Genomic DNA, 53,519 nt, shown 5'->3' on the forward strand with positions numbered 1-53,519 from the left:
GTAGAACCTACCATTTTTCCAGTGTCTACTGATACTCCCTTTATAATCGTATCTATCCTCTCTGAGGATTCTCTACTCTTTTCAGCTAATTTTCTAATTTCATTCGCCACTACCGCAAATCCTTTTCCAGATTCTCCAGCTCTAGCTGCCTCAATCGCTGCATTTAATGCTAGCAAGTTTGTTTGATCGGAAATGGCATTAATGATTTCTGTCATTTCATTCACTTGGCGTATATTCATTTCAACTGATTTTACTTGTTGAATTAATCCCATGAAAGTTTCATTTAATGCCTCAAAGGATTTGATCATACGTCCCATTTCTTCACTACTTTCATTCGCCATACCCATGATAGAGCCGGTAGAAGCATCCACCTCATTAATGGACTGGTTCACAGAATCCAAGTCTGCACCAAATCGATTTATGATTGTATTTACATTTCTTAATTTTTCAAATTGCTCTGATGCCCCTTCCGCCACGTCTGATATAGCAAGAGCCACGTTCTCAGAAGTTGCACTCATCTCTTCAGAAAAGGATGATAAATTTTGTGCATGGTCATCGATGCTCAAGGCATTCGTCTGGAAGTTCTTAATTACATCAGTAAGATTATTCTGCATGGTCAAAAGAGCTCTTCCAATATCGCCTAGCTCATCTTTTCTTTTCAGTTCTTTTTCCTCAAATTCATTTACTAGATGTCCTTCTGCAACAAGTTCCGCAATTTGACTATATTTCTTCGCTGTTTTTCCCATTCGATTGGAATAAATCACTATTAATATAGTTACAACTGCAATAGAAACGAAGCCGGTAACGACAAAAATATAAAACAATGTATTTAAGTTTTTAAATAGTTTCGTTTCACTAACACTGATACCAATTTTCCATTTAGTATCGGGAATCGTTGCATAATAAAATAGATACTTCTCGTCATTTACCGTGTATTCTGTTTTTCCCTTTTCAGTCTCCAGCATCTTACCAGCAGCTCTAATAAAAGACTGATTAACACTTTCTTTAATGTTTTCAGTAGTTAGACGCTCTTCCTCTACACCACCTAAATAAACACCTTCATCCTCCACTAACAAAGCTTTACCTTCATAATCAATTTTTAAATCGTTTATTAACTTTTGAATACTACTAATATCCATATCTACCGTCACAACACCAAGCTGATTATCTGATTGTTGGATAGGATATGCCGCCGTTACCATAGAAACATTGGTTGATGGATCAACATACGCCTTAGTCCAACCTCCCTCAGATTGCGAACCAACTTGGTACCACTCGGTTGACCAAATATCAAGGTCACCTGTTGTATACGAGTCGTCTGTAACCACGCTGCCTCCATTTTTATAAGCAAACGGTGCATACTTCTCTTTCCCCTTAAAGGCAGATGGAGCGAACCAAACACCCATTCCAAATGTTTCTTCGTACATCGGAATATAATTTAGTAACATTTCATCATAATCACTCTCATTTAATAAATCAGAATGGGATTCTACCGTCTTGGCCATACTCTTAGTAAGGCCTTTTTCCGTTTCTAAAATATTTTCAATCGTTTGTACCGTTTCTTGTAGCTTAGTTGCCATCTGATTATCCAATTGGTTTGCGATGATATTCTTCGAAAATGTATAACCAATCGTAGATATTACAATAAGAACAATAATAACTACGGGGATAATAAAAGAGATCATTGATGTTGCAATACTTTTCTTACGTAGTTGTTTTCTCATGTGTTCCCCTCCTTTACTCTCATTCATTAGTAGCTTGAAAGCCATCTTAGTTTTTTATCGACTAGTACACATTTTTATTAAGCTCTAATACCACTTTCTAGAACTTTCCACAAATTAGTATATACAAGTACTCGAAAGTAAAAAAACACAATGATTCATACATTGTGTTTTAGATTTCTACTCTACATATTCTTTTAAGGTTAGATACTCTTTTACTAATAGCTTTTTATTTCCTTGTTGAGAAATTAAACCTAGACTCTCAAACTTACTGAATTTACGACTAATTGTTTCTCTCGTTACCCCTACATAGCTTGCCACTTCTTCTCTTGTTATCGGAAGATCTATGAGAATTCCGTCGCTTTTCTTTATTCCAAACTTTTGACAAAATTCTAGAATCATATGAGCAATCCGTACTTCAGGATCCTTGGTTGCTAAGTTCTGTACGAGCGTTTCTGTATGTGCTAATCTTTTTGTCAAAGCTTTTACTAGTTTTATAGAGATTTCTGGATTTGCTTCCATGATTCGGTCAATATCATCTTTTGTAATAATACAAATCTCCGTATCTGCAATGGCATAAACACTGAAATTATTCACTTCTTCATTATTGAAAAGATGCAGCTCACCAAAGAACTCCCCACTTGTCAAAAGATATAAAATCTGTTCTTTTCCATCTATAGTAAATTTAGAAACCTTGACTTGGCCTTTGTTCACAATAAATAATCGGTCAGATTTCTCTCCTTCATGTAAAAGCAATTGTCCCTTTTTGAAATGTGTATGCTTGGCCATCTTTGCAACTTTTAGGATTTCTTCTTCAGATAATGCTCCAAAGATTGGTACTTTTTTTGGACAAGGTCCAAGCATTTTATCATGACTACAACTCATTTCCCTCATAATCATCACCTATATTATTTATTTCTATTGATAATGAATCTCATAAAAATATACCATAAGCCCTTTTTTGATTTTGTGCTTTACATCACTTCTATTAAAAAAGACCACAGCTAATGGATAGCTGCGATCTTTGCTTTATTCCTCTACCACTACGAATTGATCAGTATCTTCCCCACATACTGGACATACCCAATCTTCTGGCAGCTCTTCAAACGGTGTTCCTGGTTCTACGCACTCATCAGGATCCCCTTTTGCTGGGTCGTAAATATATCCACATGGTAAGCATATATACTTTTTCATTCTAGTTTCCTCCTTGGTGTTAAGCTGGTTGTGACAGCCTTTCCTTTACCAAACTCATTAATTCTCTCACCGAAACAGTATCTAATGAAATTCCGTTCAGGGAAGTCTTCTTTTCAATTGCCATTTTATAAGGAGTGGAAGCAACAATACCTTCAAGAGAGATTACACCTACTATTTTCTCTTCTTTAATAAAAATCCTCGTATATTTGTCAGCTCCATCCTCATCAATGATGGTTGTATCACATAGACCTTCATCCACTACACCTATAGAAAATAATGATAAACCGAAGGCATTAAATACAGTAAATGGAGTGGTTTTCTCATACCATTCAGTAGCCGACGCCATATTTTTTCCAGCAACTTTTCCTTGATCCATTGCCCTGCCCCATAAGCCCTCTACCTCACCATTTAGCTCGGTCACATCACCTGCTGCATACACATTCGGTAGGTTTGTCTCCATCCTTTCATTTACGATGATTCCTCTATTTGTTTGAATAGGGGTATTTTCTACGAGATCAAGATTCGGTACGACTCCAATTGAGTAAATAACACTGTCGCATGATACTCTCTGATCATTTAAGATAATTCCTTCTACTTGATCGTGACCAAAAATCTCTTTAATAGAGGCATTTAAGTAAATATCCACACCAGCTTCTTCTATTTTACTTTTTAGTAGTGTGCTAGTCTTTTCATCTAGCTGCCTAGCCATTAACCTTGGAGCAACCTCTACAATGGAAACCTTTTTCCCAGCCTGTAAAATTGACCATGCTGTTTCTAGTCCTTGTATACCTCCGCCGATGTTCACAACACTCGCTTTATCTTCACTGAATGCTTTGAAGTCTTCTGCTTCATGCATTTCTCTAATGGTAAAAACTCCTCTTCTATCCACTCCATTAACCGGAAGTCTTCTGTTTTTTGCCCCTGTGCATAGGAGAAGTTTATCGTACGAAATCGTATCACCTGTTTCTGTAAGAAGTTGCTGCTCTACAGTATTGATACTTACAATTTTTGTATTCGGGTATGTTCGGATATTTTGCGTCTCATACCACTTCTCTTTTTTGATTAGAACTTTTTCACTTCTTAAGTCCGAGAATAATTCTTTTGATAATTTAATTCTATTATATGGAAGTGACTTTTCTGCTCCAAATATGGAGATTCGGGACTCTTTATCTACGTCTCTTATGGCCTTAGCTGCATTCACAGCTGCCACACCTGTTCCAATAATACAATAATGTTTCATCATTTCTTCACCTACCTTTTCTTAAATCGCGCTTAATAGTAAATCGGCAACAAATGTTGTTGAATGTTCAATTTTTTTCAATTGTTCATCATTTGGTGAGAATCTTACTCTTACCGGAAACTCTACATGAGTCATACCTGTTGTTTTGATGACGTGAGATGTGCTTTGAACATTCATATTTGTTTCATGTAAATAATCTTGAATGACTTCAATCGCTTCTCCACTCCAACCATAGGAACCAAAAGCAGTTGCAATCTTCCCTTCAAGATTCATTTCCTTTAAGTCTTTAAGCACCTCTTCAAGATTTCCAATCATATCTGCATACTTTGTTGAACTACCAATAAATACAGCATCAGCTTCTTGAATACTTGCAAGAATATCGCTCTTTTCGGACTTGTCTGCATTAAAGATGGAGACATTAATTTGATTTTCTTCTAATATTCTCTTGATACTCTCAGCTACCTTTTTTGTATTGTTTCTTAGACTTGTGTACACAATAGTTGCTTTTTTATCATCAACCGTATCTGCACTCAGCGTTGCATACAAATCAATATACTTTTGGATATCCTTTCGCAAAATATAGCCATGAGACGGAGCAATCATTTTCACATCCAAATCATCTAAGGCTTCAATTAATGTTCGTACGTATCTTCGATGTGGATGAATAATTGCATTGTAGTACCCAATGAAATCCTCTGTAATATCAAAGCCTGCTTCATCTGCAAAAAGAGTATTACTAGCCACATGTGTGCTAAAGATATCACAAGGGTATAAAACTTTATCTTCGATACAGTATGTTATCATCGTTTCTTCTGTATGCAGGTAAGGAGTTTCTTTAAATTTCAGTGTTTTTCCTCCGATATCCAATGTGTCTCCATCTTTTACGACTAAGAAATTCCTGCTGTGAAGTTTGTACATTTCCTTTAGTTCATTTACAGCAGGAGCCGTACAGACAATCGTCGCATGTGGTGCTCTGCTAGCTAGTGCTGCTAGTCCACCTGAATGATCTGGTTCGGTATGATTAATAATGATATATTGGATTTCCTCAGGATTGATTAACTCACTTAAGTATTCAACAAACTCTCTACCAAACTGCATATCTACCGTATCAATAACCGTAGGCTTGGCAGTCTTTAGCAAGTAGGCATTATATGTCGTCCCTTTTCCAAGTATTAAACGGTGAAATGGAACTTCTCGATCATCAATCTTTCCAACCCAATACGTATCTTTCGCTACCATCACTTTATTCATCTATTTATTCCTCCTAGTATTCTTGAAAAGTGTTTTTCAACTGAATTCATCATACAGCCCTGAAAAAATAAAAAAGAGGATTTGAATCACAATTTGAATGTAATCCATACAATTTTAAGATTATTTCAGTCTTCTTATAGGTAAACTAACATTTATTCATTGGAATAAAGGGTGTGTAGTACATGATGGATTTTTACCAAAGTCAAGAAACCCTTACTAGCATGGAGTGGGTTCTTCGAGCCGTTGTAGGTTTTATTTTTCTATTGATTGTAGCTAAATTATTAACTCAACGATCAATATCTCAATTACGGCTACTTGATTTTGTTGTTGCTTTGGTTATTGGAAATATTATTGCCCATCCGTTATCCGATCAACATCTTGGACTAAAAGGGTCGATGATAACCACAGCTGTATTAATGGTTTTATATATTTCTGGGGTATATATGCTTCTGAAATGGCCATGGTTTAGAAGACTAGTGAATGCCCCTCCCGTTACGATTGTAAAAGACGGTAAAATCCTGTATGAAGGGTTAAAAAAGGCGAGAATATCCCTAGATGTTTTACTTGAAGAATTGCGCGAAGGACAAGTTGATGATGTGAAGAAAGTAGTTCTCGCTACTTGGGAAGCAGATGGAAAAATATCATTTTTCTTAGATCCTCAATACCAACCCGTTACCCCTTCAACGTTAGGAATAAAAACAGAGCCTTTCGAACACCCTAGGACCATTATTAAGGAAGGTACCATACTTACTTCTGAATTAAAGGAAATGGGGAAAAGTAAAGAATGGATCACCTCGAATTTAGAAAGTTCATATCAAACCAAGGTAAGTGATGTTCTTCTTGCAACCATTGATAATAAAGATAACTTAAAAATATTCTTATACAAATAAAACGAAAGCAAGCCAAATTTGTTGACTGTTGGCTTGCCTTTTTTTATTTCAAAACCTTTGAATTTTAATTTTAAGGTTCTTTTAAGGTCCGTCCTACATAATGGGATTAAATAAATTTTGAGGGGGCCTTGAATTGAAAGAAAAAAAGTTAATGTACGTAAAGTTTGGACTGGACATTTTAATGGCAGTCACATTTGTCTTGTTTTTCAACAAACAAGTATTGGGCGGTTTAACCTTTCATGAAATTGCAGGCTTAGCCATTGCCGCAGTGTTTTTTACACATATAGCACTTAACTGGAGATGGGTTAAAAATGTGACCGTTAAGTTATTGGATCGGAAACTTCCTTTCAAAACAAAATTTGGATATGTCTTAAATTTACTTTTACTTATCACTATGGCCTTTATTATCATCAGTGGGATTTTGGTTTCTCACATTGTGTTCCCTAATATTAATGTTGCTAATGAGCGATGGTTTCAAATGGCACATATCTCTATTTCCTATTTAGTACTTGTATTAGTTGCCGCTCACGTTGGTTTGCATTGGAAATGGGTAATCCAAGTTTTTAATAAAATTGTAAAATTTAAAACTCCGAAACCAGTTCTGGGAATCGTCGCAAAGGTCGCTACAGCTGCCTTACTAGTATTCGGAAGCTATGAAATCTATTCAACAAATTTTTTAACAGGCCTACTTGGAGTGTATCGCGTTTTTGCTACCTCCTCTTCCGAAATGCCTGAAGGTGGTTTTGTGAAAGGTCAATTCGAACGTGGTACTCCTCCAAGTGGTGACTTTTCTGGAGGGAGTAGTCAATTTGAACGGAGTACCCCACCCGATGGTGCAGTTGGCCAGTTTGCACGAGGTGGATTTGAAGGAAGAGGAGATATGGGCAGCACGAACGCATTAGAAGTCATCTTACAGTATTTCAGCATTATGTCCGTATTTATCATTCTGATTTACTATTTAGAAAAGCTACTTGCAAAGCGGAAAAAGAAGCCTACAGAACAAAAAATGACAATTGTATCTTAATTACTGAAGTAAGCGTCTATAAATAAAGACGCTTTTTTATTTATTTATGTCACAAAAATCTCTCCTCCTCGTCATGATTGATGAAAAGATAACTAGGAGGTTTTTTATATGAATCAAATGTGGGATGTTGTTATTATTGGTGGAGGTTTAGCGGGGTATATAGCAGCAAACTATTTAGCGAAAAGTGATTTATCTATATTAATCCTAGAAAAGGGAAACAAGGTTGGCGGGAGAGCTCAAACAGAGAAAATAAAACAAGATTATTTTAATTTGGGACCTCATGCCCTTTATAAAAAAGGAAAAGCAGCAGTCATTCTCGAAGAGTTAGATATAAAACTGGATGGAGGTTCACCAAAGCTAGGCGGAATATTAACTCGAAACACTAAAGAATATACAGCCCCTTTTAATCCATTGGGACTTCTTACAACAAGTCTACTTAATTGGAAGGAACGGATAGAATGGATTTTCATTTTATCAAAAATTCAACAAGTCGATACACAGGCTTTAGCTGACCAAACCTTTCAACAATGGGTGGAGAAAGGTGCTCAATCAAAAAACGTCCAATCACTGCTTTATGTACTTGGTAGGCTTTCAACTTACTGTCATTGTCCTGAAAAAGTTAGCGCAAAAGTAGTCGTTACTCACATTAAGACTTCCTTGGGCGGAGTACTCTATTTACATGACGGTTGGCAAACAATCATTGACCAACTTCACAATAAAGCAATCATAACAGGTGTACAGATTGAAACTCATTCTATTGTAAAACAAGTTATACCAACCGAGCATCGTAGTTTTAAAATTATTCTTTCAAATAACGAGGAATTTTTCTGTAAATATGTAATAAGTACAACTGGACCACTTGAACTCACTAATCTATTAGGTGAAATTGAGAATGTAAAAGCGAATAATATTTTTTCCCAACTAACACCTGTCAAAGGTGCTAGTTTAGATATTTCTTTATCTCAGCTCTCACACCCTAAGAAGTTATTTGCTTTAGACATGAATGATTCCCTTTATTATTCCGTACATTCAAATGTTGCCTCCCTCTCAGAAAATCGTAAAAACTCGATCGTTCATGTGTTTAAATACTATCACCCTGATGATTCCATTGATTCGATTAAGGTAAGAAATGAGCTTGAGCAATTTTTAGAAACGATCCAGCCAGGATGGAGAGACTTTTGTGTTACAAGCCGTTTTCTTCCAAATATCACTGTAAATCAACGCCTTCCCCAAGTTGGTCATGAAAAATATTTCCAACATTCTGAAACTGAAATCCCTGGGTTATATATAGCAGGAGATTGGGCCTCTCCGCATTATATCTTGTCAGAGGGGGCTGCTTGCAGTGGGAAACTAGCAGCAGAGGAAATTATCCAAAAAGAGAAGAGGTGATTTCGTGCAGATCAGTAATGAAGAGTATAAACAATTGAAACCGTTATTATTTTCTATAGGGTATCGCATGTTAGGTTCAGTAGCTGATGCAGAAGATATCGTCCAAGAAACCTTTTTAAAAGCATATCAAATAGACGATGAGAAGATCGATAACAAGAAAGCATATCTTTGTAAAGTCATGACGAATCGCAGCCTTGACGTATTAAAGTCATCAAAGTACAAACGAGAAAAATATATCGGACCATGGAATCCAGAGCCATTGTTATTGCAATCAACGGATCTCGATCCAGCTGAATTATTATTACAAAAAGAAGGGTTGAGCATAGCTTATTTACGGATGATGGAGCATTTATCACCAAACGAGCGAGCAATACTTTTATTAAGAGAGGTTTTTTATTTCTCGTATAGCGAGATTGCTCACATGATTGATAAAAAAGAAGAAAACTGCCGAAAAGTTTTCAGTCGAGCAAAACAAAAGATTGCAAGTGTTGAGGGAGAAAGCTTAAATTACGAGAAAAACCTGTCGATTATCAATCGTTTTATTGAAGCGTTTCAGATGCAAAACATGGATACATTATTAAAGCTTCTATCAAAGAATGTCACGCTTTATTCCGATGGTGGAGGAAAGGTCAAAGCTGCTGTACGTCCCATCGCTTCCCAGCCTAACGTGCTTTCACTATTATTTGGCATTATAAAAATAGTTCCAGAGGACTTTTCATCTGAATTGAATAATGTCAATGGTCAACCCGCAATAGTAAATTATAGTAAAAACCAGATTCATAGTGTTATTAGCTTCTATATATGTAACGACTTAATTGAAGAAATATATATTATTATGAACCCCGACAAGCTACCATTGAAATAATTATTTAGACTGTTAAAATAAAAGGCCCTACTTTTCCAAAGCAGGGCCTTTATCATTTAGTCATCTAGTGTATAAACGTCTTTCCTAGAATGAAAACCATCTTTTATAATCGTCTCATCCAGGTTATTCTTGTTCACGGCAATAGGATCTAATAGTACTGAAGGAACTTCGATTTTTCCATTGTTAATTTTCCTATCAGTTTCTACATATTCTCCTTTTGCGAGTTTGACAGCTATCTCTGCAGCCTTTTCTGCTAGTATTTTCAATGGTTTGTACACAGTCATTTGTTGCGTTCCATTTACGATTCGCTGAGCAGCTGCCAGCTCAGCGTCTTGTCCACTAACGGGAATGTTACCAGCAAGTCCATGAAACTCGAGTGCTTCAATGACACCACCCGCGGTAGCATCATTGGCGGCTATAACTGCATCAATTTGATCATTATTCGCCTTTAGTGCTTCTTCCATACTTTTGTAGGCATTCGTTGGGGTCCAATTCTCCGTCCATTGGTCATAAACAATCGTAATGTCTCCCCTATCAATAAGAGGTTGTAAGACGTTAAATACTCCCTTCTTTAGTAAGTGTGCATTATAATCCGTAATCGCACCTCCAATATACACAAATCTCCCTTTTGGTACTAACTCAGTAATTGCTTTTGCTTGAAGCTCACCCACTTGTTCATTATCAAAGGATATGTACATGTCTATATCAGCATTTTTTACTAGCCTGTCATATGAAATTACCTTAATGCCTGCTAGATGCGCTTTATTCACAATAGCTGCGGTTGCTTCTGCATTGTTGGGTACAACAACCAAAAGGTCAACTCCTTGGCTGATTAGTGTCTCTGCTTGTAAAATTTGCTTGGCATCATCTTCATTCGCTGCCATTATCTCTACTTCCGCGCCTAAACTCTCAACCGCTTCTTTAAAAAGTGCTCGATCTCTTAACCACCGTTCTTCCTCTAATGTATCCATAGAAAATCCAATTTTAATTTTTTCCTCCTCGGATGATTGACCAGGAGAATTGTTTTTTTCAACTGCAGAAGAGTCTGTCCTTGCTCTAGTTTCAGGTGCATTCTCGCAAGCAGATGTAAAAAAGATTAGCGTGAGTGTGAACATAATCAATCTAGCATTGGAAAATCCCCGATCCATTTGCTCTCTCTCCTATCCGACTAAACTAAATACCAAGAAGCGTCTTTCGGTATTTATTTGGTGAAACCGCAACCATTTTTTTAAACACCTTACTGAAGTAATTTGGGTCATGATAACCAACTTCAAAGGTAATTTCCTTTATACTCTTCTCAGGATCACACATTAATTTCTTTGCTTTCTCGATCCTACACTCAGTTAAAAAGTCGATATAGTTAATTCCAAGTTTTTCTTTAAACATCTTACTTATATAAATCGGGCTGAGTCCTACTTTCTTTGCAAGTGCATCTAATGATATATCCTCGTGGGAGTGATCAATAATGTATTGTTTGATTTGTTGAATCGTATCTGATTCTAATTTTTCGTAATGATTCACATATGATTGCCGCATCCGATCTAGCATTTGTATCGTTTCTAATCTCAGTTGACGGTAGTCAGTAACTTGAGAAGAATATAGGGGGCTATCCGTTTCCACTCCCATTTCACTCAAGACGCGAGATACGATCCATAGTACTTCTAACATCCGTTGTTGCGTTTGTAACAATTCCGTCCCATCGTTCTCGTATACTTGTAATATATTCAAAACGTTCAGCCGAATATAATCCCAATTTCCAAGGCGTATTTGATCGAAAAATTCTTTTTTCTGGTGTGGAGCAAGCTGAACATTACTAGAATCCCCTAAAACTGACATATCCTTATAGAAACGGTACTTAATTGGTAGGGTTGTATCCATCGTTGCAACAAGTGCATCTTGATACGATTGCCTGATGTGATCTAGTGAGTAACACACCTCACCCACACCGATAAACCATCCCGTTCCTTGTTGTGCATAAGAAAGGGAAAGTATCTCTCGTGCAAGTGATGTAGCTTGAGAACGGTAGGTTTTCTCAGGCTGCCTGAAAACAATAATTGGAAGCTGGCTCCCGTATAGCGCTCCTACCCATCCACTCTTTGTTTGTCTAACTTTCTCTTTTACTTTGGTATATACATGCTCTGACCCTGTAGGAAGCACCACAAGCATAACAAACATTTCATTTGTCGATTGAATATCAAGCATCTCCACGAGCATATCTACATGGACTTCGTGGACGTGATCAAACAATAATTGTGTTACCACATCCGTTTCAACGAGAGTTAGTGTTTTTTGTAGTGCACTTTGCTGATACTGACTTAATGCAAGAGTTTTTCGTTCTTCTTCAATCTGTTTGAGAACCTTACCTACCGTTACTACAATGTCACTTGCTTTACTAGGCTTTAGCAAATAATCCTTCACTCCAAGTTTAATGGCGTGACGCATATAATCGAAAGTATCGTACGCTGTCACCATGATAAATTTGATATGCTGATGATTCGCACTGATCTGTTCCACTGCCTCGAGTCCGTTCATTCCGGGCATCTTGATATCCATAAATATCACATCAGGTTGAAACTCTGTAGCCATTTGAACAGCCATTTTCCCATTTTTCGCCTGTTTGATTACATGTTCAGGGTAGGTTTTTTCTAAAATGGCTTGCATGCCTTCCCTTTCTATTTGTTCGTCATCTACGATTAGGAGTTTGATCATCCTTTATCCACCCCTTCCTTTTGAATATATAATACAACCTTCGTCCCATTTCCTTTATCACTAAAAATATCAATTACATGGTCATAACCGTAAAATAAACGCAGTCGTTTTACGACATTGCTGAATCCAATTCCTGTAGAATGACCTTCCATTTCCATCGTGTTTTCTTCAAGAATTTGCTGGATTTTCTCTTTGTCCATCCCTTTTCCATCGTCTTCAATTTCGATTGTAATCATGTCTTCTCCATCCCTAACTCGGAACCATATGATACCGCCTTCTTCTCTCGGCTCAATGGCATGAATCACTGCATTTTCAATAATCGGTTGAAGAGTGAGGGCTGGAATACGTACAGATAGGCAATCTTCATCTACATCCAAGTATAATTTCAGGCGTTCAGTAAACCTTGCTTTTTGAATATCCATATATTGTTTTAAGACAGCAACCTCCTCATACAAAGTTACTGATCGATCAATTTGTTTTAAATTATACCGAAGCAATCCTGCAACGCTGACAAGAAGATCACTAGTTTCTTCAGAGCCCTCTAAATATGCCTTCTTAGAAAGTGTATTGAGAGTGTTAAATAAAAAATGCGGATTGATCTGGCTCTGTAGACTTCGAAATTGACTTTCTTGTAATAAAATCTTATTCTCTTGAAGTTCCCTCTCTAGCTGTGCCTTATTCTTAATTTCTGAGATTAAGTTATTAATATTGTTACGCATTCGGTCAAAGGTTCTAGCAAGAAAGGCAATCTCATCATTTGTCTCCACCTTGATTTCAACATCAAATTTTCCATTTGATAGGTCGTTTGCTGCTTGCGTTAACTTAAGTACAGGTCTCGTAATACCTAATGAAAACCAATACGTAATAAGAATAAGTACAAAGGTAATTAACAACAACAACCACATACCAAGTTTTATAACCTCACCGGACCGTTCGATGATGCTTCGATAAAACTTGTCATGGGTCTTTAATTCTGAATCAAGTAAGGTCAAAGTCATCTCAGATATATAATTGGAAATATTCATCGCCTCCGTAAATTCCTTAGTGGAGGCCTCCGTATCTTTTTCTGAATAATAAAGTAGGAACCTGTCTGTCGTTTCTTGAAGACTATCAATGAGGTTAATATAATTGGACAAAGTGAAGTTGTTCTCTGGGTTCCTTAGTGTATCCACATCCCGTTTTGCTTCTATTAACCCTTCCTCGCTATGCTCGAGTAGTTCTAGATTTTCAGAGGTAGGCTTGAGCATATAGTTATTGAGATCGGTGATTAATTGCTGGCTTGCATTCGTTACCTCGTTCAGACTTAAATATCGTTGAAGAATTTCGTTATATTGATTTTGCGTTTTATGATTATAATATGTAAGCGCTACCCAAATTACGGACATAATCACAAGAACCACTGTTGTTAACGTAAGAATTTTTTTCTGAATACTGTTCATTGTACGTCAACCGCTTTCAAAAAATGAATATCTGTAAAATACCCGTCTATATCGAGAGGAACCGTATCACCATTTAACCACTCCATGATCAATTGAACGCTAATTTCTCCCATCATCTCGGGTGATTGCTTAACAATCCCGTCCAGTTTTTCTTCCTTTAGTAGAGTTAATGTTTCAGGACCATCGTCAAACGAATAGATGAAAAAAGGCTCTACTTGAGAACGCTTTCCAATTTCCTGAACCATTCCCGCAGCAAAATTCGCATTAACCGCTATAAAAGCATCCACGTCTGGATTACGATTCATAACATCTTGAGTGGTGGTAAGAACTTGCTCTCTTGTTTCCGATGTTTGAGCAAGAACCGTTTTAATATTTGGATACACATTTAAAGCATCTTGTATTCCACTTAGTCTCTGTGTCTGATAATATTCATGCTCACTATCGTACATTAACACCACGGTCCCTGATGTACCCATTTCTTTCGTTAGTTCATTTGCTAGCATTCGGCCCGCTTGATACTGATCAGAACCAACAAAAGTTCTTCTAAAGCTCTCTGACATGGGAACATCATTTGCTACAGTAAAGATAGGAATTCCATAAAACGATGCTTTTATTTTTGTTAAATCTTTAAACTCTGCGTTATCTAAACCTTGTACAATGATCCCATCTACTTTTGAATAAAGAGCGATTTCGATTTTCTCTAAAAAGTCCTCCTGATTGTTTCCGTAGCTACCCCAAACCTCTAGACTTGCCCCTTCCTTCAAGGCTTGTTTTCGAGCGCCACTCTCTACCTGATCCCAGAAGGATGTCTCCATATCTTGAGTAATTAATACAAGACGATGCTGATCCACATTTTGATTCGTTTCTTGAGATAGCTGCCAATCCGAGCGAAAAACTTTTTTTGCAGATATAAAAGTAAAATAGCAAAGGAAAATAAAAGTAAGGGATAGTAAAAATATACTAGTTTTTCGCAATGGACTGATCCTCTTTCTACTTATAGTAAACTACTCTCATCATATCATCTACCTGCAATTCTTCAATATATTTAGTTAGAATTTTCAGCTTTTTCGGGGTTGATTTTTAGAGGGGAAGGAGTGGGGACGCCAATATAGAAAGATAGAGGGACTACCCTTCGTAATCCCTCTTCTACCTATCTATCGTTTTTTTCTAGTCATAACGTCAAAAATTACGGCTAAGGCTAATACACCACCTCGGATGATATATTGATAAGAAATACCAACTCCTAGTAGGTTCATCCCATTAGATAACGATGCCATAACAATCGCACCGATAATGGCTCCAGTTACTTTTCCGACTCCACCAGCGGCAGAAACTCCACCGACGTACGCAGCCGCAACAGCATCTAGTTCGAATAATGTCCCAGCAGTAGTGGTTGCTGATTGCAAGCGTGAAGTAAATAGAATTCCAGAAAGGGCAGCTAGCATTCCCATCGAACCAAATACCATATAAGTTATCTTCTTTACATTAATCCCACTAAGATGGGCTGCTTCTGGGTTACTACCTACTGCAAAAACATGTCTTCCAAGCACTGTCTTTGTGGTTAGGAAGTGATACACAATTACAACTAGCAGTATAATCATAACCGTCCATGAGAATCCATTATAACCTGCTAAAATCCATGTTAAGTAGGCGATAATTGCTGAAATACACACCAACTTTAAAATAAATATTCCGTTTGATACCACTTCAAAATCATACTTAATCTTGTTTCTGCGTGTAGAAATTTCACCATAGATATAAAACAGAATTCCTACTAAGCCAACTATTAAGGAAAGTAAATGAAGACCGTTGATTTGAAGAAGTGAAGGAATAAAGCCATTACCAATCGCATTAAATCTATCATCCTGAATGATAATGGTTCCTGTCTTTTCTGTTACCTGCAGTAATGCTCCTCTAAAAACTAACCAACCTGCCAATGTAGCAACAAAGGAAGGAATTCCAATTTGGGCAACTAGAAAACCGTTTAGTAGACCAACCACAATCCCTAAAATGAGAATGATAGGGATTGTAATGTAAATAGACACTCCTGCTTGTGTAAGAAGGATCGCTGCAATAGCTCCAAGAAAACCAGCAACATAACCGACTGATAAATCGATATGTCGAATAACAATGACAAGCGTCATACCTACAGCTAATACAGCAATATAACCTGCTGAATCTAGTAAGTTACTTATATTACGTGAAGACATAAATAGTCCGTCCGTCATAATTGAGAAGGTAAGAATAATGACAATAAGGGCAATATACATGCCATAGTCACGGATATTTTCACTGATCAACGATTTCGCTTCTTTGTAAATACTCATTATATTAACCTCCTATTGCGTAGCAAGCTGCATAATATTTTCTTGGTTTGCTTCATCTATTGACAACTCACCTTTTATTTCACCTTGAGCCATTACATACACTCGGTCGCTCATACCTAATACTTCACCAAGCTCAGATGAAATCATAATAATACTCATGCCTTGTTTAATTAACTCGTTCATAACTGTATAAATTTCAAATTTAGCACCCACATCTATCCCTCGAGTAGGCTCATCAAGAATTAACAGCTTGGGTCCAACAAACAGCCATTTTCCTAAAGACACCTTTTGCTGGTTCCCTCCACTCAAGTTACCAACTAATTGCTCTAAGGAAGAGGCCTTTATCGTTAATGATTTTTTATAATGGTCTGCAATCTTTATCTCTTCATTGTCATTGATCAGGCCATTTGAGGAAATTCCCTTTAGATTTGCTGCCGATATATTGCTTTTAATGTCTTGAATTAAGAACAATCCATCGCCCTTTCTGTCCTCGGTCACATAAGCAATTCCTGCTTTTATCGCATCACTTGGATGCTTGAGCATTTTTGAGATTCCTGCTATGACTAAATCTCCTTCTACCTTATAGGACTTTGCATTACCAAAGATACTCAGCGCAAGTTCAGTACGTCCAGAACCCATAAGTCCTGCAATCCCTACAATTTCACCTTTCTTCACATGTAGGTTTACATTTTTCACGACTTTTCTACCTAATTGAGGATCATAGGCAGACCAATTATACAATTCAAGAATTTTTCCACCGAATGCTTGCTTTTCTCTTTTTGGATAAATATCTTCTATCGCACGCCCAACCATGTTCTTTATGATCGTACTTTCGTTGATTTCTCCCTTTGCTGCATCCAATGTACAAATAGTCTGACCATCACGTAGAACGGTTGCTTTATCTGCAATAGAAATGACTTCTTTTAGCTTGTGTGAAATCATGATACATGTGATTCCTTGGTTCTTAAGTTCGCGTAATAACTCAAGAAGGTTTTCACTATCATCCTCATTTAGTGCTGCGGTTGGTTCGTCGAGAATCAGCAACTTAACGTCCTTGCTTAGAGCTTTTGCAATTTCAACTAGTTGACGTTTCCCTACTCCCAAATCTTTAATAAGGGTATCTGGATTAACATCTAGCTTCACCTTGTTCAGCATTTTTTTCGCTTCAGCAATGGTTTTATTCCAGTCCACAATGCCACCATTTTTCACTTCATTGCCCGCAAATATATTTTCATATACAGTTAGGTCAGGAAATAAAGCCAGCTCCTGATAAATAATAACGATTCCTGTTTTTACGCTGTCACTAATCTTGTTAAACTGTTGTACATTTCCTTCATACAGAATATCTCCTTCGTAGGAACCATAAGGATACACCCCGCTTAGCACCTTCATAAGTGTCGACTTTCCTGCACCGTTTTCACCTATTAGACAATGAATCTCACCTTTTTCCACTTTGAAATTCACATTACTTAGTGCTTTTACTCCCGAAAAATTCTTGGAGATTTGTTTCATCTCCAAAATATACTCACTCATTTGTATGCCCCCTTTACAAGACAACTGTTACAATTGCGAAATAGTGATAGACCACTCTACCACTATTCCGCAACAACCTCTGTTTATTTTTTAAAGTCCAGTAAATTCGCTGGCTTCGTAGTAACCTGAGTCAATTAATTCACTCTTCACGTTTTCCTCGTCAACAACGATAACATCTGTTTGTTTTGCTTTTACTTCTACTTCTCCGTTATCGTAGCTACCTGTTGTTTCAGGTGTCTTTCCATCGAGGATATCAACAGCCATTCCCATTGCATCCGTAACAAGGGTACGAACATCCTTAAATACAGTCATTGATTGTTTGCTATCGATTACATATTGAATTGATGCTTTTTCAGCGTCTTGTCCTGTTACTACAAAGCTAGTAACTTCTCCGTCAGAAGAGAATACGTCTGCAATAGAACGAGCTGTACCATCGTTTGGCGCAAGAATGGCCACATCACCCTTCATATCTGCACCAACAGCTGTTAGGTGTGTTTGAGCTTTGTTTTTCGCTTCATTTGGATCCCAGTTTGTTGTTACTTGGCCAAGAATTTTACTCATTTCATCACGAGTTAATTCCGCTTTATCCTTTAACTTCTCAGCTTCACTTGAGTTTGCAATGGTAAATGTTCCATCAGCAATCTTCGGTTGAAGAACGTTCCAAGCTCCTTCAAAGAACAAGAAAGCGTTGTTATCAGAAGCAGCACCAGCATATAAGTACAATGGAACGTTTGAACCTTCTGCGTGATCAATTAAGTATTGACCTTGAGCCGCACCTACAGCGAGACTATCAAATGTTACATAGTAATCTACTGCATCTGTGTTTGTAATTAAACGGTCGTAAGCAATAACCGTAACTCCGTCCTTCTTCGCAGCTTCAACAGCAGCCGCTGCTGCATCACCGTCTTGAGGGCTAATAATTAGTACTTCGATACCCTTGTTTAATAATGTTTCTACATTTTCTTTTTCCTTAGCAGAAGAACCTTGGCTAAATAAGATTTCTGTTGTATATTCAGAGCCTGATAAAGCATCCTTGAATCTTTGTTCGTCTTGAACCCATCTCGGCTCATCCTTAGTTGGTAATACGATTCCTACACTTACTTTGCTACTGCTGCTTCCACCACCGCTACTTTCACTGTTACACGCGGCTAGCACACCTGCCACTAACATAAAAGCTAGCATTAAAGAAATCGTTTTCAAAAACTTCTTCATCTTTTTTCCCCCTTAATATTTGTCTCATTTGGTTACATGTTAATTATATAAATGTCGTATATTGGGATGTAAGCGTTAACACTAGCATTGTTTTGGTATCGTCTGCAATTTTTTATTCTATGATGCAAAAAGAGTGGACCTGTTGACCCAGACCCACTCTTTAATCTTAATTATTTAACTACTCTTCTCAAAAACAGACAAGGCTTGCATGACAAAATGATTAATTTCTTCTTCATCAGCCTTACTTGGATTAAATTCGATTCTTAAAGGTGTTCCTAAGCATACCCCACTTTGACCTTCCATTAAATCTTTTAATTTATCTAAAGCACCGCAGAATTCAGGATAGGATGTGTCTCCTGAACCAAATAGAGCAAATAATTTCTGGTCCAAGTCTAATTGTTCCATTTCTTCTATTATATCGAGACATTCATCTGGGTAATCTCCATCACCCCACGTATACATTCCCATAAATACAAGGTCATAGTTTAAAAGCTCGTTTGCTGAAGAAAGACTAAGCATATCCTTTAGATCTACTTCATGATTTTGTTCCATAAGTTGCTCTACAATCATATCAGCAATAGCTTCAGTATTTCCTGACATACTTGCATAAATGACACCAATTTTCAATGTAATCACTCCAATTAATGAACTAGTTTTGTAACTTCATAGCTTCGATCAATCCACTTACTTTCGATAGGAGAACTAATAAATAACTCATCTTCAAAGCCTGCTCCCCTAAAGCCATGCCCTTCAATGGTTTCTATAGGCATGAGAGTGGCTGTGTGCTTATCTATTTCGTAAATCCTTGAAAAACCGTATTCATCCTTACTTGTTGTGGTATATAAGTTCTTTCCTACGGTAAATACATCTAGAAATGCTTTCTCAGAGATCGGTTGTTCAAATGTAGTCCATTTAGAAGCATGAAGCCATTTCATCTCTATGGACCCTTCTTTTGACCAGGCGTTCCCTTTAGCAATTAACAGATAATCATCATTATCTATAAAGATAGAGGAGATCATGGAGTGTTGTTCTTTTTTAACAAGGATTAATCTTCCACTCCTCAAAGAAAACATCCATAGTCCACCAGATTCCTTGTTAATTTGGGTTCCGATATAGATGTGTTCCTTATGCTTGAATAACGACCGTATGAGCGGTCTATTTGTCATATCTTTAAAGGGATGAACAACTGACCAACTGGACCCAAAATTATAGGAAATATAAAGCTTACTTCCCGCATGAGTAATAATAAGTCCTGAATCATCACCTGTAATATCCCAAAGACGTTGTGGTGTCGGGAAGAAAGTATGTGTCCACTTCTTGTTAAACGGATTGTAACGAACGATCAATCCGTTATCACCAATTCCAAAAATATAAGGGGATATCTGAACGAGTTTATATACACTATAGGGAAGAGAATATTGTAAAAACCATTTACCTTTCTTAAAGGAGTATAAACCAGCATTTTTTACAGCCACGATGAACGGTAAACTTGGAGTGGACAAAACTGCCGTGGACCCTTTATCAAACATATGTAGCCTTCTCCCCCTTGCTTGCCCATTGATACACTGACTTCGCAAATTGTCTGCATTCGTCTACTTCCTCGTCTGTTTCAGGACTTAGTTCTATTTTCAATCCTTCATCATAAACATCACAGCCCTGTTCCTGCAGTGTCGTTGCCATAATATCCACTGCCATACAAAACTTAGGATAGAGTGTATCACCTGAGCCAAAGCAAGCAGCCTTTACTCCATTTAATTTCAGTTTTTTGAGATCATCGAAAAACTCTTCGACCTCATATGGCAGATCCCCATCTCCCCAGGTGTACGCACCAAAGAAGATACAATCGTAGCTTTTTAAAGAATGTACATCTACTGTTTCTAAATCAAGTAGATCGACCTCACATCCACATTCAAGAAGAGTTTCTTTCAAAATATTCGCCATATCCTCTGTATTACCGGACATACTTACATAGCCAATAAATATTTTCACTGTTCTCCTCCTCTAATTGAAAATGATTATCATTATTAACAACTTAAATATAATCGATAATGATTCTCAATGTCAATTATATTTTTAAAACATTCATTCAATAAAAATAAGAGCTCCTGTATAAGGAGGCTCTTATTACTAACAAATATACAATGCGGATGATTTTTTTCTCATGTTATTGGGTTATACTAAACTATTTTTTTACTGTTCTCCCTACGTTCATGCCGAAGCAACCATTCCTTCCTCCACAATCCACCCGCATAACCTGTGAGTTTCCCACTGGACCCAATGATTCTATGGCATGGAATGACAATACTTAGCTTGTTTCTACCATTTGCATGACCAACTGCTCTAATTGCTTTTTCATTGTCAATCCTAATAGCTAGTTCCTTATAAGTTCCTGTTTCACCAAAAGGGATACTGGATAATGCCTTCCACACGGTTTGCTGAAATTTTGTTCCCTCTAATGTGAAAGGAAAGGTGAATGTTTGACGTTTCCCCTTAAAATACTCATCGATTTGATTCAAACATTCTTTCATTACTTCCGGTGTTTCCTCTTGAATCGTATTTTGAATCTCTTCCCGGTCTACGAACATGATGGAATAAATCTCATCCATTGATCCGATAATTTCTAATATTCCTATTGGTGACTGATAATCGATTATATATCTATTAGTCATAAAGAGACCTCCATAAATAGAAAGTCGCATACGCTTGCCAACCTTCCCAATTTGTCGCGATTACTTTTATTTCATGAATCGTTGGTTTATGCTCCAGTCCTAATTGGAGCTTTAATGCATTATGAAGTCCTACGTCTGCAATCGGAAACGAAGAGTGTTGGTGAAAGCATTTCATCATTACATAATCCGCAGTCCATGCCCCTACTCCCCTGATTTTCATTAACTGGTTGTGAAGCTCATGATACTCCTGTTGTTTCAATCTTTCTTTTGTCATTTCACCGCTTACCATAATCTTTGCAATTCCTATGATATAATCCGCTTTCCTAGTCGTAAATTGAAGCTTTCTCAAATCGTCTACCTTTACATTTGCGACTACCTCATATGTAGGATATATCCAATACGTCTCTCCTTCAAAAGTTAGACTCTTTCCGTAACTTTCAACAAAACGTTTTTTAAGTAAGTAGGCGAACGATAAATTGATTTGTTGGCCCATAATAGCCCAAGTAAGGGCCTCGAATAAGTCAGGAATACCTATCATTCGCAACCCATAATATTTCTCTACCATTCTCTTTAATAGTTGGTCCTCATTTGCCATTTGATAAAATTCTTCTAAATCTGAATGGAAATCAAACCACTCCTCAATGTAAGTGACTACCTGTATTCGTTTGCTAATATTCGGTACATTTAACGGAAATTCAACTTTTATCATCCCTTCAACTTCAAAGATCTTTACTAAAATCATTTCATTCTCAATGTGCAACAATTTATATAAATTACCATCATCAAGTCGATGAAGAACCTCTTCTTGTGAACGTCCTAAAAACACCATGCACTCTGCAAAACTAAATTCTTGTGGTGGTATTATTTCAATATGTGACTCGTAATTGATCCACTTCATCTTACATGTTCCTCTTTACTTGCTGTACGATATTCACTAGGGGAACAAGCCTTCACATTTCGAAATACTTTGTAAAAATTAGACGAGCTCTGGAATCCTGTCTCATAACAAATTTCTAAATTTGATCGGTCCGTATATTTTAAAAGATGTGCTGCTTTATCAACTCGTATTTTTTCCAGATAGGACCTAGGAGTTTCCGCTGTTTCCTTCTTGAATAACCTATTAATATAGAAAGAACTTACTCCCACGTGATTAGCTACATCATCAAGTTGTAATGGTTCCTTATAATGAGTAACTAAGAAGGAGATTACCTTCGTTATCAGTTCATCGTTTGGAGAAAGAGGTGCATCCGGCTTACATCGTTTACATGCACGAAAGCCAGCCTGTTCTACTTTTTTCATGTCGTCGTAAAATTCAACATTACATTTTTTGGGCTTTCTCGACCGACAGGAGGGTCTGCAGTAGATTTTTGTTGTTTTTACTGCTGTATAAAACAGTCCATCGTAAGTATGATCACATGCAATAATTTTCTCCCACATCTCTTCAAAAGAAAACTTGATTACTCCCATAAAAATTATCCCCACCTAGACAACTATTTTGATGATAACGATATCTCAAGTTTAACAACACGATGTTCCTCCTTCCTCCTCATTCTTGCACTTATAGTCTGAAAGGAAAAAAACATCATAGTATTTTTTCACTATAGAAACATTCAAACAAAAGTCATAAATTGTCGAAATTAGTTTGTTAATACGAACAAATCCATGCTATTATTTATTATATTTTAAAACATTACTATCATTTTAGGAGAGAATACTCATGGCATGGTACAGTTATTTTTTACTATCCTTACCAGAAACACTAGCTGCAGTTGCACTAACTTTCGTCTTACTCGGAATTTCTATAAAATTAAATGGAAAGTCCTTTCTATTATTATCAGTTTTATATTCTGCGATAGCATTTTTCGCGGATCAGTACATGACCTTTTCGTTTAAGGTATACTTACTATTTGTTGTTGTTGCTCTATTGTCCTCTTTATTCTTTAAACTAAAGATTAGTCAAGGGTTCTTGTTTGCTTTAATTTTTTATATTTCCATTTTCACGTTTCAGACTGTACTTATTCTTTTGTACACGCAATTATTTTCTTTAGATCTTGAAACTGTGTTGGCTAGTCCATGGAAACGTATATTAATAGCTAATTCAACAAATCTTCCAATGGCACTGGCTGCATATTTTCTATAAGAAAAACATTAAAATTCCTTTTCTAGCTAGTAGGTTACAATGAAAGGGATTGTTCCATTAATTTTTGTTGTACTGCTTCAAATATTTTTAACCTTTATGTCTATTGGTTCCTTATATATTATGAAGGAAACCACGTTTATCCTAGGTGTTCCAGCTAGCATGTTCATCGTCATTTTATTAAATATTGGTTCTCTTTTTATAATAGGTAAAATCTATCAAAGCGAAACCAAACAGAAAGTTCAACTCACTGAAACTACTCATGAAAAGGAGTTTCATTCGTTAGTTGCCTCAGTCCGGTCAGATCGTCACGACCTGAATAATCATTTAACCGTTATTTCTGGTTTGTTAAAAATCGGAAATCACACCGAAACTGAAAACTATGTGAAAGAATTAATTGGTGATATTCAAGTAAACAATCAAGTATTAAAAATCAATAATCCGATTCTTGCCTCTGTTCTTTTTACTAAAATGGAAAAGTTCAAAAGAGATCATATTGCGTTTTCGCTAAACATTTCAAACGAGGAAATTATGAAAATGATTTCCTCAACAGACTTTATTCGCCTAATGAGTAACTTGTTAGATAATGGCTATGACGCCACGATGGAATTACCAGAAGAACAACGTAAAATCTCTGTCGAAATACAAGAACTATCCCGGACGTTTGTCATAGAAGTAAAAAATTCGAGTACACTTAAGAAATTTGATGAAACGTTCTTTCAGATTGAGCAATCGACCAAACCGAGAGAACAAAGTAAAAGTAGAGGGTTTGGGCTTTCGATTATTAAAGAAATTACACAAAAATACAATGGTGACTTACAAGTAAAAATTGATAAAGATCTAGTTTGCTTTAAAATCGTTTTTCCTAAAAAAGTGGTTTAATAATGGATTCTCTTTTGTGAAAAAGAGGATCTTTTTTTGATATGGAGGTTGATTGGCCAACTAATGCACATCTGATGGTATGATTGGGACACAGATGACTTTTTAGTTCATATTTCTGTCCGAATGAGGGGTTGATTTGGACTCGGACTACCTTCATAATTCAATCCCTGTCCTTATGAGGGCTTCTTTCGGACTCAAACTCTCTTCATAATCGAGTAACTGTCCTTTTGAGGGCTTCTTTCGGACTCGAACTACCTTCATAATCCAGTCCCTGTCCTTATAAGGGCTTTATTCGGACTCGGACTACCTTCATAATCCAATCCCTGTCCTTATGAGGGCTTCTTTCGGACTCAAACTCTCTTCATAATCGAGTAACTGTCCTTATAAGGGCTGCTTTTAGACTCAACCTCCTTTCATAATCCAGTCCCTGTCCTTATAATTACTTCATTTAGACTCAAGCTCCATCCCAACCATAGTTAAAAGTTGAATATGACCTTAGGGTATGGCAAAATATGCTTGTACACATTCGTGAAAGCGTGCACATTATGCTTATGATTGGTTAATAAGTTGATAATAGGAGAATTGGGAACTATTCACTCAACAATTACCCTATCGTACCCTTGGGAGGGAATATACTTGAGAACGATTAGACTAGGAAACAGCACATTAGAGGTACCTGTTGTTGCAGTAGGCTGTATGAGAATAAGCGCACTTGAAAAATCCGAGGTTGAGCGCTTTATAAAAACAGCATTAGAAGAAGGAGCTAACTTCTTTGATCATGCGGACATATATGGTGGGGGTGCTTGTGAAGAAATATTTGCAGATGCCATCAATATGAATGATGATATTCGTGAAAAAATGATCCTTCAATCCAAATGTGGCATAAGAAAAGGGATGTTTGATTTCTCTAAAGAATACATATTAGAGTCAGTGGACGGCATTTTAAAGCGCCTGAAAACCGATTATCTTGATACACTTCTTCTACACCGACCAGATGCTTTGGTTGAACCTGAAGAAGTAGCTGAAGCCTTTGATATCCTTGAAACATCAGGAAAGGTACGTCATTTCGGGGTGTCTAACCAAAATCCAATGCAAATTCAGCTTCTAAAAAAATATGTAAAGCAACCTATTGTAGCTAACCAACTACAATTTAGTATCACAAACGCCACTATGATTTCTAGTGGAATTAACGTGAATATGGTAAATGAATCAGCGATTAATCGCGATGGCAGCGTGCTTGATTTCTGTCGACTAAATGACATTACGATTCAACCTTGGTCTCCCTTCCAATACGGATTCTTTGAAGGAACCTTCTTAGGAAATGAAAAATTCCCTGAGTTGAATCAACAAATTAATCAACTAGCAGAAAAATATAATGTAAGCAATACAACGATTGCCATTGCATGGATTTTACGTCATCCTGCAAAGATGCAACCTGTTGTTGGTACAACGAATCTAGATAGATTAAAGGATTGCATCCAAGCTAGCGAAGTCCACCTTACTCGTGAAGAATGGTATAGCATTTATCGTGCGGCAGGAAATATCCTTCCATAAAACGCTAGACAAACACACTCGCACCACAAAGTAACGGGTTCGGCTTTCGAGTACAAAAACTTAATTAGCAAACAAATTAGCAGTCCAATTCGCAACTGAATTGGACTGCATTTTTTTGTTGAATATCAAGGTTTTCCATAAATATAATGGTATTTTAGCACCATAATTCGCACCTTTTTTAACATGATGACAAAAGTTATTGTCAGTGTTCGAATTTGCTTGTTAATTTAATTGGGGATTGATGTGCTGAAAGTGGTAGGTAGATGTTTGGATATTCAAGTTAGAAAGACAAGTTATCTGAAAGAAAAGACACTGTTGTTATTCATTGTTGACTTTTTCGAGGAGGTATGGGAATTCATAGGCGGAGAAATTCCGGTTAATCTGGATAGTAGGGCTCAAGAAGCAGATATATAAGCGGAAATATTCCGATTAACTTCTCTATATTTACCTAAATCTAAAGATTAGGTTCATATAAGCGGAAAAACTCCGTTTATTTTTCAAACTTAGTGAAAACAATGTATAAAATGCTTGGAGACACAATGTTCCAAGCATTTTTGCTTATCAAATTGCCTGTAATTTGGTGTGAATTACCGTTTGAATAGCAAGGTTATTTCTAATTTTTTACTTCAAAACCCAACTACTTAACCACAAAGACGAGTGTGTTTTTTTATTCACTTTCGATCCCAAAAAAGTTCATAACTGTATTAGAAAAATCTCGATATAAGCTAACTTTGTCCCTGCCGGATCTTATATCATGCGCATAGGAGTTCATCGTTGCATAAAAATCTGGATTAACAGATACATACACTTTATGAATTTTATTATCTGCCTTTCGTACCTGGTCAGCTATCTTTTGATCTAAAACTTCTGACAGACTATCATATTGGTTTGGTTTAATCGCAACATACGCATTGTTGTTGGAATAAATAACATTAGCCCGTTCTACTTCTTCCAATTTCTCGACATATTGTTCTGCTAGTTGTGACACCCTGATCGTAGGATCTACCTTTTCTGTTTCATCATTTAAGATTCTAGCCTTAGCTTGGCTTATTTGCGCTTGCTGATCCTCAGTTTCATTCGCATGATTAATAATAAATCCACAGCCAGTTAGAAAAAATGACAATACCGTTACAACTAAAAACAACATAAATCTGTTCAAAGCACTCACTCCTGATCATTCTTTCAACCTATATGTTGGCTAAAAATGATAGATATATTCAGGCTGTGAGGCTGTGACATTCAAAAAGCCCAACCGTAACGGAAGGACCTTCTTATTGAACCATTCATTATTTGACTCCTAACCTCGTCGGTAAGAGATCTCATTTCATACTAGCTGTATTCACCTTTTGAAGTAGTTTTTTTATCACATTATTTATTGTGATAACTTCTTCCTCTGTCATTCCTGTTGATTCTAAAAGTGACCGTGGAATACAAACTGCCTTCTCTTTTAAATGATTTCCTTCCTCAGTAATTGTAATCATCACAACCCTCTCATCTTCAGCCGATCTTTTGCGTTCGACGAGACCCGCTGCTTCCATTCTTTTTAGCATAGGAGTTAAGGTTCCAGAATCAAGTCCTAGAAGTTCTCCTAATTCTTTCACTGTACTTTGCTTCCTTTCCCATAACACGAGCAATACCAGATACTGTGGATAGGTTAAATTTAGTTCGTCTAAAAACGGACGATATAAACGAAAAATCGCTCTTGAACAAGCATATAAAGAGAAACATAAATGGTCTTCTAGTTTCACAAGTTCATCTTCATACTTCATGATTCATCCCTCAACTTCTGAAAAACTGATTATAAAATTAATTTTATAAAATCATATCGTACCCATTCCTTATCGTCAAATCCACATTTAAATTTTGCGCAATATAATCGTTGACAATTAATAACTCATCTATTATTATGAATACATAAGTTAATTGATTTTGCACAATCTAAATTAGAATAAAATTCATTCAAAAAGGGTGACTTCTTATGTCAAACGTATTATTCACATCTAGTGTAACTGCAGTTGGAGGTAGAGAAGGGAAAGTTCAATCTCCTGAAGGTGCCATTAATCTTGATATCGCCATGCCAGGTACACCAAGAGCTAAATCATTGCCAAGTGCTACAAATCCTGAACAATTATTTGCTGCAGGATACGCTGCATGCTTTGACGGAGCTCTTCAATTTATGGCAAGATCGGAACGTGTAAAATTTGAATCACAAGTAACAGCAAACGTTAGCCTTATAAAAGATGAAACAGACCAAGGCTTTAAGCTTGGTGTAACACTACAAGTAAAAGGTACTGGAATTGAAAGAGCTGTTTTAGAAGACTTAGTTCAAAAAGCTCATCACTTCTGCCCGTATTCAAAAGCAACTAGAGGAAATATTGAAGTTACTTTAGAGATTGTTGAATAATAGGTACAAAAAAAGGCTTTCGATCAACTGTCGAAAGCCTTTTTACTTATATATTTAAATGAATAATAACAAACTGAGTGCCATTACTGCCATTCCACCGATTAACCCATAGATTGATAGATGAGTTTCATCATATCTTTTCGCGGCAGGTAATAATTCATCCAGTGATATAAATACCATAATTCCCGCTACAGCTGCAAAGATGATGCCAAACATAACATCGTTTAAGAAAGGCATCAAAAACAAATAAGCAACTAACGCACCAACTGGTTCTGATAGTCCGGATAAAAATGACAGTTTGAATGCCTTTTTCTTATCACCAGTGGCAAAATATACAGGCACCGAAACAGCAATCCCCTCAGGAATATTGTGAATAGCGATCGCTACCGCTATAGCAATACCTAAACCAGGGTCCTGCAAAGCCGAAGTAAATGTCGCGATCCCCTCAGGAAAATTATGAATGGCAATCGCCAGCGCTGTAAAAGTACCCATCTTTAATAAGCTTTGATTATTCGGTTTATCGTTCATATCCTCAACTTTTTTCAACTCATGTGGATTTCCTTGTTTGGGGATAAATTTATCAATTAATGTAATTAACAACATCCCTCCGAAAAAACCCGCCACTGTCATCCAGTTACCTAACACATTCCCCATAGAACCTATAAGTGCATCCTTTGCTTTTATGAAAATCTCAATCATAGAAACATAGATCATCACACCTGCTGAGAAACCTAGAGTAACAGAAAGAAACTTTGTGTTTGTTGTAGAGGTAAAAAACGCTAATACACTACCAATCCCCGTGGCAAGCCCTGCCATTAAAGTTAACCCAAAAGCCAACAACAGATTCTCTGTCATTGTAATATCCTCCTTTATTATAGTTAAAGGTATTTGGACCAAAGACATTATGTTTCCTTAATCAAACTTTTTCATTAAAAAAATATAGGCATTTCACTAATCTTTATAAAGGATATGCGCGTGTGTAAAAAACGTGCTATAAACTTTAAAAATTTCATTAGTAAACAATTGTTTCCCTAATACAACTTTTATTATATATTTTTACCAGCTGTACGGCAATCAATATTTTCATAGATAAAAAAAATGACCCCTTTACAAGGAATCATTAATGATCACGGTTCACGATATAATTCAATAAATGTTTTAAAAAAGGAATATTTCGTGGAATCTCCTGCAACGCTTCCGTTGCATAACAGAAGTGCTCCCACATTTCCCTTTTAGCACCATCTTTCCCTAGGATAGAGACAAATGTGGAATTATTGTTTTCTATATCTTGACCTGTAGGCTTTCCGAGCAGGTTCACATCTCCTTCTACATCAAGGAGATCATCCTTGATTTGAAAGGCAATGCCGGCATGGTGAGCGTATTTTTTCAGAGCTTGAATTTCTGTTTCGCTTGCCTCCGCAAGAATGGCTGGCATAATAAGGGAAGCTTCAAACGCTAATCCCGTTTTATACATACTCATATGATTCAGTTGGTCTATGCTTAATTTCTTCCCTTTTGATCCAAGGTCCATCGCCTGTCCTTGACACATAATCTCTGTCATTTGTGCTGAATAATGTATAAGCTTTAACACCGTTTGGGGTTCATAGGAACCTAGAGATGCTTGCTCTTCAATCGCTTTCTGAGTCAAAAATATACCCGTTATTTCAGCTACAGCTATTGTATATACGTGATGAAGGGTTAGCCGCCCTCTTCGAGTATCTGAATTGTCTTGAGAAGGAAGATCATCGAAAATGAGAGAAGCAGTATGCAAATATTCCAATGATTTTAATAAAGGAACAATGGATTCCTTATTTAAACCGAATCCTTGTACCCCCATCACCCAAGCCATTATGGACCGCAGCCGTTTCCCATCGCCTTCAAGGCTGTAATTAGCTGCTTCAATAACAGATTGATTTGACACAGCTACCTCTTTGTTATGAGTTATAGGTAAGATGCTGTTGATTTCATTCCTGAACTCGTCAATGGTATTTAAAAATTCCTCTTGCTCTTTCCTCTCGTTTCTTAGTGTCGAAATGATGTGATCTCGAAGTAATTTATCAAAGAAATCAACATCATCCGCTTTTCTAACCATCTTCTGTATGAGACGATTAAACATTGAATTATCTGTTGCAAACATCTCCATCACTTCATTGTACTTCTTAATTCCCATTTTTTCTTTAAAGCGTTTTAAGCCATTGATGGCACGATCCAAAATTACCTCGCATGTTTTCTTATCTGACTGATAGACCTTATGTATAAGGTAGTAGATAACGGTCCAGTATATTTCAAAAGGATTGATTAAATCATTTCGTACACCTTTATACTTCATATAATAGGTATAAGGAGTGACCGCACCTTCCTTCATATCATCAAACATATCTGCAAAATCATCCGCTAATTGATTATATATACCATAATAGAACGTTCGATCCGAAAACCCTTCATCTTGAGGAGCGTCAAGGACGGACCGAGCAATTAAACGTGACGATGATGATTTTAAAATGACTGGTACATACAAATCTTTATTTGTATAAGTAGAATGGGATAAATCCCTCAGCCGATCTACTTCTTGAGATTGGAAAAAAACATACGATTGCTCGAAAAACATGGTCAGAGATTCAGATCTTTGATGAGCTTTAATATACTCAAAAGCTGCACCTAACTCTTGATGAACAAAACGAATTAGTGTTTCGTTCTTCCCTGACCACCCTCCTAATTCAGGCACATTCCCTGTTGTTAGTGTCGTACGAATCAAATTCGTATACCGCTTGGTCTCTTCATCCGACAACAGCTTCGCATCGAGAAGATCGTCGATAAACGGATACGTTAAACCATAGCAATAACCTAGCCTGATCGCTTCATCCAACTTTTTAGACCTCTCTTCAGAAGATAGCTTGTCATCCATCTCTTCAAGAACATGCATGAGGACACCAGCAATGATTTTGATCAGCTTCCTTTGGGCATGCTCTGCGTCCATTCCCTCTGGAATATTCTCTGAAACAGTCTTCAACTTGCCTGTTAACCAGATCATGGTTAACTCAATACCTTCCTCTTGAGCCTTCCGGTACAAGCCAGCCATTCCTAATAGATCATTTTGATTTTCTCCATTTACAAGAATACTTTTCTTCCAACTATGAACCGTGCGGCTAATACTAGCCTGTGTTTCAGGTGAGTTCAATGATTTTCCGAGGTCTCGCATATAAAGATAAGAAATACTCCGGTCCAAGTAGTTATCCAATTTACCTGTATGGTCTAGCCATTGAAGGTAACTTTGATACCCTTTTGAACTTGCACGTTTCTCTCGATTAGAGAACAAGGATAATATGGAATGATGACGAATATGATTGTGTTTCCATGAATGAATATCTTCAATTAAGGCTTTCGCATACGATTTTTTTACTACCTCATTATAAAGTGTTTGAAAATATTGTTCTGCTTTTTCCTCAGCCCGCCGGTAACAGGCTCCTGCATTTATTATTAATTCATCAGTCATTCTACACATTCCCTCTACTAATGATCTTCTATATGTATTTAATATCGTAAAATTGATATGATTATTCCGATTTTTGTGGTGTAATTTTATTCTATCATTATATATTTATATAGGTATAAGATTACCTTAACTTTATTATTAATGGGGTTCTCTAGACTTTTGTCATGAAACAATGTTTGCTTCATTGAGATTGATGTATAAAATAAATGTATGAAAAAGATAATCTTGTAACCAAGCGATATGGATATATAAGAGAAAGGAAAGAAGAAAATGATTAGTAAGGCAGATGTTATAGAACGGTTGCGCTCTTTATTAGGGAAGGAGCTTACTAGCGTAAATTTACACGAAGCCATTTTTTGTGAAGTTAAGCATCAAAAAATACTTCGGCGTTTTCATGTGGGTACGCACACCTATGTAGAGTTTAAATTGGATAAAAACAATGACACACCTGAATTTGTTGATATTACTATACCAGGAAATCCCAACACGTTCAGAGTAGGTCTCGAGGAAAAAGATGGACAACTAATTATTGTTTCTGAGCCGAGGATTAATTTTTCTTATTTAAGTTGATGGGAAAAGCCCTAAGGATTGATTAGGGCTCTTCTAATAAATTGATTTATTGTCCTTTTACAACGTGACTGACCGTTTCTTTTTTCATTATAGGCAATAGGGTTAGAATCCCCACCAATAGTAGAAGTGCAGACATTTCATAAATATAGACAATGGAAAGATGAGTTTTCAGCCACCCAGAGGCGGACATAGTGATGACCATGGCCCCCATAAATAGAGGATTTAATATGCCGTTGACTCGACCGATAAATGCTTCTTCTGTATTTTGTAGAATCATCGTATTAATTCCAATATGGATACATGGCATAAATAACCCCGCAAAAAATTGAGCAGCCAAGGTAAGCCATAACTCTGTTGACAATCCTAAGCCAATAAAACCGATGGCGCTTGCTGCCATCCCCATTGCTAATAGCATTTGCGGTTGTACCTTCCTTGAAAGTGCTACAGTGATGCCCCCTCCAATGATCATACCAGCTCCAAATGCAGTCATGAGCCACTGCAGATCTTCCTTTGGTAAACCTAATCTTTCAGTAATAATAAAGACTCCGAGCGGCTGAGTTAATCCTATTGCAAGCCCTGCAGCTGCAAAACATCCGCCTAACAAGGTTAGTGGCTTACTTTTAAATACGTAACCAAATCCTTCTTTCATCTCATGCATTAATGATGTGTTCGGCCTTTCCTCTTCTGGTGTTGGATCTGCTGGAAGCATCAAAAGAATAGCTGCCGAGCATAAAAAGGCCACTCCCATAACCCCAACTGCCGCAAGAATACCAAATTGCTGATACACATATGTTCCAAGGATTGGACCAAGAATCATAAATAGTGCAAACACCGTTTGATACATCGACATCCCCATCTGAACTAACTCAGTAGGGACATGCAGCTTAAACAACTTCATACCCGCAGGCTGTGAAAATTGTGACAGGATTGATGATACAAGTGTAGCAAAGAAAATCATTTTCCAGCTTCCGAAAAATAGAGTCAGTAAGACCGCAAACACTGATACAGCACTTAACACATCACACCAAACCATCGTTCTCTTTGGCCTCCATCGATCTGCGAAGGTTCCACCAATAAATGAAAAAAGAAAAATTGGTGCGAATTCAGCCACCGAGATCAAGGATACTGCAATTGGATTTCCATTCGTCATTTCAATGACATATAAGAGGATTGAGTAGTTTCTCACCCATATTCCCACTTGAAGGAACAAGACCGAAAGTAAAATCGTTCGAATCACTCGGTTTTGAAATAAATCCCCCATACCTAACTTTTGATTTGTGGTTATTTCCGACATAAAAATTCTCCCATCCATTTCTAGATAGGAGACTTGTTTGGTAACTAAAAAGAGAAAGAAAACACCTAATGGTATCTTCAAGTTCAGTTTGGTTAACAAAAGGCCATACAATCCTATCTAGAAACAAGTTTATTATCTGGTCAAAACCAGTTTTCTAAATAAGATTAGTTATTCATCGCCCCTGTTCACCCTTTCACCACTTCTTATTACTAATTAATGTAAGTAACCATCATTTTATTAATCATTTTTAACTTCTGTTGAAACCTGCCAGGTCATATTGAATTTATCTGTTACCTGCCCATAAGCTGGACTCCAGAATGTTTCTTGTAGTGGCATTAATACCTTTCCGCCATCTTGTAATTTTTCAAAAACTGCTTTTGTTTTTTCAACACTATTAATTATTATTGCAATTGTTACTTGAGATCCAATCGGATAAGGCTGTCCTGGGAATGTATCGGAAAGCATCAGATCAGAATTTCCTATCTTTAAATGTGCATTTAACACACGGTCTTTTGCCTCAGGAGGAGTAGGGTATTCCGGATTGTCTGGCAAATCCCCAAACGTTTGAAGAGAAACAACCTTTGCATCTATTGCATCTTCATAAAACTTAACCGCTTCTTGCCCATTTCCATTCAATACTAAATACGGATGAATTCCTAAAATCATAGGACACCTCTTTTTTTATTTTTTCAGAACAAACGTTCTATATTAGAATACCAGAATAATCCTACTCATGCAATATTTTCTATCTATAAAACATTGTCGTTTTTTGTCTAAATGTATGTCGAATCCCAAAAGTTGCAACAAATACCTGAGAAGTTGCAAGAAACAACCCCTTAGTTGCAACAAAATACCGTAAACTTGCAAAAACAACTTCGAGTGAACCTCTCAATACCATCCATAATTTCCATTTTTCTCAAAAATACACATAAAAAACCCGTACACTCTTCAAATAGCGTACGGGTTTGATTCTATTTTTGAATTTCTACTGAGTCTCCAGTGGCATTTTGACTATTATTTGCTTTTTCAGCTTTCTTCCCCCAATAATTTGCAAGGAGTGAGCCTGATACATTGTGCCATACGCTGAAGATCGCTCCTGGTACTGCTGCCAGTGGAGAGAAGTGTGCAGCAGCCAATGCAGCAGCGAGTCCAGAGTTTTGCATTCCTACTTCAATGGAAACCGCCTTTTGATCACTATAATCCATTTTTAACACTTTAGCTACTAGGAAACCTAATAGATACCCTAGTGCATTGTGTAAGATAACTACTGCTAAAATCAATAAACCACTTTCAAGAATCTTCTCTTTGCTTCCGCTAACAACCGCTGCAACAATGGCTACGATTCCGATAACAGACACTAAAGGAAGAGCTTTAACGCTTTTTTCAACTTGAGTGCGGAACAGAGTTTTCACAATCAACCCTAAGATAATCGGTACAAGAACGATTTTGACAACAGATATAAACATAGCGCTGAGTGACACCGGTAACCATTTGCTTGCCAATAAAAGAGTGATGGCCGGAGTTAAAATTGGAGCTAATAAAGTTGAAACAGATGTAATCGATACAGATAAGGCCGTGTTTCCTCTTGCTAAATAAGTCATAACGTTTGAAGATGTTCCCCCCGGACAAGAACCAACGAGAATAACCCCTACAGCCACTTCAGCTGGCAACCCAAGAACCGTTGCAAGACCAAAGGCTAAGAATGGCATAATTAAATACTGTGCCAATACACCGATAAATACTGATTTCGGATGTCTGAAAACCTCTTTAAAGTCATTTACCGATAACGTCATACCCATTCCAAACATGATAATTCCCAATAATAATGGGATATGAGGACCAATCCAAGTAAAACCTGTAGGAAATAATAATGCCAACCCTGCAAAAAGTAGTACCCAATATGCAAAGGTATTGCCTGCAAATATACCTGCTCTTTCTAATGCTTTCATAGTAGTATACCCCCTGTGTAAAAATATAATTTTCATTATACTCCAAACATTTATAATTTTGTAATATTTTTTGACAAATTCTTTTAGTAAAATTTTATAATAAAAAAATGAGAGCCTTTACATGCTTATTGGCTCTCACTTTTCCTATAAAAAAATTATTTTATTCTAAACGACCATTTTGTTTCTGAATGGTACACTTGATCTTTCTCTATTATTGTACTCGGAAAGTGTGAATGATGAATGGCATCAGGAACTCCTTGTGTCTCCAAACAAAATCCCAAGTATTTCTCTGACCTTCTGCCACGTATGTCATAATTGTTTCCTAGCTGTGTCCCTGTATAGAGTACTACTGCCGGTTGATTCGTTTCAACAACTAGTTGACGACCACTTTCCTCATCATATAATTCAATTGGTGCTGACTGGTTACTCGTTAACATAAAGGGGTGATCATAGCCATTGCCAACTAGTACGTTTTGATGATGCTCTGAAACAATTCCTTCTTGAATCCTCCGACCATTCCGAAAATCAAAAACCGTATGATCTACATGTATCATTTCACCAGTTGGAATCAAATGTTCATTTAATTCAAGAAAATGATCACTCTTCATCTTCAGTCTGTGATCCTCAATCGTTCGTTTTAATTCACCACTTAAGTTAAAGTACGTATGGTTTGTCATATTAAGGATGGTTCGTGCATCACTAATTCCTTCATAGCTTAGAACAATGTCATTAGCATTTGTTAATGTATATGTCACAGATACTCGTACATTTCCAGGATAGCCTTCTTCACCATCCCTGCTTTCGTAACGATAGCAAAGACTGACTGAATCCTTTTCTTGCACTACTTCAACATCCCAGACCGTTTTATCAAACCCTTTTAAGCCACCATGCAGATGATTTCCACTGTTATTTTGGGCTAGCTCATAGGTTCTTCCGTCGAGTTCAAAACGGCCTCCAGCAATTCTCCCGGCATGTCTTCCAATGACTGAACCGAAATATGCTGAATTCGCTTGATACTCTTCGATCGTATCAAAGCCTAATACAATGTTTTCAAGATTACCTCTGCGGTCAGGTGCCACAATTTTTGTAATGGTACACCCATAGTTGATAGAAGTTACTTGCATGCCCGCAGCATTTTCAATCGTATGTGCTACGATGGTTTGACCATCATGCTTTCCAACTACTGACTCTGATACTTTCATAGGAATGCCTCCATTTATAAACTCTCGCAGAAACGGCAAAATGCCACTTGACCATCTGTATCTCTTTTAAATACTCCCGCATCCTCAAGTACTCGCTGGAATTTTAATCCTACTTCTCTTCTTAAAATTTCTTCTGCCGTATCATCCGACCATTCTGTTTCGTACTTACTCTTTAATTCCTCAGCCCATGTGAGGTGATAGTCTTTTACTAAATTTGACTTTCCTAATAAATACGCTTTTACTTCCTCTAATTCTTCCTTCAATCTAGCAGGGAGAACAGCAAGACCCATGACCTCTATTAATCCAATATTCTCCTTCTTAATGTGGTGAACATCGCTATGCGGATGGAAGATTCCTAATGGATGCTTTTCACTCGTTCGGTTATTTCTTAATACTAGATCTAACTCGAATTGCCCCTCTCGCATTCTAGCAATTGGAGTAATCGTGTTATGCGGTGTATCTTCGGAATAGGCATGAATATCAGCCTTTTCATCCGAGTACCCCTTCCAGCTAGTCAAAATATAATCCGCTGCTTGAATGAGTTCTTCTTTATTCCGTGATCGTAAACGAATGACCGACATCGGCCACTTGACTGTTGCCGCGGATACATGTGAGAATTCCTTCATCTGAAAAGAATACTCTTCGTCGGCTCGTGCCATTGCAAACTCATAATTTCCCCCTTGGTAGTGATCATGAGTTAAAATCGATCCGCCTACAATCGGAAGATCCGCGTTTGAACCAACGAAATAATGTGGAAACTTTTCTACGAACGATAATAATCTTTCAAATCCTTTTCGGGATATTTTCATATCACGATGCTCTTTAGAGAGCACAATACAATGTTCGTTATAATACACATATGGAGAATACTGAAGATACCATGGCTCATCCTCTAGCTCTAGTCGAATCATTCGATGATTGGAGCGAGCTGGGTGACCCACTCGTCCCACGTAGCCCTCGTTCTCTTCGCATAGAAGACATTTAGGATACTGCACATCCTGCTTTTTCTCTTTTTCCAAGGCAATTTGCTTTGGATCCTTTTCTGGCTTCGACAGATTGATGGTAATATCCAGTTCTCCGTATGGAGTATCTGTTTTATAACTAATATTCTTCGCAATACTTTTTGTTTGGATATAATTGCTGTTTTGACTCAATTGATAAAAAAACTCTGTTGCACATGTTGGATCCTTTTCATAGTGACGATAAAAACGACGATTCACATCCGAAGGCCTTTGTACTAGAACATTCATTAGCTTGCTTGAAAAAATTTCCTTATCCGCATCCAGGATTCCAACAATCCCTTTTTTAAAGGCATACTGAACGATTTGCTCTAACACATCTGGTATGCTTGCTCCCTTTACACCTTCTATTTTCTCAGGGTAGTCAGCTAGTTGTAAAAGTGACATTAGCTGGTTTCTTGCATATATTTCATCTTCCCGTTCAATCATTTCACATTCCAAAGATTGGTCAAGGAGTGATTGAATCAAAGTATAGATTTCCATGGAGTGTTTCTCCTTCCGTTACTTTTCGTACCCATTTGGATGTGACTGATGCCAGCTCCATGCGTCCTCAATAATCTGCTCAATATTCGTACGTTTAGGGCTCCAACCGAGCACCTGTTTTGCTTTTTGAGAGGAAGCAATTAACTTTGCTGGATCTCCTGCTCTTCTTGCCACGATTTTTTCAGGTATGCTATGCCCTGTAATTTTCCTTGCTGTCTCGATAATTTCCAAAACGGAGAATCCTTGGTTACTACCAAGATTGAACACATTACTTTCTCCACCATTTTCTAAATACTTTAAAGCAAGAATATGTGCAGCAATTAAATCCTCTACATGTACATAATCACGGATACAGGTTCCATCTGGCGTATCGTAGTCATCCCCGAACACAGAGATGAACTCTCTTTGCTCAAGAGCCACTTGTAACACTAACGGAATCAAATGAGTTTCTGGTGTATGATCCTCTCCCACTTCTCCAGTTGGTCTAGCCCCCGCTACATTAAAGTAGCGAAGCGCAACATACTTCATTCCGTAAGCACCGCTGCACCACTTCAGCATTTTTTCCATGGTTAATTTCGTCTCTCCATAAGCATTGGTCGGAAGTGTTGGAGTATCTTCTGTAATCGGCATGATTTTTTGGTCACCATACGTGGCTGCTGTTGATGAGAAGACAATATTCTTCACATCGAATTCATTCATTACTTCAAGTAACACTTGCGTCCCATACACATTATTATCAAAATACATAAGCGGCTTTTCCATTGATTCACCAACAAGGGAATTGGCTGCAAAATGGAGTACACCTTCGATTTTTTCCTTTTGAAAAACGGAGGTTAAAAACTCTTTCTCTCTTATATCACCTTTATAAAAAGTGGCTTGAGGATGGATGGCCTGTTCATGCCCGGTTTGGAGGTTATCAATAACAACCACCTTGTATCCTTGATCCATTAGCTGATATACAGCATGTGAACCAATATATCCTGCCCCACCTAACACTAATACGCTCATCGTATCAACTCTCCCTTAAGCTCTTTCGTTCCGTCCCCAATACTCGCTACATAAAAGGTTGCTTCATATCCAATTCTCTCTTTATAGCTTTCACCGACTTCTTTAATAAATAAATCAACGGAATTCTTTTCTACTAGAGCAATGGCACAGCCTCCAAATCCTGCCCCAGTCATTCGTGCACCTACTGTCCCTTTTTGGCTCCAAGCAGTACTTACAAGTGTATCCAGTTCAATACCTGTTACTTCGTAATCATCTTTAAGAGAAGTATGAGAAGCATTCATCAGTTCTCCAAAGTAGGCAAGGTTTCCTTCTTTTAGAGCTTTCAAGGCTTTAATCGTACGGCCATTTTCATACACGGCATGCTTTGCTCGTTTTTCTAAAAGTTCGTCCCCAATCAACTCACGATTGGCCTCAAATTGTTCTTCCGTTAAGCTACCTAATGCCTCGATATCCAATTTAGCTTGTAGTCTGCTAAGGGCTTCTTCACATTGTGCTCGGCGCTCATTATACTTCGAGTCGGCTAACTCCCGACGCTTATTCGTATTCATAATAATAATTTTGTGGTTTTCTAGATTAAGAGGCGCATATTCGTAAGTAAGAGTCTGGCAATCTAATAAAATCCCACAGTTCTCCTTCCCCATGCCAATCGCAAACTGATCCATGATGCCACTGTTTACACCAATAAACTTGTTTTCTACCTTCTGTCCTAGCTTTACAAGCTCTACTCTGTCTATTTTCAGATCGTATACCTCATCAAGTATGACACCCATTAACATTTCCAGTGAGGCAGAAGACGACAGACCCGCACCATTTGGAATGTTCCCATTGATTAACAAATCAAATCCGTTTGGAAGAATACCGAAACTCTCCTGAACGTAGCGAATTATACCTTTTGGATAGTTTGCCCAATTATGAGCGGCATCATATTCCAAGGAATCTAATGAAAATTCAATGATTCCCTTTTCTGGAAAGTTCTCTGAATACAATCGCACCAAACGGTCTTCCCTTTCCCTTACTGCTCCATACGTTCCGAAAGTGATGGCAGCTGGAAATACATTCCCTCCATTGTAATCCGTGTGTTCCCCAATGAGGTTAATTCTCCCTGGTGAAAAAAAGAGTCGAACATAATCTTCTACTTTAAAAATCTCTACAAACTTCTTAAATAATCCCTGTTTTTCCATTGTTATCATCCTTTCGCTTTGGCTGGTAAAAATCTAATGAAACCTTTAACGATGGTTTAAATTCTTAGATAAATGAAAACGTCTTCACTAACTATTTTATTCTTTAAGTAAATTTTAGTCAATGTTTTAGTAAAAGTTTTATTAGTAAAGAAAGAAGTTTATTCTGCACAAAAAACCATAGTATAAAGCTAGATATGTCAGTGCAATAAAAAAAAATCCTTTCAAGTAATTTGAAAGGACACTTAACAACACTGATTGGCCTTGTTGGATGAGTCCAAAAGGCTTGTATTCTTGTCAATTTAGATTGGTGGGATTTTCCATTAATTGCTGTACCTGTTGCTGGATTTGTGTAATATGCTGCATATGTTCATCTCTAAATTGAGTAAAAAGCTGCCTAACTTCTGGATTTGTAATCTGCAACATATAGTGATTGTATAACATTTGGTCAGCCATTTCCGTTTCCAGTATATCATGTAACTTATCAAGATTATTCATTTTTCCATCTCCTTCTTATACAATCCCAAAACCACTCATTTTCTGAGAAAGCATGTTATAACGAGTCCTTGCAGACATTTCTAATCCTTGAAACATGGTTTGCATTTGGGGATCGGTGATTTCCTTTTGTAATTCAGTGTATTTTTTTGCCAAGAATTCCTCATGGAAAAGCAAATCTTTAAAAGCATGATTCATAATTTCTTGTTTAGATAGCATATTGTTATTCTCCTCCCATTTTATCAACTTCTTTTTACGGTGTAATAAAACTCTCCGTTTGGGCTAATGGTTGCTAAATAAACGCTTTTTACATCCATTATTCCAAACTTATGAAGCTGCTTTATTAACCATTCTTCGTTATAATTTAACATTTCCAACTGATCATAAATCACTTTCCCATTATTGATGAGAACAGTTGGCAAACCTCCAGGAGGGGCAGGGATTTGAAAATCCTTTGAAGTTGGTGATGTGTACTCATCTTTTTTCATTACACTTAGATGTCCACTTGTCTCCAGAGTAACTTGTTCCACCTCAGACAAATCAGGTGCATCGGCTAATCGCATTTCAGAAAGAAGTAAATTTATACTAAAAAAGGAACGTCGCATATTGGTTTCATTAATGATTCCCTTTTCAACTAAAACGGACGGCTTTCTTGTAAGAAGTTTGGCAAATGCATGATTTCGAACAGCTGCCCATGATAGGATAAAGTGCCAAAAATAAAGGGAGGAAGTCGCAATGATTGTTGTTGTAAAGAGAATCTTCCCATCAAGTAGAGGAGCTACTGCTAATGCCCCTAGCATCCATAAAAATGTAAAATCAAAAGCCGTAAACTGCCCCGCAGCCCTCTTCTTGAGAAACCTGCTCATACAATAAATCAGGATAATCGATATCACTGCACGAAAAGCAAACCCCGTTGGACTTAATTTTTCTGTTAGCTGAAAATATTCCATTATTTTGTTCATATCATTTCACACTCACATGGATGTTTCCTGTTGACTCTAGCGTAGCCAACATTACTTGAGAGATCGAATATCCTTTTTTGGAAATCTCATCCTCTAACCAACTCTCCCTTAATCCAAAAGCATTGAGATGCTCCCGCTCGATTTTTCCGTCATAAATAAGAACTGTTGACATTCCCGTAGGTTTTTTAGGGAGATTTAACATACTTCTCGTTACAGGGGAAGACTCTGGCTTTTTTATTACACTTAACTCTCCCATTGGTTCCAAAACAGCTTCCGCTACTTCAGATAAATTATGTACCTTTTTGAGTCGAAGTTGAGCTAACAAATCATTAATGGTTATATGAGCCTTTCTCAAGTGGGTGTGAAGAAGTTGTCCATTTTTAATTAAAGAGATTGGACTGGTTCCTACCCAAGATGGGAAAGTAAAATCAATCCAAGAAAGAAGCAGGCTCAATGAATAGGCTACAACGATAATGACTAAAGCGGATGTAAGCGATGATTGTGGATTCACCATTCTAGCTGTTGCCACATGAGCCATTCCTGCATGGGTAATAAAATTAAAAGCTGAAACAATTCCAACTTGGCGGGGACCCATTAACCTGGTCATAAAAAAGATGGAAAAGTAAAGAATGGTTACTCTTAAAAAAATTTCTACTGGGTTTAGAGACGTTCCCCCATTCCAAAACGTATTCCAATCCATTGCTCCACCTCTATTCCAAAAATGAATGAAATGATACCTAGAGAAACAATTACATTCCTAATTCCTGAATACTACAACAAAATTTCTATTATTAATCTTTATTATTGCCATTTAGTTATATTGAATAAAAGGTAAATAATGAGAGTAAGACACTGGGAGTATAAACAATAAACACTTACCAGAAGATATTTTGTGGGCAGTAAGCTTACCATGTATGCTTGTCACTTACACTGTTTCCTAACCCTTTTCTCAAACCATAGATCGAGTACAGTCTGGATGTGCAGTGGGAATGCCTCTAAAATTTTAACAACAAATTGAACAAAATCACCTTGTTTTAAATCCATCTCAGAGACAAACCATTTCGCAGCCTCGTTAGTTACTTCTAATTTCATTTTTTTGTACAAAAAAAATTCCATATTAAAAGGCATTAATCCTTCTTGGATTAATGCCCTCTCTCTTTAAAGGGATGCAGATTTACACTACCTCTCAAGGCCCTCTATTATTTTTATCACATCTTTTAATGATTCAATTTTAAAATCTGCTGAGTCAATATCAAACCCAAATGTTGAATCAATTAATGCTGCTACTTTCAGACCCGCTGCTTTGGCTGCCTCAATTCCATAATTAGAATCTTCAACCACTAGCAGTTCCTCTTTTAATAAATTCATAGAGTTTACTGTGTAATTATAAATCTCTGGATTAGGTTTTGTTTCTACAAACATTTCCCCACTAACAAGAATACTAAAATAATCTTTAATTCCGAGCTCTTCTAATACATACTGAATATTTTCCATTTTCGATGAGGAGGCAAGCCCTACTTTAATATTTTTCGAAGAAAGGTACTCTAAAAGTTCATTAACGTATGGTTTTTTAATTTTCTCATATTCTACCGTTATTTCTTTAAAATAAGATTCCCTTTTATGGTTAGCTTCTTCTAAGGAGATATTTAATTTTTTTGAAAGGTATTCTGTGTCGACTTTGACGGATGCACCAACAAGAAAATTCAGCTCTGATATGTCGACAAATACTTCATTACTCTTAAGAAATTCATGAAAATTTTTTCGAAATACTACTTCACTATCAATTAATACACCATCCATATCAAAAATTACACCTTTAATCATATTTTTCCTCCTCAGGTTTACGTTCCAGGTTAATTTATATACTAAGTATTAGACCATTAGGGATATAGCTGCTACATTCGTACCATTTCCTAAATTATCAATCCGGTTTACATAGGGAGCAACATATTCAGCTCCTGCTTTGGCTGCTACAAATGCACTCATTGGGGTATATACAGTCGTAGCTAGCTTACGTATCCCTTCTGCTTAGAAAAGGTCTTTGTTCCTTCACAATAATACGAGGATTAGTAGTACTCCATCAATTGGAAATTACTCATTTAAGTCTTATCTCCTTAACATTTGCTGAATCAATAACTATTTTCAAATTTGTCACCTCTTAAAAAGAATAAATGCTTAACTTTTGTAACTTCTTCTATTGAAGATGTGTCAAAAGCTAAGCATCTGCTTTATTTTATCTACTAATAATCTGTATTTCACTTCCTGGCTCAATATCGGCAGTGATGTTTGCCTCTTCAAGGTAAAGTGTTCCAGGTAACTCTGGGCTTTGCGAGCCATCAAACTTTAAGGTAATATGCCCAAGTGATACAAGGTTTTTCTTTACAGCATCTCCTACAGCAGTAATAGAATACTCTTTATTACCCATTTTAAGAATATCTCCCACTACAATGTCACCTTCAACAGGGTTTACATCAATAAGCAGGCAATATTCAGCTAATTCTATTGGAGCGTTTTCTCCAAATAAAATAAACATTTTTTCTCCAAGAAATTCAGATACAGATGGACCAAGTTTATTAATTTTTGTTTCATATTTTGTTGTTAACATCATGAAGTCTCCTTACACTAATTCTATTTTCAAAATCCTACTATAATTTGCATTAATTTAGTCATACAATCCAAAGCTTGCTAGCCATGCAATAAACACAGTTGGAGCTCCGGTTAAGAATCTTGAATAGAGTACTGACGGCACCCCTACCTCTACTGTTTCAACCTCTGCTTCAGCTAAACCTAGACCCACTGGAACAAAATCAGCAGCTGCTTGAGCATTGATTGCAAATAATGCCGGTAGTGCAAGATGCGCTGGGATGTTACCTTTACCAATTTCTACACCAATTAACGTTCCTACTACTTGAGCAATAACTGCACCAGGGCCTAAGAATGGGGAAAGTAATGGGAAGGAACAAACAAGCGCAATAACTATTAGTCCCCAAATATTTCCTGCAAACGGAGAAAGGAATTTCGCAAATACGTCACCGATTCCTGATTCAAGAATAATACCAATCAACATCGCAACAAATGCCATAAAAGGAAGGATTGTTTTAATAACTGTGTCAATGGCTTCACGTCCGGCTTGGTAAAAAACACTTGTAATAGAACCCATAGCCATACCTACTCTTGCCATTAGCCCTTTAGGTGCTTGTTGTTCACTAATCTTTTTATTCGTACTGTATTTGCCCTCTTGTTTTACCTCTGGAGCAATTTCTTCTATTACACTTGATTGTGCTAATTCAGAGGCATTAGTAAGTTCAATATTATCAACCTTTACTCCAGAAACATAAATGTCTTCAGTAATATGTTTGGCCAGAGGACCACTTTGACCAGTAGGCATGATATTAATAGTTGGAATTCTTTTCTGTGGGTATAAACCACATCGTAACGTTCCACCACAATCAATAATCACACATGCCATTTCACTTTCTGGAACAGAAGTTTTGAATCCATCTACAAGCTCACAACCTGTTAGTTCAGCAATTCTATCCGCAATATCCGGTCTTTGACCTCCTGTAATATAAACAACTTTATTCTTTTCACTCGTTGGAGTAATTACTAAAGGGCCACCAAAGCCACCAGATCCTTTTGATACTTTGATTGATTGATATGTTGTCATTTATTCCACCACCTATAATTGAACTGTATCTTTTAATTTTACGTTTTGCTGTTTTGCAACATATGCTGTTGTTAAATCTGTCACCCAACCTCTTAAGAAGTTTGTTACTACTCCAACTAAGAAATAACGAAGAGCCAATTCTGTAACATCGTGTCCAAGTGTGGTAATACCTGCAGAGATTCCTAAGAATACGAATAACTCACCTGGGTTAACATGTGGGAATAACCCATTATGTGTGTGACAAGAATAAGATGCTGCCGCGTAATAACTAGGCTTATATTTTTCTGGTAAGAAACGTCCTAGAGATAGTGTCATTGGATTAGCCAGAACAAATGTCCCAATAACCGGTAATACAAAATATCTTGTGAAAGGGTTTTTCCCTGACTTTTTGGCTAATTTCTCTACTCTTGCCTGCCCAACAAAGTGTACAAGAGCATTCATCGCTACCAATAACATAATAAGGAGAGGTACTATACCAGTAACAAGATCTATAAAAACCTCTCCACCATGTCTAAATAAATTCATAAACCCTTCCGCTGCTTTTATAACAAACTCCATAAAATCACCCTTTTCTTATCTTTTATTAGGTATTAAATGATCAATCCAACCTTTTTTCACTCGTAATTCCCCACCCTTTGAAATAATGTCATAACTTCTAAGGGCATCCGCAATTGCTAGCTTGGTTAATTTATCTAGACCAGTGAAATCTTCTTCAGCAATTTTTAACAAGTGCTTACCTTCAAAGCCTTTTAGTTCTTTCACACGTGAGAATACTGTTACTCCTTGCATTTTTGCTGCTTTTAAAATTTTATTTCTTTTGTCTATGCTAAACATGACAACAGTCCCTGCTCTGAACATACCTGTCTTTTTTCCAATGGCTACTCTACCCATTGACCTCATTTCAGCATATTTTTTATTAAAATGCCTAATTTGAAGAAACCCAAGAATGCTCTGTACCAACCATGCTATACCTATTAAGAGAATCAAGTACAAAATCATTTCTTTGTCTCTCCTATCCAAAAAATTACCGCAAACGCTTTCCAAAGGTTGTATAAAAAATTGATTATAGTCTTGCTGCCTTTTCCAGTAAGTTAGTTAACGTATTAAAACTATTAACATTAGCTAGCTGGTTAGTAAGTTCTGTGGAATTAGCTATTTTTAATATTTCATCATAAAGCCTAACGATAAAGTGTTCACTATTATCTATTTGATCTTCTGGTAACCCTAACAAGAAAATTACCTTAACTTCTTTTTCCTCTACATTTATCTTTTCAGGAAAAACACCAAGTGCAAGTTCTACTGAATTAGAGTTTCTATTGATCGTGTGTGGAAAGGCTATATAATTCCCAAATATCATGGAACCTTTTCTTTCCCTCTCCTCCAAGCGTTCCTTAAATCCTTCATCCAAGTAGCCCTTCTCGGTTAAGGTATCAATCATAGTATTTACACCTTTGTGGTACCCTTCGTTACTTTCCAATAAAAAAAACTTTTCCTCGGTAATGAGTCCTCTTAAAATGGATTGGTACTTTCCTTCATGATTTATCTTTAAATTTTTCATGAAAGTAGCTACTTCAATCTCTTTAGTTACCTTTCTTTCATCAAATATCTCACTAATTTTTACAAAAGGAATGTTTGGTTCAAAAGGTAATTTCACTGTTGAAAAGGCAATATCATAATTGCTTATGAGATCTTCTGTTACTTCTTTATCGGAGTATAAATCTATCTCCGTTTTATTATTTAATACTCTCTCTAATTGCATTGCTATTAGTTTTGCTGTTCCTCTCCCAGTACCACAAATGACTGCTGCCTTTTGGAATCTTTTAACTTTTACATCATTATTTGCAATAAACACCCCAAAATAGAAAGCCAGGTAACCTAGTTCATCCTCTGATACTGCCAAACCACTTTCTCTTTCAATCACTTGTCCTGCTATTTCAGCCATTTTGTATGCAACTGGATATTTCTCTTTCACATCTCCTAGCAATGGATTTTTCAACCGAAGACCAAATAACAGTCGATTTAACATGAAAGTAAGGTGATATTGAAGATCTTTAAAAAAGGAATGATGTTCATGAATTATTTCTTTTTTAAAACCAAGTTGTTCAATAATCTGTTCAAGCAATCCTTTTACATCATCTGTAATTATAACCTCAGCCATTGACCGATTATTGGTTGGCGTACGTCTCCCTGCTATAGGAATAGTGATAAAGAGAATCTCTAGCTCTGGGATCTCTATTGGTAGCTTTGTTTCTAAAGCCTTAATAATTTCCATTGCTACTTGATAATCTTTTGTTTCTAGTAATTTCTCATGTTTTTCATTTAATTTCTTTAGGGGATGATTCTTTAGTAAGCGATCTAACATTACGACAATAAATTCCATTAATCTTGATTGGGTTGTAGATTCAAAATCATACTTACTGCAGATTTCCAAGACTTCTTCTACGATATCTACATCTATTGGATAATTACCAAATAATAAATCAAACATGTTATCCAAGATAAAGAATCTTATGTCGAGTTCTTCACCAATTAATTTCATTCCTTTGTTTTGCTTCCCTTGAATGACTAAATTATAAGTCCCTAAGGAAACCGAGGCCTTTTTTAATTCATTTATAAGGGTAGTTCTACCTATATGCATCTCATATGCTAAGTCATCTAAAGTGTATGTTTCTTCACTATTTATCAAACGGTCGATGATAAAGGCGATCCTTTGTTTTGAAGTATCTATCTTTTCAGTTTCTGTATTTGTTCTATTTAATAAGTTATGAAATACCTCATTTTCTTTAATGTCTAGTCGATAGCCTTTTCCTCTCTCATTTGTAATTAAAGCCACACTAGTTAAATCTTGATTTAATTGATTAATATCATTACGTACTGTTCTAGTACTGACACCTAATAGTTTTGCTATCTCTTCTAACGAACAATACGTTTTCTTTTGTAGAATTTCTAAAATCTGAACTGTTCTTTCGTCCAGTATAAAATCAGACATTTCATCACCTCTTTCAAAAATGGGCCGTTTTGTGGAGGAATAGGCGCAGGAAATCCCATTTCCCCCTGGCACCATTAGGCTTTGACTTGTCTACTGAATCTTAGCTTACTTATCCTCGTGATTTTCCACCCGAAATATTAAATGTCGTACCTGTTATATAACTTGCACGATCAGAAGCTAAATAAGAAACAAGATCGCCTATTTCTGTTAATTTCCCTTCTCTTCCAAGAGGGATTGATTTACTATAATCTGTTGAAAGACCATCTACCGTAACACCACGAGTATATGCTAGGGCTTCATTATAAGCGTCTGTTCTTAACCCTGTGGTTTCTATAATTCCAGGAGCAATTGCTACTACGCGGATATCGAACTTTCCTAATTCCTTTGCCCAAGCACGTGAAAAAGCAATGACTGCCCCTTTAGTTGCTGAATAACAACTCTGACCGGCTGACCCTTCTTGCCCAGCCTCAGATGCAACGTTAATAATAACACCCTTATTTTGTTTAATCATTTCTTTAGCTGAAGCCTGTGCAAAAAGGTATGGACCCTTTTGGTTAACGGCTACCATTAAATCAAAATCCTTTTCACTTAATTCGTACTCAGGTCTTTCTCCTTTATCGTCCACTAACAATCTAGGTAAATTAATACCAGCATTGTTTATTAGTATATCCAATGAGCCAAAAAGCTCAATAGTATAACCTATTACTCGTTCAACACTTTCCTTATTTGTTACATCACACTTTAAGAAATATGCACCGCTTTCAAGTTGTCCGTCCTCTCCGTTCAAGTCTGCAACAACTACTTTTGCACCATTTTTTATAAGTTCATTTGTAATGTTCAAACCGATACCAGAAGCACCACCAGTTACAATTGCAACTTTTCCTTCTAAACCTAACCAAGAGTTATCCATGCTTTTCCCTCCTTGTTTTAATGAAAACACTTTCAACCCCTGGATTTATTATAAGAATAATAGAGTTCATGATTAATACACACTTTTTCACACTAAGTTGAAAATAAGTGTATTATTTAAGTTTTTTGAAGAACCATTAATTAGAAATAACCATTAAATGCCACACATTTAATGGTTAGGAAGGACTTTTCTTCATCACCCATACAAAAAGTGTGGGCTCCAGTTTGGACAAACCCCATTTTTACAAACTCCTGAAAAGGAAAATTCAACAGTTATCTACCAAATCCCTGCTTTGTCACTGTATGATATAAATAGCAAATAATGTTAAGAACGAATATCTGTGTACTGTTATATTAGCTATAGGGAGGTGAAGGGAATGGATTATGTAGTTTGTATCGGACGCACGCTAGATTACATTGAAGATAACCTGCAAGAAACCATTACACTCGAAACACTAGCAGAAATTGCATGCTTTTCTCCTTTTCATTATCATCGTGTATTCCAAGCCCTTGTCGGGGAATCGGTCATGGATTATGTAAGAAAAAGACGTCTTACACGTGCAGCAGAACGACTTTTCTATTCGGATGTAAAGGTGATTGATATTGCAATGGATGTCGGTTTTCAATACCACGAGTCATTCAATCGGGCTTTTAAAAAGTTTTATGGCGTTTCACCTAATCAATATCGAACCGCCAATGCATTATCTGGTCCCTTACGCGGAAAAGCCTACCTAAATAAAATAATGGTCCAAGGAGGACATATAATGGAACCAAAATTAATCACGAAACCGAAATTTCACATCATTGGGTATGAACTGAAAACAAAAAATATAGACGGGCAAAACAATAAAGACATTCCCGAATTTTGGCAGTTATACCTTCAGAAGAAATTATATGAGAACATTCCAAATCCCCTAAACTGCAAAGAGGAGCTTGGCATCTGCACTAATTTCTCCCCTGAAACAGGTGAGTTTTTGTATTTGATTGGAATGGAAGTAGCTGAAGGAACTCCAGCACCTGAAGGGTTAGTGTACAGAAGCTTTCCAGAGATGCAATATGCTGTGTTTACAACGCCGAAATCAGATGATGCAACATTTACCACTTCTATCCAGTCCACATGGAATTATGCGTTCACCGAATGGTTCCCTCAATCCGGTTATGAACATGCTGGAGTCCTGGATTTTGAGTTATATGATGAAAGATGCCATGGGACCGAGAACAAAGTAATGGATATCTATATACCGGTTAATCAACAGACGGTTAATGCATAAAAAAAGGGATGGTTCCTTGCTTGATTCTGAAGCAGCTGAACCATCCCTTTTTTAATTTAAAAGTAAAAAAATAAAATAACCATTAAATGCCACACATTTAATGGTTAGGAATGACTTTTATTAGTATTTTTGTAGATTTTTCTTCATAAGAGTTGCTACTTGTAGATTTTCGTGTTGAGAAGTGTTTTCTAGTTGCTTAATAATTAATTCTTGTCGATTAACAGGATGATTTTGACTTAATTTAGCTTTTGCTTCAATTTTTGTGATTTTTATTCGGAATGCTACAATTCCTTTACTCATTCCTTCGATAAAGCTAGGTTCAACATCATTTAAATTGTATTGACTATCAGGGCTTTCATATTTATTTACCAAGTCATTTAAAGAATCGAATATTACTTTTGTATCTTCGACAATCTTCATCTTTCCATATAAATGGATAGATACATAATTCCAAGTAGGTACTGCTTTAGTTGTTTCGTACCATGTAGGTGAAATATAACAGTGAGGACCTTGGAAAACCGCAAGGACTTGTTGGTTTTCAGCATCTTCCCATTGTTCGTTTGGACGTGCAAAATGACCATATAAAGTATTTTCAGATTTATTTAACATCAATGGAAGATGAGTAGCGTAGGGTTCTCCTTTATGCTGAGAAAATAAGGTTGCAAAGCCATATTTATCGATAAAATCATATATTACTTCTTCATCATCAATTTTAAAATGTTTAGGTATATACATAATATCCACCTTTCAAAAAAAGTTATATAAGTGTTTTGGTCATTATAAAGTCTATTTGTTCTTCATCACCCATATAAAAAGAGTGGGATCCAGTTTGGACAAACCCCATCTTTTTATAAAAGGCAATAGCATTTTCATTTTTTTCCCATACACCTAGCCAGATTTTCTTTTTATTACGTTCCATCGCAAATTCCACCGCTTTATTTAGCAAATATTTACCAAGCCCATGTTTTTGAAATGAGTTCTTTATATAAATCCTCTCGATTTCAAGTGATTCATCCCCCATATCTTCAGACTGAGCCTCATTGGTATTAACCTTTAAATATCCAGCGACTTCATTATTAAAATGAACAAAAAAGAATTGGGAAGAGATATTGGATAATTCTTTTTCTAATTGTTTTAAGTTAAATGCCCTTTCCAAATAGGCATTCATATTTTCCGGCGAATTCTGATGCTTAAATGTCTCATTAAATGTTTCATAACTAATTTCTTGAAGTTTGCGTGAATCTTCAAGGGTACACATTTTTATATTTATAGTCATTTATATGTCGCTCCTTATATTATCAATAATTTCTCTTGTTTCCCTTTTTCACAAATTCCCAGTCTTTTTCTATATTTTTTCTTACTCTTTGAAGTAGATTGAAAATGGTTTCTACTTCTCTTTCAGAAAATCCCTCTAATGCAACCTTATCGGAATAATCATTTTCTCTTTTTATAAGTGGATACACATGTTTCCCTTTCTCTGTTGGAAAGAGTTTTTTAATTTTTTTGTTATGTTGATCTTCTTTCTTTTCAATAAAGCCATTCATTTCAAGTTTTTTTATAGCACGAGCTGCTGTTGTTCGGTCTACTTTTATCATCTCAGCTAACTTTTCTTGAATGATACCTGGGTTTTCACAAATTCGCACAACATACAAATACTGCCCTTTCGTAAGGTCAAATTCTTTAAATTCTATATTAGCGATTGAATCTAATGCCCTTGCAATCAATCCAATTTCACGAAGAATTTGATTCATAATTGCCTCCTTAGCACATATTTTTATTGTAAATGCAATAAAAATGGTATATGTTAAATATAACCTTATTTTGTTGTATTTGCAATAAAAAAGTAATGATAAAGAGGGTCGATAAGAGTGAAATATGTATTTTATGTATTAGGTATTTTAATATTAACCCTTGGTATCTCTTTGACCATACAATCAGACCTTGGAACTTCACCTTTTGATGCACTTTTAGTAGGGCTGTCCATAAATGTGGGGCTTACTGTGGGAAGTTGGGAAATAATAATTGCTTTCATGTTGATCTGTTGTAATTCATTTTTAAGAAGACAAAGACCAGAAGTTTTGGGGTTGTTAACTGCATTAATAACGGGTATTGGTATTGATATGTGGCTTTTTATATTCCACAATTTGCTAACACCTGAACTATGGTACAGCAAAGTGCTTTGCTTTGGAATCGGCTTATTTGTTATAGGATTAGGAACGGCAACATATTTACACACAAATTTCGCACCGATTCCAGTTGACCGGTTAACATTAATCATTCAAGAATTAACTAGAACAAATATATTTTTTTCGAGAACGTTCATATACCTCGTATTCTTGATAATGGCAATATTTTTCAATGGACCAATTGGCGTTGGAACTGTATTAACGGTTTGTTTAGGCGGACTAATACTTAATTATTTCATGCCACTTACTAAAAAAGTAATAGACCACATACTAACCAACTCTAGTACATCATCAAATTATGACAAAGAAAAAAACCATTCAATATAGGTAACGGGTTCAGATACCTGTCACTTTTTATAAAAATACGTTTGAAAATCTCCTTATTTTGTTATACATTTTGTCCT

56 protein-coding genes (1 of these 56 only partly in view) are annotated in these 53,519 nt (G+C 36.6%); 12 read left to right on the forward strand and 44 right to left on the reverse strand.

Features of this window, described 5'->3' with window-relative positions; translation table 11 throughout:
• The 5 genes from ACRX5O_RS18000 to ACRX5O_RS18020 form a co-directional block, all read right to left on the reverse strand.
• Positions 1–1,724, reverse strand: partial view of a methyl-accepting chemotaxis protein gene (locus ACRX5O_RS18000; protein WP_433907209.1) — the 5' portion only. Its footprint begins 340 nt before the window's first position; the window shows 1,724 of its 2,064 coding nt (coding positions 1–1,724); its start codon is at positions 1,722–1,724; its stop codon lies beyond the left edge, outside the window.
• A 177-nt stretch (positions 1,725–1,901) separates the two neighbouring features.
• On the reverse strand, positions 1,902–2,606 hold the full coding sequence (locus ACRX5O_RS18005) for a Crp/Fnr family transcriptional regulator (RefSeq protein WP_433907265.1): 705 nt from the start codon (positions 2,604–2,606) through the stop codon (positions 1,902–1,904).
• A 144-nt stretch (positions 2,607–2,750) separates the two neighbouring features.
• Positions 2,751–2,915 carry a rubredoxin gene (rd, locus tag ACRX5O_RS18010; RefSeq protein WP_433907210.1) on the reverse strand — a complete coding sequence of 55 codons (165 nt, stop codon included), beginning with the start codon at positions 2,913–2,915 and terminating at the stop codon, positions 2,751–2,753.
• A gap of 19 nt (positions 2,916–2,934) precedes the next feature.
• A complete protein-coding gene (locus ACRX5O_RS18015; protein ID WP_433907211.1) occupies positions 2,935–4,158 on the reverse strand; it encodes an NAD(P)/FAD-dependent oxidoreductase in 1,224 nt (407 codons plus the stop codon).
• A gap of 18 nt (positions 4,159–4,176) precedes the next feature.
• Positions 4,177–5,406, reverse strand: coding sequence for an FprA family A-type flavoprotein (locus ACRX5O_RS18020; protein ID WP_433907212.1), 1,230 nt, complete (start codon positions 5,404–5,406; stop codon positions 4,177–4,179).
• Positions 5,407–5,591: 185 nt separating this feature from the next.
• On the opposite strand from ACRX5O_RS18020, the gene ACRX5O_RS18025 reads away from it, so the two are divergent.
• The 4 genes from ACRX5O_RS18025 (at position 5,592) to ACRX5O_RS18040 (ending at position 9,574) form a co-directional block, all read left to right on the forward strand.
• Positions 5,592–6,296: a DUF421 domain-containing protein gene (locus ACRX5O_RS18025; protein ID WP_433907266.1), complete on the forward strand. Its 705-nt coding sequence runs from the start codon at positions 5,592–5,594 to the stop codon at positions 6,294–6,296.
• A gap of 133 nt (positions 6,297–6,429) precedes the next feature.
• Positions 6,430–7,320: a DUF4405 domain-containing protein gene (locus ACRX5O_RS18030; RefSeq protein WP_433907213.1), complete on the forward strand. Its 891-nt coding sequence runs from the start codon at positions 6,430–6,432 to the stop codon at positions 7,318–7,320.
• A gap of 108 nt (positions 7,321–7,428) precedes the next feature.
• The gene (locus ACRX5O_RS18035) at positions 7,429–8,709 is read left to right on the forward strand and encodes a phytoene desaturase family protein (protein ID WP_433907214.1); all 1,281 of its coding nucleotides are present in this window, start codon (positions 7,429–7,431) and stop codon (positions 8,707–8,709) included.
• A gap of 4 nt (positions 8,710–8,713) precedes the next feature.
• Positions 8,714–9,574, forward strand: a complete 861-nt coding sequence (locus tag ACRX5O_RS18040) for an RNA polymerase sigma-70 factor (RefSeq protein WP_433907215.1) — start codon at positions 8,714–8,716, stop codon at positions 9,572–9,574.
• 56 nt (positions 9,575–9,630) lie between these two features.
• On the opposite strand, the gene xylF is transcribed toward ACRX5O_RS18040, so the two are convergent.
• The 13 genes from xylF to ACRX5O_RS18105 all read right to left on the reverse strand — a co-directional run bounded on the left by xylF (position 9,631) and on the right by ACRX5O_RS18105 (position 22,930).
• On the reverse strand, positions 9,631–10,722 hold the full coding sequence (gene xylF, locus ACRX5O_RS18045) for a D-xylose ABC transporter substrate-binding protein (RefSeq protein WP_433907216.1): 1,092 nt from the start codon (positions 10,720–10,722) through the stop codon (positions 9,631–9,633).
• A gap of 25 nt (positions 10,723–10,747) precedes the next feature.
• Positions 10,748–12,283, reverse strand: coding sequence for a response regulator (locus ACRX5O_RS18050; RefSeq protein ID WP_433907217.1), 1,536 nt, complete (start codon positions 12,281–12,283; stop codon positions 10,748–10,750).
• Positions 12,280–13,722 carry a sensor histidine kinase gene (locus ACRX5O_RS18055; RefSeq protein ID WP_433907218.1) on the reverse strand — a complete coding sequence of 481 codons (1,443 nt, stop codon included), beginning with the start codon at positions 13,720–13,722 and terminating at the stop codon, positions 12,280–12,282. Before ACRX5O_RS18055 ends, ACRX5O_RS18050 begins: the two co-directional genes overlap by 4 nt.
• On the reverse strand, positions 13,719–14,696 hold the full coding sequence (locus ACRX5O_RS18060; RefSeq protein WP_433907219.1) for a sugar ABC transporter substrate-binding protein: 978 nt from the start codon (positions 14,694–14,696) through the stop codon (positions 13,719–13,721). Before ACRX5O_RS18060 ends, ACRX5O_RS18055 begins: the two co-directional genes overlap by 4 nt.
• A 180-nt stretch (positions 14,697–14,876) precedes the next feature.
• Positions 14,877–16,049, reverse strand: a complete 1,173-nt coding sequence (locus tag ACRX5O_RS18065) for a sugar ABC transporter permease (RefSeq protein ID WP_433907220.1) — start codon at positions 16,047–16,049, stop codon at positions 14,877–14,879.
• A gap of 12 nt (positions 16,050–16,061) precedes the next feature.
• Positions 16,062–17,582, reverse strand: a complete 1,521-nt coding sequence (locus ACRX5O_RS18070) for an ATP-binding cassette domain-containing protein (RefSeq protein WP_433907221.1) — start codon at positions 17,580–17,582, stop codon at positions 16,062–16,064.
• Between the two features lie 90 nt (positions 17,583–17,672).
• A complete protein-coding gene (locus tag ACRX5O_RS18075) occupies positions 17,673–18,794 on the reverse strand; it encodes a sugar ABC transporter substrate-binding protein (RefSeq protein WP_433907222.1) in 1,122 nt (373 codons plus the stop codon).
• A gap of 174 nt (positions 18,795–18,968) precedes the next feature.
• Entirely contained in the window at positions 18,969–19,421 is a 453-nt protein-coding gene (locus ACRX5O_RS18080) for a flavodoxin (RefSeq protein WP_433907223.1), read from the reverse strand.
• 14 nt (positions 19,422–19,435) lie between these two features.
• Positions 19,436–20,323: a hypothetical protein gene (locus tag ACRX5O_RS18085; protein WP_433907224.1), complete on the reverse strand. Its 888-nt coding sequence runs from the start codon at positions 20,321–20,323 to the stop codon at positions 19,436–19,438.
• On the reverse strand, positions 20,316–20,783 hold the full coding sequence (locus ACRX5O_RS18090; RefSeq protein ID WP_433907225.1) for a flavodoxin: 468 nt from the start codon (positions 20,781–20,783) through the stop codon (positions 20,316–20,318). The genes ACRX5O_RS18085 and ACRX5O_RS18090 overlap by 8 nt, the downstream gene beginning before the upstream one ends.
• Before the next feature lie 188 nt (positions 20,784–20,971).
• Positions 20,972–21,463 carry a methylated-DNA--[protein]-cysteine S-methyltransferase gene (locus tag ACRX5O_RS18095; RefSeq protein ID WP_433907226.1) on the reverse strand — a complete coding sequence of 164 codons (492 nt, stop codon included), beginning with the start codon at positions 21,461–21,463 and terminating at the stop codon, positions 20,972–20,974.
• Positions 21,456–22,361: a DNA-3-methyladenine glycosylase family protein gene (locus tag ACRX5O_RS18100; protein WP_433907227.1), complete on the reverse strand. Its 906-nt coding sequence runs from the start codon at positions 22,359–22,361 to the stop codon at positions 21,456–21,458. Before ACRX5O_RS18100 ends, ACRX5O_RS18095 begins: the two co-directional genes overlap by 8 nt.
• Entirely contained in the window at positions 22,358–22,930 is a 573-nt protein-coding gene (locus ACRX5O_RS18105; protein ID WP_433907228.1) for a bifunctional transcriptional activator/DNA repair enzyme AdaA, read from the reverse strand. Before ACRX5O_RS18105 ends, ACRX5O_RS18100 begins: the two co-directional genes overlap by 4 nt.
• 250 nt (positions 22,931–23,180) lie before the next feature.
• Here ACRX5O_RS18105 and ACRX5O_RS18110 point away from each other — a divergent pair, with 250 nt between their 5' ends.
• From ACRX5O_RS18110 to ACRX5O_RS18125, 4 genes are all read left to right on the forward strand, one after another.
• Positions 23,181–23,603 (forward strand): hypothetical protein, encoded by a 423-nt coding sequence (locus ACRX5O_RS18110; RefSeq protein ID WP_433907229.1) that lies wholly within the window; start codon positions 23,181–23,183, stop codon positions 23,601–23,603.
• A 39-nt stretch (positions 23,604–23,642) separates the two neighbouring features.
• On the forward strand, positions 23,643–24,482 hold the full coding sequence (locus tag ACRX5O_RS18115) for a sensor histidine kinase (RefSeq protein WP_433907230.1): 840 nt from the start codon (positions 23,643–23,645) through the stop codon (positions 24,480–24,482).
• Positions 24,483–25,118: 636 nt separating this feature from the next.
• A complete protein-coding gene (locus ACRX5O_RS18120; protein WP_433907231.1) occupies positions 25,119–26,036 on the forward strand; it encodes an aldo/keto reductase in 918 nt (305 codons plus the stop codon).
• Between the two features lie 243 nt (positions 26,037–26,279).
• A complete protein-coding gene (locus tag ACRX5O_RS18125) occupies positions 26,280–26,450 on the forward strand; it encodes a hypothetical protein (protein ID WP_433907232.1) in 171 nt (56 codons plus the stop codon).
• Between the two features lie 253 nt (positions 26,451–26,703).
• On the opposite strand, the gene ACRX5O_RS18130 is transcribed toward ACRX5O_RS18125, so the two are convergent.
• Both ACRX5O_RS18130 and ACRX5O_RS18135 read right to left on the reverse strand, forming a co-directional pair.
• Positions 26,704–27,195, reverse strand: a complete 492-nt coding sequence (locus ACRX5O_RS18130; protein ID WP_433907233.1) for a YhcN/YlaJ family sporulation lipoprotein — start codon at positions 27,193–27,195, stop codon at positions 26,704–26,706.
• 160 nt (positions 27,196–27,355) lie between these two features.
• Complete coding sequence (locus ACRX5O_RS18135; protein WP_433907234.1) at positions 27,356–27,805, reverse strand: MarR family winged helix-turn-helix transcriptional regulator; 450 nt, start codon at positions 27,803–27,805, stop codon at positions 27,356–27,358.
• Positions 27,806–28,014: 209 nt separating this feature from the next.
• On the opposite strand from ACRX5O_RS18135, the gene ACRX5O_RS18140 reads away from it, so the two are divergent.
• Positions 28,015–28,440 (forward strand): organic hydroperoxide resistance protein, encoded by a 426-nt coding sequence (locus tag ACRX5O_RS18140; RefSeq protein WP_119706840.1) that lies wholly within the window; start codon positions 28,015–28,017, stop codon positions 28,438–28,440.
• A gap of 54 nt (positions 28,441–28,494) precedes the next feature.
• On the opposite strand, the gene zupT is transcribed toward ACRX5O_RS18140, so the two are convergent.
• Both zupT and ACRX5O_RS18150 read right to left on the reverse strand, forming a co-directional pair.
• Entirely contained in the window at positions 28,495–29,295 is an 801-nt protein-coding gene (gene zupT / locus ACRX5O_RS18145; protein WP_433907235.1) for a zinc transporter ZupT, read from the reverse strand.
• Between the two features lie 265 nt (positions 29,296–29,560).
• Positions 29,561–31,942, reverse strand: coding sequence for a polyprenyl synthetase family protein (locus tag ACRX5O_RS18150; RefSeq protein ID WP_433907236.1), 2,382 nt, complete (start codon positions 31,940–31,942; stop codon positions 29,561–29,563).
• A 261-nt stretch (positions 31,943–32,203) separates the two neighbouring features.
• Here ACRX5O_RS18150 and ACRX5O_RS18155 point away from each other — a divergent pair, with 261 nt between their 5' ends.
• A complete protein-coding gene (locus tag ACRX5O_RS18155; protein ID WP_433907237.1) occupies positions 32,204–32,503 on the forward strand; it encodes a hypothetical protein in 300 nt (99 codons plus the stop codon).
• A 46-nt stretch (positions 32,504–32,549) separates the two neighbouring features.
• Here the strand turns inward: ACRX5O_RS18155 and ACRX5O_RS18160 are convergent, their stop codons facing one another.
• From ACRX5O_RS18160 to ACRX5O_RS18250, 19 genes are all read right to left on the reverse strand, one after another.
• A complete protein-coding gene (locus ACRX5O_RS18160; RefSeq protein WP_433907238.1) occupies positions 32,550–33,797 on the reverse strand; it encodes an MFS transporter in 1,248 nt (415 codons plus the stop codon).
• A gap of 237 nt (positions 33,798–34,034) precedes the next feature.
• Positions 34,035–34,463: a VOC family protein gene (locus ACRX5O_RS18165; RefSeq protein WP_433907239.1), complete on the reverse strand. Its 429-nt coding sequence runs from the start codon at positions 34,461–34,463 to the stop codon at positions 34,035–34,037.
• Positions 34,464–34,768: 305 nt separating this feature from the next.
• The gene (locus ACRX5O_RS18170) at positions 34,769–35,746 is read right to left on the reverse strand and encodes a bile acid:sodium symporter family protein (RefSeq protein WP_433907240.1); all 978 of its coding nucleotides are present in this window, start codon (positions 35,744–35,746) and stop codon (positions 34,769–34,771) included.
• A gap of 155 nt (positions 35,747–35,901) precedes the next feature.
• On the reverse strand, positions 35,902–36,948 hold the full coding sequence (locus tag ACRX5O_RS18175) for an aldose epimerase family protein (protein ID WP_433907241.1): 1,047 nt from the start codon (positions 36,946–36,948) through the stop codon (positions 35,902–35,904).
• Positions 36,949–36,962: 14 nt separating this feature from the next.
• The gene (galT, locus tag ACRX5O_RS18180) at positions 36,963–38,450 is read right to left on the reverse strand and encodes a UDP-glucose--hexose-1-phosphate uridylyltransferase (protein ID WP_433907242.1); all 1,488 of its coding nucleotides are present in this window, start codon (positions 38,448–38,450) and stop codon (positions 36,963–36,965) included.
• Positions 38,451–38,468: 18 nt separating this feature from the next.
• A complete protein-coding gene (galE, locus tag ACRX5O_RS18185; RefSeq protein WP_433907243.1) occupies positions 38,469–39,458 on the reverse strand; it encodes a UDP-glucose 4-epimerase GalE in 990 nt (329 codons plus the stop codon).
• Positions 39,455–40,639: a galactokinase gene (locus ACRX5O_RS18190; protein WP_433907244.1), complete on the reverse strand. Its 1,185-nt coding sequence runs from the start codon at positions 40,637–40,639 to the stop codon at positions 39,455–39,457. The genes galE and ACRX5O_RS18190 overlap by 4 nt, the downstream gene beginning before the upstream one ends.
• 294 nt (positions 40,640–40,933) lie before the next feature.
• A complete protein-coding gene (locus tag ACRX5O_RS18195; protein WP_433907245.1) occupies positions 40,934–41,134 on the reverse strand; it encodes a ferritin family protein in 201 nt (66 codons plus the stop codon).
• Between the two features lie 15 nt (positions 41,135–41,149).
• Positions 41,150–41,350 (reverse strand): hypothetical protein, encoded by a 201-nt coding sequence (locus ACRX5O_RS18200; protein WP_433907246.1) that lies wholly within the window; start codon positions 41,348–41,350, stop codon positions 41,150–41,152.
• 23 nt (positions 41,351–41,373) lie between these two features.
• A complete protein-coding gene (locus ACRX5O_RS18205) occupies positions 41,374–42,093 on the reverse strand; it encodes a YetF domain-containing protein (protein WP_433907247.1) in 720 nt (239 codons plus the stop codon).
• A 1-nt stretch (position 42,094) separates the two neighbouring features.
• Positions 42,095–42,793, reverse strand: a complete 699-nt coding sequence (locus tag ACRX5O_RS18210) for a YetF domain-containing protein (protein ID WP_433907248.1) — start codon at positions 42,791–42,793, stop codon at positions 42,095–42,097.
• A gap of 479 nt (positions 42,794–43,272) precedes the next feature.
• Entirely contained in the window at positions 43,273–43,917 is a 645-nt protein-coding gene (locus ACRX5O_RS18215; RefSeq protein ID WP_433907249.1) for an HAD family hydrolase, read from the reverse strand.
• Between the two features lie 48 nt (positions 43,918–43,965).
• On the reverse strand, positions 43,966–44,079 hold the full coding sequence (locus ACRX5O_RS18220) for a hypothetical protein (RefSeq protein ID WP_433907250.1): 114 nt from the start codon (positions 44,077–44,079) through the stop codon (positions 43,966–43,968).
• Positions 44,080–44,326: 247 nt separating this feature from the next.
• Complete coding sequence (locus ACRX5O_RS18225) at positions 44,327–44,698, reverse strand: PTS glucitol/sorbitol transporter subunit IIA (protein WP_433907251.1); 372 nt, start codon at positions 44,696–44,698, stop codon at positions 44,327–44,329.
• A 57-nt stretch (positions 44,699–44,755) separates the two neighbouring features.
• The gene (srlE, locus tag ACRX5O_RS18230) at positions 44,756–45,760 is read right to left on the reverse strand and encodes a PTS glucitol/sorbitol transporter subunit IIB (protein ID WP_433907252.1); all 1,005 of its coding nucleotides are present in this window, start codon (positions 45,758–45,760) and stop codon (positions 44,756–44,758) included.
• Between the two features lie 12 nt (positions 45,761–45,772).
• Positions 45,773–46,318, reverse strand: coding sequence for a PTS glucitol/sorbitol transporter subunit IIC (gene srlA / locus ACRX5O_RS18235; protein ID WP_433907253.1), 546 nt, complete (start codon positions 46,316–46,318; stop codon positions 45,773–45,775).
• 15 nt (positions 46,319–46,333) lie between these two features.
• A complete protein-coding gene (locus tag ACRX5O_RS18240; RefSeq protein WP_433907254.1) occupies positions 46,334–46,759 on the reverse strand; it encodes a transcriptional regulator GutM in 426 nt (141 codons plus the stop codon).
• Between the two features lie 64 nt (positions 46,760–46,823).
• A complete protein-coding gene (locus tag ACRX5O_RS18245) occupies positions 46,824–48,749 on the reverse strand; it encodes a BglG family transcription antiterminator (protein ID WP_433907255.1) in 1,926 nt (641 codons plus the stop codon).
• A gap of 109 nt (positions 48,750–48,858) precedes the next feature.
• Positions 48,859–49,659 carry an SDR family oxidoreductase gene (locus tag ACRX5O_RS18250; protein WP_433907256.1) on the reverse strand — a complete coding sequence of 267 codons (801 nt, stop codon included), beginning with the start codon at positions 49,657–49,659 and terminating at the stop codon, positions 48,859–48,861.
• Between the two features lie 376 nt (positions 49,660–50,035).
• Between ACRX5O_RS18250 and ACRX5O_RS18255 the strand changes: the two genes are divergently transcribed.
• A complete protein-coding gene (locus ACRX5O_RS18255) occupies positions 50,036–50,929 on the forward strand; it encodes an AraC family transcriptional regulator (protein ID WP_433907257.1) in 894 nt (297 codons plus the stop codon).
• Positions 50,930–51,049: 120 nt separating this feature from the next.
• Here ACRX5O_RS18255 and ACRX5O_RS18260 read toward each other — a convergent pair whose 3' ends face one another.
• From ACRX5O_RS18260 to ACRX5O_RS18270, 3 genes are read right to left on the reverse strand one after another with little or no spacing between them, the layout of a single operon-like run.
• Positions 51,050–51,664, reverse strand: a complete 615-nt coding sequence (locus tag ACRX5O_RS18260) for an FMN-binding negative transcriptional regulator (RefSeq protein ID WP_433907258.1) — start codon at positions 51,662–51,664, stop codon at positions 51,050–51,052.
• A 22-nt stretch (positions 51,665–51,686) separates the two neighbouring features.
• The gene (paiA, locus tag ACRX5O_RS18265; RefSeq protein WP_433907259.1) at positions 51,687–52,205 is read right to left on the reverse strand and encodes a spermidine/spermine N(1)-acetyltransferase; all 519 of its coding nucleotides are present in this window, start codon (positions 52,203–52,205) and stop codon (positions 51,687–51,689) included.
• A 22-nt stretch (positions 52,206–52,227) separates the two neighbouring features.
• A complete protein-coding gene (locus ACRX5O_RS18270) occupies positions 52,228–52,680 on the reverse strand; it encodes a MarR family winged helix-turn-helix transcriptional regulator (RefSeq protein WP_433907260.1) in 453 nt (150 codons plus the stop codon).
• 117 nt (positions 52,681–52,797) lie between these two features.
• On the opposite strand from ACRX5O_RS18270, the gene ACRX5O_RS18275 reads away from it, so the two are divergent.
• Positions 52,798–53,442, forward strand: coding sequence for a YczE/YyaS/YitT family protein (locus tag ACRX5O_RS18275; RefSeq protein WP_433907261.1), 645 nt, complete (start codon positions 52,798–52,800; stop codon positions 53,440–53,442).
• Positions 53,443–53,519 lie beyond the last annotated feature (77 nt).

This window comes from Robertmurraya mesotrionivorans, from assembly GCF_050971805.1.
Classification (GTDB): domain Bacteria; phylum Bacillota; class Bacilli; order Bacillales; family Cytobacillaceae; genus Robertmurraya_A.

Bases quoted from the DNA above. Each gene is read 5' to 3' on its own strand.
- ACRX5O_RS18105 (WP_433907228.1), bottom strand. From the start codon at position 22,930: ATGGGAGTAATCAAGTTTTCTTTTGAAGAGATGTGGGAGAAAATTATT.
- zupT (WP_433907235.1), bottom strand. From the start codon at position 29,295: ATGACAGAGAATCTGTTGTTGGCTTTTGGGTTAACTTTAATGGCAGGG.
- ACRX5O_RS18210 (WP_433907248.1), bottom strand. From the start codon at position 42,793: ATGGATTGGAATACGTTTTGGAATGGGGGAACGTCTCTAAACCCAGTA.
- ACRX5O_RS18135 (WP_433907234.1), bottom strand. From the start codon at position 27,805: ATGAAGTATGAAGATGAACTTGTGAAACTAGAAGACCATTTATGTTTC.
- xylF (WP_433907216.1), bottom strand. From the start codon at position 10,722: ATGGATCGGGGATTTTCCAATGCTAGATTGATTATGTTCACACTCACG.
- ACRX5O_RS18055 (WP_433907218.1), bottom strand. From the start codon at position 13,722: ATGAACAGTATTCAGAAAAAAATTCTTACGTTAACAACAGTGGTTCTT.
- ACRX5O_RS18205 (WP_433907247.1), bottom strand. From the start codon at position 42,093: ATGAACAAAATAATGGAATATTTTCAGCTAACAGAAAAATTAAGTCCA.
- ACRX5O_RS18085 (WP_433907224.1), bottom strand. From the start codon at position 20,323: ATGTTTGATAAAGGGTCCACGGCAGTTTTGTCCACTCCAAGTTTACCG.
- rd (WP_433907210.1), bottom strand. From the start codon at position 2,915: ATGAAAAAGTATATATGCTTACCATGTGGATATATTTACGACCCAGCA.
- ACRX5O_RS18225 (WP_433907251.1), bottom strand. From the start codon at position 44,698: ATGTTAACAACAAAATATGAAACAAAAATTAATAAACTTGGTCCATCT.
- ACRX5O_RS18075 (WP_433907222.1), bottom strand. From the start codon at position 18,794: ATGAAGAAGTTTTTGAAAACGATTTCTTTAATGCTAGCTTTTATGTTA.
- ACRX5O_RS18190 (WP_433907244.1), bottom strand. From the start codon at position 40,639: ATGGAAAAACAGGGATTATTTAAGAAGTTTGTAGAGATTTTTAAAGTA.
- ACRX5O_RS18170 (WP_433907240.1), bottom strand. From the start codon at position 35,746: ATGAAAGCATTAGAAAGAGCAGGTATATTTGCAGGCAATACCTTTGCA.
- ACRX5O_RS18100 (WP_433907227.1), bottom strand. From the start codon at position 22,361: ATGAAGTGGATCAATTACGAGTCACATATTGAAATAATACCACCACAA.
- ACRX5O_RS18095 (WP_433907226.1), bottom strand. From the start codon at position 21,463: ATGACTAATAGATATATAATCGATTATCAGTCACCAATAGGAATATTA.
- ACRX5O_RS18110 (WP_433907229.1), top strand. From the start codon at position 23,181: ATGGCATGGTACAGTTATTTTTTACTATCCTTACCAGAAACACTAGCT.
- ACRX5O_RS18050 (WP_433907217.1), bottom strand. From the start codon at position 12,283: ATGATCAAACTCCTAATCGTAGATGACGAACAAATAGAAAGGGAAGGC.
- paiA (WP_433907259.1), bottom strand. From the start codon at position 52,205: ATGACTATAAATATAAAAATGTGTACCCTTGAAGATTCACGCAAACTT.
- ACRX5O_RS18250 (WP_433907256.1), bottom strand. From the start codon at position 49,659: ATGGATAACTCTTGGTTAGGTTTAGAAGGAAAAGTTGCAATTGTAACT.
- ACRX5O_RS18255 (WP_433907257.1), top strand. From the start codon at position 50,036: ATGGATTATGTAGTTTGTATCGGACGCACGCTAGATTACATTGAAGAT.
- ACRX5O_RS18245 (WP_433907255.1), bottom strand. From the start codon at position 48,749: ATGTCTGATTTTATACTGGACGAAAGAACAGTTCAGATTTTAGAAATT.
- ACRX5O_RS18005 (WP_433907265.1), bottom strand. From the start codon at position 2,606: ATGAGTTGTAGTCATGATAAAATGCTTGGACCTTGTCCAAAAAAAGTA.
- ACRX5O_RS18240 (WP_433907254.1), bottom strand. From the start codon at position 46,759: ATGATTTTGTACTTGATTCTCTTAATAGGTATAGCATGGTTGGTACAG.
- ACRX5O_RS18070 (WP_433907221.1), bottom strand. From the start codon at position 17,582: ATGAGTGAGTATATTTTGGAGATGAAACAAATCTCCAAGAATTTTTCG.
- ACRX5O_RS18175 (WP_433907241.1), bottom strand. From the start codon at position 36,948: ATGAAAGTATCAGAGTCAGTAGTTGGAAAGCATGATGGTCAAACCATC.
- srlE (WP_433907252.1), bottom strand. From the start codon at position 45,760: ATGACAACATATCAATCAATCAAAGTATCAAAAGGATCTGGTGGCTTT.
- ACRX5O_RS18160 (WP_433907238.1), bottom strand. From the start codon at position 33,797: ATGTCGGAAATAACCACAAATCAAAAGTTAGGTATGGGGGATTTATTT.
- galT (WP_433907242.1), bottom strand. From the start codon at position 38,450: ATGGAAATCTATACTTTGATTCAATCACTCCTTGACCAATCTTTGGAA.
- ACRX5O_RS18035 (WP_433907214.1), top strand. From the start codon at position 7,429: ATGAATCAAATGTGGGATGTTGTTATTATTGGTGGAGGTTTAGCGGGG.
- ACRX5O_RS18215 (WP_433907249.1), bottom strand. From the start codon at position 43,917: ATGATTAAAGGTGTAATTTTTGATATGGATGGTGTATTAATTGATAGT.
- ACRX5O_RS18220 (WP_433907250.1), bottom strand. From the start codon at position 44,079: ATGAGTGCATTTGTAGCAGCCAAAGCAGGAGCTGAATATGTTGCTCCC.
- galE (WP_433907243.1), bottom strand. From the start codon at position 39,458: ATGAGCGTATTAGTGTTAGGTGGGGCAGGATATATTGGTTCACATGCT.
- ACRX5O_RS18195 (WP_433907245.1), bottom strand. From the start codon at position 41,134: ATGAATAATCTTGATAAGTTACATGATATACTGGAAACGGAAATGGCT.
- ACRX5O_RS18165 (WP_433907239.1), bottom strand. From the start codon at position 34,463: ATGATTTTAGGAATTCATCCGTATTTAGTATTGAATGGAAATGGGCAA.
- ACRX5O_RS18270 (WP_433907260.1), bottom strand. From the start codon at position 52,680: ATGAATCAAATTCTTCGTGAAATTGGATTGATTGCAAGGGCATTAGAT.
- ACRX5O_RS18260 (WP_433907258.1), bottom strand. From the start codon at position 51,664: ATGTATATACCTAAACATTTTAAAATTGATGATGAAGAAGTAATATAT.
- ACRX5O_RS18015 (WP_433907211.1), bottom strand. From the start codon at position 4,158: ATGATGAAACATTATTGTATTATTGGAACAGGTGTGGCAGCTGTGAAT.
- ACRX5O_RS18115 (WP_433907230.1), top strand. From the start codon at position 23,643: ATGAAAGGGATTGTTCCATTAATTTTTGTTGTACTGCTTCAAATATTT.
- ACRX5O_RS18020 (WP_433907212.1), bottom strand. From the start codon at position 5,406: ATGAATAAAGTGATGGTAGCGAAAGATACGTATTGGGTTGGAAAGATT.
- ACRX5O_RS18065 (WP_433907220.1), bottom strand. From the start codon at position 16,049: ATGAGTATTTACAAAGAAGCGAAATCGTTGATCAGTGAAAATATCCGT.
- ACRX5O_RS18150 (WP_433907236.1), bottom strand. From the start codon at position 31,942: ATGTGTAGAATGACTGATGAATTAATAATAAATGCAGGAGCCTGTTAC.
- ACRX5O_RS18200 (WP_433907246.1), bottom strand. From the start codon at position 41,350: ATGCTATCTAAACAAGAAATTATGAATCATGCTTTTAAAGATTTGCTT.
- ACRX5O_RS18140 (WP_119706840.1), top strand. From the start codon at position 28,015: ATGTCAAACGTATTATTCACATCTAGTGTAACTGCAGTTGGAGGTAGA.
- ACRX5O_RS18155 (WP_433907237.1), top strand. From the start codon at position 32,204: ATGATTAGTAAGGCAGATGTTATAGAACGGTTGCGCTCTTTATTAGGG.
- ACRX5O_RS18025 (WP_433907266.1), top strand. From the start codon at position 5,592: ATGGATTTTTACCAAAGTCAAGAAACCCTTACTAGCATGGAGTGGGTT.
- srlA (WP_433907253.1), bottom strand. From the start codon at position 46,318: ATGGAGTTTGTTATAAAAGCAGCGGAAGGGTTTATGAATTTATTTAGA.